The sequence below is a fragment of the Glaciecola petra genome, assembly GCF_031846345.1.
Lineage (GTDB): Bacteria > Pseudomonadota > Gammaproteobacteria > Enterobacterales > Alteromonadaceae > Glaciecola > Glaciecola petra.
Genome location: NZ_JAVRHX010000003.1, coordinates 1 through 57,671, shown reverse-complemented (window position 1 = coordinate 57,671; position 57,671 = coordinate 1). Strand labels below are relative to the sequence as shown.

Annotated in this window: 57 protein-coding genes (1 of these 57 running past the window's edge); 34 read left to right on the top strand and 23 right to left on the bottom strand. The window is 40.6% G+C overall.

Features of this window, described 5'->3' with window-relative positions; translation table 11 throughout:
* Positions 1–162: the 3' end of a phage tail sheath family protein gene (locus tag RM552_RS11035; protein WP_311368898.1), read on the top strand. The gene continues 1,410 nt to the left of window position 1, outside the view; 162 of the gene's 1,572 nt are visible here — the last part of the coding sequence; the start codon falls outside the window, past its left edge; its stop codon occupies positions 160–162.
* 95 nt (positions 163–257) lie between these two features.
* Positions 258–917 (top strand): SOUL family heme-binding protein, encoded by a 660-nt coding sequence (locus RM552_RS11030; RefSeq protein WP_311368897.1) that lies wholly within the window; start codon positions 258–260, stop codon positions 915–917.
* Positions 918–970: 53 nt separating this feature from the next.
* Here RM552_RS11030 and RM552_RS11025 read toward each other — a convergent pair whose 3' ends face one another.
* The gene (locus RM552_RS11025) at positions 971–1,291 is read right to left on the bottom strand and encodes an Mpo1-like protein (RefSeq protein ID WP_311368896.1); all 321 of its coding nucleotides are present in this window, start codon (positions 1,289–1,291) and stop codon (positions 971–973) included.
* Positions 1,292–1,447: 156 nt separating this feature from the next.
* Between RM552_RS11025 and RM552_RS11020 the strand changes: the two genes are divergently transcribed.
* The 4 genes from RM552_RS11020 (at position 1,448) to RM552_RS11005 (ending at position 5,775) form a co-directional block, all read left to right on the top strand.
* Positions 1,448–2,323, top strand: a complete 876-nt coding sequence (locus tag RM552_RS11020) for a tetratricopeptide repeat protein (RefSeq protein WP_311368895.1) — start codon at positions 1,448–1,450, stop codon at positions 2,321–2,323.
* 93 nt (positions 2,324–2,416) lie between these two features.
* Entirely contained in the window at positions 2,417–3,715 is a 1,299-nt protein-coding gene (locus RM552_RS11015; RefSeq protein ID WP_311368894.1) for an adenylosuccinate synthase, read from the top strand.
* A 134-nt stretch (positions 3,716–3,849) separates the two neighbouring features.
* Positions 3,850–5,334 (top strand): aldehyde dehydrogenase family protein, encoded by a 1,485-nt coding sequence (locus tag RM552_RS11010; RefSeq protein WP_311368893.1) that lies wholly within the window; start codon positions 3,850–3,852, stop codon positions 5,332–5,334.
* Positions 5,335–5,358: 24 nt separating this feature from the next.
* Positions 5,359–5,775 carry a VOC family protein gene (locus RM552_RS11005; protein WP_311368892.1) on the top strand — a complete coding sequence of 139 codons (417 nt, stop codon included), beginning with the start codon at positions 5,359–5,361 and terminating at the stop codon, positions 5,773–5,775.
* On the opposite strand, the gene RM552_RS11000 is transcribed toward RM552_RS11005, so the two are convergent.
* The gene (locus tag RM552_RS11000; RefSeq protein WP_311368891.1) at positions 5,765–6,250 is read right to left on the bottom strand and encodes a YehS family protein; all 486 of its coding nucleotides are present in this window, start codon (positions 6,248–6,250) and stop codon (positions 5,765–5,767) included. The genes RM552_RS11005 and RM552_RS11000 overlap by 11 nt on opposite strands.
* Before the next feature lie 220 nt (positions 6,251–6,470).
* On the opposite strand from RM552_RS11000, the gene RM552_RS10995 reads away from it, so the two are divergent.
* The gene (locus tag RM552_RS10995; RefSeq protein WP_311368890.1) at positions 6,471–7,790 is read left to right on the top strand and encodes a hypothetical protein; all 1,320 of its coding nucleotides are present in this window, start codon (positions 6,471–6,473) and stop codon (positions 7,788–7,790) included.
* Positions 7,791–7,879: 89 nt separating this feature from the next.
* Here the strand turns inward: RM552_RS10995 and RM552_RS10990 are convergent, their stop codons facing one another.
* The 3 genes from RM552_RS10990 to pbp4b form a co-directional block, all read right to left on the bottom strand.
* Positions 7,880–8,509, bottom strand: a complete 630-nt coding sequence (locus tag RM552_RS10990; protein ID WP_311368889.1) for a DUF642 domain-containing protein — start codon at positions 8,507–8,509, stop codon at positions 7,880–7,882.
* A 219-nt stretch (positions 8,510–8,728) separates the two neighbouring features.
* Positions 8,729–10,102: a Na+/H+ antiporter NhaC family protein gene (locus RM552_RS10985; RefSeq protein WP_311368888.1), complete on the bottom strand. Its 1,374-nt coding sequence runs from the start codon at positions 10,100–10,102 to the stop codon at positions 8,729–8,731.
* Between the two features lie 16 nt (positions 10,103–10,118).
* Entirely contained in the window at positions 10,119–12,626 is a 2,508-nt protein-coding gene (gene pbp4b / locus RM552_RS10980; protein ID WP_311368887.1) for a penicillin binding protein PBP4B, read from the bottom strand.
* 285 nt (positions 12,627–12,911) lie between these two features.
* Here pbp4b and RM552_RS10975 point away from each other — a divergent pair, with 285 nt between their 5' ends.
* Together RM552_RS10975 and RM552_RS10970 are read left to right on the top strand one after the other, a co-directional pair.
* Positions 12,912–14,819, top strand: a complete 1,908-nt coding sequence (locus tag RM552_RS10975) for a glycoside hydrolase family 3 protein (RefSeq protein WP_311368886.1) — start codon at positions 12,912–12,914, stop codon at positions 14,817–14,819.
* An 85-nt stretch (positions 14,820–14,904) separates the two neighbouring features.
* The gene (locus tag RM552_RS10970; RefSeq protein ID WP_311368885.1) at positions 14,905–16,119 is read left to right on the top strand and encodes an acyltransferase family protein; all 1,215 of its coding nucleotides are present in this window, start codon (positions 14,905–14,907) and stop codon (positions 16,117–16,119) included.
* Positions 16,120–16,304: 185 nt separating this feature from the next.
* Here RM552_RS10970 and RM552_RS10965 read toward each other — a convergent pair whose 3' ends face one another.
* From RM552_RS10965 to RM552_RS10955, 3 genes are all read right to left on the bottom strand, one after another.
* Positions 16,305–16,691, bottom strand: coding sequence for a hypothetical protein (locus RM552_RS10965; RefSeq protein ID WP_311368884.1), 387 nt, complete (start codon positions 16,689–16,691; stop codon positions 16,305–16,307).
* Positions 16,692–16,806: 115 nt separating this feature from the next.
* Positions 16,807–17,487, bottom strand: coding sequence for a response regulator (locus RM552_RS10960; RefSeq protein ID WP_311368883.1), 681 nt, complete (start codon positions 17,485–17,487; stop codon positions 16,807–16,809).
* Complete coding sequence (locus tag RM552_RS10955) at positions 17,484–19,658, bottom strand: ATP-binding protein (RefSeq protein ID WP_311368882.1); 2,175 nt, start codon at positions 19,656–19,658, stop codon at positions 17,484–17,486. Before RM552_RS10955 ends, RM552_RS10960 begins: the two co-directional genes overlap by 4 nt.
* 355 nt (positions 19,659–20,013) lie before the next feature.
* Between RM552_RS10955 and RM552_RS10950 the strand changes: the two genes are divergently transcribed.
* Positions 20,014–20,550, top strand: coding sequence for a type II secretion system protein (locus RM552_RS10950; protein WP_311368881.1), 537 nt, complete (start codon positions 20,014–20,016; stop codon positions 20,548–20,550).
* 356 nt (positions 20,551–20,906) lie between these two features.
* Positions 20,907–22,565: a DUF885 family protein gene (locus RM552_RS10945; RefSeq protein ID WP_311368880.1), complete on the top strand. Its 1,659-nt coding sequence runs from the start codon at positions 20,907–20,909 to the stop codon at positions 22,563–22,565.
* A 63-nt stretch (positions 22,566–22,628) separates the two neighbouring features.
* Here the strand turns inward: RM552_RS10945 and RM552_RS10940 are convergent, their stop codons facing one another.
* The 5 genes from RM552_RS10940 to RM552_RS10920 all read right to left on the bottom strand — a co-directional run bounded on the left by RM552_RS10940 (position 22,629) and on the right by RM552_RS10920 (position 28,598).
* Positions 22,629–23,912 (bottom strand): M14 family zinc carboxypeptidase, encoded by a 1,284-nt coding sequence (locus RM552_RS10940; protein WP_311368879.1) that lies wholly within the window; start codon positions 23,910–23,912, stop codon positions 22,629–22,631.
* A 174-nt stretch (positions 23,913–24,086) separates the two neighbouring features.
* Positions 24,087–24,803, bottom strand: a complete 717-nt coding sequence (locus RM552_RS10935) for a phytanoyl-CoA dioxygenase family protein (RefSeq protein ID WP_311368878.1) — start codon at positions 24,801–24,803, stop codon at positions 24,087–24,089.
* Positions 24,787–26,043 carry an exo-beta-N-acetylmuramidase NamZ family protein gene (locus RM552_RS10930; protein ID WP_311368877.1) on the bottom strand — a complete coding sequence of 419 codons (1,257 nt, stop codon included), beginning with the start codon at positions 26,041–26,043 and terminating at the stop codon, positions 24,787–24,789. Before RM552_RS10930 ends, RM552_RS10935 begins: the two co-directional genes overlap by 17 nt.
* Positions 26,040–27,011: an N-acetylmuramic acid 6-phosphate etherase gene (murQ, locus tag RM552_RS10925; protein ID WP_311368876.1), complete on the bottom strand. Its 972-nt coding sequence runs from the start codon at positions 27,009–27,011 to the stop codon at positions 26,040–26,042. Before murQ ends, RM552_RS10930 begins: the two co-directional genes overlap by 4 nt.
* Positions 27,012–28,598: a sodium:solute symporter gene (locus RM552_RS10920; protein WP_311368875.1), complete on the bottom strand. Its 1,587-nt coding sequence runs from the start codon at positions 28,596–28,598 to the stop codon at positions 27,012–27,014.
* Positions 28,599–28,777: 179 nt separating this feature from the next.
* Here RM552_RS10920 and alr point away from each other — a divergent pair, with 179 nt between their 5' ends.
* Positions 28,778–29,896 carry an alanine racemase gene (alr, locus tag RM552_RS10915; protein WP_311368874.1) on the top strand — a complete coding sequence of 373 codons (1,119 nt, stop codon included), beginning with the start codon at positions 28,778–28,780 and terminating at the stop codon, positions 29,894–29,896.
* 202 nt (positions 29,897–30,098) lie between these two features.
* On the opposite strand, the gene RM552_RS10910 is transcribed toward alr, so the two are convergent.
* On the bottom strand, positions 30,099–30,470 hold the full coding sequence (locus tag RM552_RS10910; RefSeq protein ID WP_311368873.1) for a DUF2200 family protein: 372 nt from the start codon (positions 30,468–30,470) through the stop codon (positions 30,099–30,101).
* A gap of 445 nt (positions 30,471–30,915) precedes the next feature.
* On the opposite strand from RM552_RS10910, the gene RM552_RS10900 reads away from it, so the two are divergent.
* Positions 30,916–31,512 carry a LysE family translocator gene (locus RM552_RS10900; RefSeq protein ID WP_311368872.1) on the top strand — a complete coding sequence of 199 codons (597 nt, stop codon included), beginning with the start codon at positions 30,916–30,918 and terminating at the stop codon, positions 31,510–31,512.
* Positions 31,513–31,573: 61 nt separating this feature from the next.
* Here RM552_RS10900 and RM552_RS10895 read toward each other — a convergent pair whose 3' ends face one another.
* Positions 31,574–33,133 (bottom strand): sodium:solute symporter family transporter, encoded by a 1,560-nt coding sequence (locus tag RM552_RS10895; protein WP_311368871.1) that lies wholly within the window; start codon positions 33,131–33,133, stop codon positions 31,574–31,576.
* Between the two features lie 374 nt (positions 33,134–33,507).
* Positions 33,508–34,743, bottom strand: coding sequence for a hypothetical protein (locus RM552_RS10890; protein WP_311368870.1), 1,236 nt, complete (start codon positions 34,741–34,743; stop codon positions 33,508–33,510).
* 346 nt (positions 34,744–35,089) lie between these two features.
* Between RM552_RS10890 and RM552_RS10885 the strand changes: the two genes are divergently transcribed.
* Positions 35,090–35,947 carry a glucosamine kinase nucleotide-binding domain-containing protein gene (locus tag RM552_RS10885; protein WP_311368869.1) on the top strand — a complete coding sequence of 286 codons (858 nt, stop codon included), beginning with the start codon at positions 35,090–35,092 and terminating at the stop codon, positions 35,945–35,947.
* A gap of 9 nt (positions 35,948–35,956) precedes the next feature.
* On the opposite strand, the gene RM552_RS10880 is transcribed toward RM552_RS10885, so the two are convergent.
* From RM552_RS10880 to ubiD, 5 genes are all read right to left on the bottom strand, one after another.
* A complete protein-coding gene (locus RM552_RS10880; protein ID WP_311368868.1) occupies positions 35,957–36,418 on the bottom strand; it encodes a thioredoxin family protein in 462 nt (153 codons plus the stop codon).
* A 170-nt stretch (positions 36,419–36,588) separates the two neighbouring features.
* The gene (locus tag RM552_RS10875) at positions 36,589–37,404 is read right to left on the bottom strand and encodes a hypothetical protein (protein ID WP_311368867.1); all 816 of its coding nucleotides are present in this window, start codon (positions 37,402–37,404) and stop codon (positions 36,589–36,591) included.
* A 58-nt stretch (positions 37,405–37,462) separates the two neighbouring features.
* Positions 37,463–38,800, bottom strand: coding sequence for a M28 family metallopeptidase (locus tag RM552_RS10870; RefSeq protein ID WP_311369277.1), 1,338 nt, complete (start codon positions 38,798–38,800; stop codon positions 37,463–37,465).
* Between the two features lie 190 nt (positions 38,801–38,990).
* On the bottom strand, positions 38,991–39,686 hold the full coding sequence (gene fre, locus RM552_RS10865) for an NAD(P)H-flavin reductase (protein ID WP_311368866.1): 696 nt from the start codon (positions 39,684–39,686) through the stop codon (positions 38,991–38,993).
* Positions 39,687–39,752: 66 nt separating this feature from the next.
* Entirely contained in the window at positions 39,753–41,222 is a 1,470-nt protein-coding gene (ubiD, locus tag RM552_RS10860) for a 4-hydroxy-3-polyprenylbenzoate decarboxylase (protein WP_311368865.1), read from the bottom strand.
* A gap of 194 nt (positions 41,223–41,416) precedes the next feature.
* On the opposite strand from ubiD, the gene RM552_RS10855 reads away from it, so the two are divergent.
* From RM552_RS10855 to rlmB, 3 genes are all read left to right on the top strand, one after another.
* Positions 41,417–42,031 carry a tetratricopeptide repeat protein gene (locus tag RM552_RS10855; RefSeq protein ID WP_311368864.1) on the top strand — a complete coding sequence of 205 codons (615 nt, stop codon included), beginning with the start codon at positions 41,417–41,419 and terminating at the stop codon, positions 42,029–42,031.
* A gap of 126 nt (positions 42,032–42,157) precedes the next feature.
* Complete coding sequence (gene rnr / locus RM552_RS10850; RefSeq protein WP_311368863.1) at positions 42,158–44,542, top strand: ribonuclease R; 2,385 nt, start codon at positions 42,158–42,160, stop codon at positions 44,540–44,542.
* A gap of 21 nt (positions 44,543–44,563) precedes the next feature.
* A complete protein-coding gene (gene rlmB, locus RM552_RS10845; RefSeq protein ID WP_311368862.1) occupies positions 44,564–45,301 on the top strand; it encodes a 23S rRNA (guanosine(2251)-2'-O)-methyltransferase RlmB in 738 nt (245 codons plus the stop codon).
* 40 nt (positions 45,302–45,341) lie between these two features.
* Here rlmB and RM552_RS10840 read toward each other — a convergent pair whose 3' ends face one another.
* A complete protein-coding gene (locus RM552_RS10840; RefSeq protein ID WP_311368861.1) occupies positions 45,342–47,579 on the bottom strand; it encodes a YHYH protein in 2,238 nt (745 codons plus the stop codon).
* Between the two features lie 415 nt (positions 47,580–47,994).
* Here RM552_RS10840 and rplN point away from each other — a divergent pair, with 415 nt between their 5' ends.
* From rplN to rplQ, 17 genes are all read left to right on the top strand, one after another.
* Positions 47,995–48,363: a 50S ribosomal protein L14 gene (gene rplN / locus RM552_RS10835; protein ID WP_008846203.1), complete on the top strand. Its 369-nt coding sequence runs from the start codon at positions 47,995–47,997 to the stop codon at positions 48,361–48,363.
* A 12-nt stretch (positions 48,364–48,375) separates the two neighbouring features.
* Entirely contained in the window at positions 48,376–48,690 is a 315-nt protein-coding gene (rplX, locus tag RM552_RS10830; protein ID WP_311368860.1) for a 50S ribosomal protein L24, read from the top strand.
* A gap of 15 nt (positions 48,691–48,705) precedes the next feature.
* Positions 48,706–49,245 carry a 50S ribosomal protein L5 gene (gene rplE, locus RM552_RS10825; protein WP_311368859.1) on the top strand — a complete coding sequence of 180 codons (540 nt, stop codon included), beginning with the start codon at positions 48,706–48,708 and terminating at the stop codon, positions 49,243–49,245.
* A gap of 11 nt (positions 49,246–49,256) precedes the next feature.
* Positions 49,257–49,562, top strand: coding sequence for a 30S ribosomal protein S14 (gene rpsN, locus RM552_RS10820; protein ID WP_311368858.1), 306 nt, complete (start codon positions 49,257–49,259; stop codon positions 49,560–49,562).
* A 12-nt stretch (positions 49,563–49,574) separates the two neighbouring features.
* Positions 49,575–49,967 (top strand): 30S ribosomal protein S8, encoded by a 393-nt coding sequence (rpsH, locus tag RM552_RS10815; protein WP_311368857.1) that lies wholly within the window; start codon positions 49,575–49,577, stop codon positions 49,965–49,967.
* A gap of 13 nt (positions 49,968–49,980) precedes the next feature.
* Positions 49,981–50,514 carry a 50S ribosomal protein L6 gene (rplF, locus tag RM552_RS10810; RefSeq protein ID WP_311368856.1) on the top strand — a complete coding sequence of 178 codons (534 nt, stop codon included), beginning with the start codon at positions 49,981–49,983 and terminating at the stop codon, positions 50,512–50,514.
* Between the two features lie 9 nt (positions 50,515–50,523).
* On the top strand, positions 50,524–50,877 hold the full coding sequence (rplR, locus tag RM552_RS10805) for a 50S ribosomal protein L18 (RefSeq protein WP_311368855.1): 354 nt from the start codon (positions 50,524–50,526) through the stop codon (positions 50,875–50,877).
* A 9-nt stretch (positions 50,878–50,886) separates the two neighbouring features.
* Positions 50,887–51,393, top strand: coding sequence for a 30S ribosomal protein S5 (rpsE, locus tag RM552_RS10800; RefSeq protein ID WP_311368854.1), 507 nt, complete (start codon positions 50,887–50,889; stop codon positions 51,391–51,393).
* A 6-nt stretch (positions 51,394–51,399) separates the two neighbouring features.
* On the top strand, positions 51,400–51,582 hold the full coding sequence (gene rpmD / locus RM552_RS10795) for a 50S ribosomal protein L30 (protein ID WP_311368853.1): 183 nt from the start codon (positions 51,400–51,402) through the stop codon (positions 51,580–51,582).
* A 3-nt stretch (positions 51,583–51,585) separates the two neighbouring features.
* Positions 51,586–52,020, top strand: a complete 435-nt coding sequence (gene rplO, locus RM552_RS10790) for a 50S ribosomal protein L15 (RefSeq protein ID WP_311368852.1) — start codon at positions 51,586–51,588, stop codon at positions 52,018–52,020.
* Positions 52,021–52,025: 5 nt separating this feature from the next.
* Complete coding sequence (gene secY, locus RM552_RS10785) at positions 52,026–53,336, top strand: preprotein translocase subunit SecY (RefSeq protein WP_311368851.1); 1,311 nt, start codon at positions 52,026–52,028, stop codon at positions 53,334–53,336.
* Between the two features lie 41 nt (positions 53,337–53,377).
* Positions 53,378–53,491, top strand: a complete 114-nt coding sequence (gene rpmJ / locus RM552_RS10780; protein WP_075607266.1) for a 50S ribosomal protein L36 — start codon at positions 53,378–53,380, stop codon at positions 53,489–53,491.
* A 152-nt stretch (positions 53,492–53,643) separates the two neighbouring features.
* The gene (gene rpsM / locus RM552_RS10775) at positions 53,644–54,000 is read left to right on the top strand and encodes a 30S ribosomal protein S13 (protein WP_311368850.1); all 357 of its coding nucleotides are present in this window, start codon (positions 53,644–53,646) and stop codon (positions 53,998–54,000) included.
* Positions 54,001–54,014: 14 nt separating this feature from the next.
* A complete protein-coding gene (gene rpsK, locus RM552_RS10770) occupies positions 54,015–54,404 on the top strand; it encodes a 30S ribosomal protein S11 (protein ID WP_311368849.1) in 390 nt (129 codons plus the stop codon).
* Positions 54,405–54,425: 21 nt separating this feature from the next.
* The gene (rpsD, locus tag RM552_RS10765; RefSeq protein ID WP_311368848.1) at positions 54,426–55,046 is read left to right on the top strand and encodes a 30S ribosomal protein S4; all 621 of its coding nucleotides are present in this window, start codon (positions 54,426–54,428) and stop codon (positions 55,044–55,046) included.
* Positions 55,047–55,066: 20 nt separating this feature from the next.
* Positions 55,067–56,056 (top strand): DNA-directed RNA polymerase subunit alpha, encoded by a 990-nt coding sequence (locus RM552_RS10760; protein ID WP_311369276.1) that lies wholly within the window; start codon positions 55,067–55,069, stop codon positions 56,054–56,056.
* Positions 56,057–56,096: 40 nt separating this feature from the next.
* The gene (gene rplQ, locus RM552_RS10755; protein ID WP_311368847.1) at positions 56,097–56,501 is read left to right on the top strand and encodes a 50S ribosomal protein L17; all 405 of its coding nucleotides are present in this window, start codon (positions 56,097–56,099) and stop codon (positions 56,499–56,501) included.
* A gap of 79 nt (positions 56,502–56,580) precedes the next feature.
* Here the strand turns inward: rplQ and RM552_RS10750 are convergent, their stop codons facing one another.
* On the bottom strand, positions 56,581–57,381 hold the full coding sequence (locus RM552_RS10750; protein WP_311368846.1) for a hypothetical protein: 801 nt from the start codon (positions 57,379–57,381) through the stop codon (positions 56,581–56,583).
* Positions 57,382–57,671: the final 290 nt, after the last annotated feature.

Below are 57,671 nucleotides of genomic sequence, written 5' to 3'. Positions count from 1 at the left end.
TCAAAAGCCAGTGATGCTTTTGGCGTAAATATAGGCTTGGGCCAAACGATGACGGTGGCCGATATTGAGGCAAATCAAATAAAAATTGAAGTATTTGTAGCGCCAGTAAGGCCGGCTGAATTCATTGTGATGCGACTAGTGATAGAGTTACAGGGACAATAATTACAAAATGGTAATTAAAAATAACGCCGTTTTTTGTACTTAATGTCTAATTGCACGTATACACAATTATCGTGAACTTACAGAAGCCTGACGTTGTGAATATCAAATTAATCTGTCTTTCGGTACTTATTGTATCTCTTGTGGTCTTTGGGTCGGTAACGGGCTGCTCTATTTTAGGTGACAACGGTGTCGAGTCTGCGCCGTATACCCTCATCTTGGATGATGACGCTTCCGCAATTGAAGTACGTAATTATGAATCAATGATCCTTGTTTCAGCAAGTATGGAAGGCGACAGTAGGAATAACGCTTTTCGCAAACTGTTTAAGTACATTACGGGCGAAAATAAGGGTAATAATGAGATAGCAATGACAGCGCCAGTTTTTATGCAAGCGGATGATGATGTAAAAGAAGGCCTAGAAATAGCGATGACCGCTCCCGTGTTTATGGATCCTGCAGGAAGCGAAGCAATGATGTCATTTGTGATGCCAGCGGAGTTCACACTAGAAAGCACGCCCATCCCAAATGACCCAAGTGTTGTGGTTAGTGAAGTAAAAAATTATAAAGTGGCTGCGATTAAGTTTGCTGGTACCTTAAGCGATAGAAATGTTGCAGCTAAAACAAAGGTATTGAAAAAATGGATACAAGATAACGCTTATAATATTGCCAGCGAACCTGTCATGGCTGGCTATAACGGGCCACTTACTTTACCCATGTTCAGGCACAATGAAGTTTTGATTCAAGTTAAGAGAAAATAAGCGCTAATATAAAACTAAATATTTATGATGTGAAAAAGCACCAGTACCCAGCATTATTGCTGTTGGGAAAACGAGATTTTGCCTAATAGTATGTCTTTAAACATAACCCAATCTGCCCAGAAACTGTAAAGAGGATAGGTAAAGGTAGCCGGTTTGTTATGTTCGTAAAAAAAATGACCAACCCAAGCAAAACCATAACCTATTACAGGTATTAGGAACAATAACGCGTAGTAACTTGTTAATACGCAATACGTGACCAATACAAGAATGAGAAATGACCCGACAAAATGCAACATTCGACACGTGTTGTTTTGATGTTCACTTAAATAAAATGGATAAAACTCAGCAAAGCTGTTGTATTTTTTTTCAGGCATAGTGGCTCTTTATAAAATGGCAGTGTGTGTCAAACCTTAATATCGACAATTTAACAACATAAATCACAAATACACAAACAGCAGTTGCAAAAAGAATTCGAATCACCATAATTTATATTAGATGATCACTAATTAACAAGGCTTGTTCACTTACCTATGCAAGATATACACACGCAAGAGAATACTCAAGAAAATATAATACAATTAACGCCCGAAAATTTTCGACCAGTCATGTTAGAAGAGTCGGCTAAAAAACTAGTTGTGGTATATTTTTGGGCGCCTTGGGATGAAGCCTCACTTGCTCAACAGAGCGTTATAGAGCAATTTGCCAATCAATACCCTAACAATATCTTGTTAGCGACTGTCAACTGTGAAGAACAACAAGAAATAGTTGCTCAATTTGGAGTGCGCGGTTTGCCTACTACTATGCTTGTTAAAGATGGACAACCCGTAGATGGATTTTCCGGGCCACAAGATTTACAACAATTAGAAGAAACATTTGCTAATCATCTTCCTAAACCAGAACAAGAGCTATTTGAAAAAGCCCAGTTGTTAGTGCAGGAAAATAATCATCAAGAAGCATTTGGCTTGCTTAAGCAGGCTTATGCGATTACTCAAGATATAGCAGAAATTACTATTGCATATGCAGATACCGCGATTGAAACTGGTAATATTGACCTAAGTAAGAGTTTGATATCTTCTATTGGTTTAGTTGATCAAACTGCAGAATATCATGCAGTAATGGGTAAAATAGAATTAGCAGAAAAAGCCTCTGAATCACCTGAGTTGTTGGAGCTGCAAGCGAAATATGCGAAAGCACCAGACGATCTGCAAATAAAAGTGGAACTCGCTGTAGCATTGCAGCAGGCGCACAAAACAGAAGAGGGACTAACACTTCTGTTTGATGTGTTAAAAACAGATTTAAACTTCGGTGAAGCGAAAAAAACAATGTTAGATATTATCAATGCATTACCCGACGGTGATAGTTTAAAATCGGTTTATCGACGCAAAGTGTATAGTCTTCTATATTAGTCCAATTTTGTCAGTATTTAATTGAAATCAGAGTGGTCAGATGGCCCCCTTTTTTGATAACATTGCCGCCTAATTTATTTATTATTTATATTCATGGCTAAAAACGTTGTAGTGCTTGGCACCCAATGGGGTGACGAAGGCAAAGGAAAGGTGGTTGACTTACTCACAGAAAAGGTCAGCTATGTTGTAAGATATCAAGGCGGCCATAACGCTGGCCATACGCTAGTGATAGATGGCGAAAAAACAGTTCTTCATCTTATTCCCTCAGGTATTTTGCGAAGTAATGTTACTTGCATAATTGGCAACGGTGTAGTCCTTAGCCCTGAAGCATTGCTGAAAGAGATGAAGATGCTTGAAGATAGAGGTGTTCCCGTCAAAGAGCGCCTTAAAATTAGCGAAGCGTGCCCTCTTATTTTGCCTTTTCATATTGCTTTAGATGTGGCACGAGAACAAGCTCGTGGCAAAAAAGCGATTGGCACTACCGGCCGAGGTATTGGACCTGCATACGAAGACAAAGTGTCACGTAGAGGTTTGCGCGTTGGTGATTTGTTTAATGCAGAAGATTTTGCCATCAAGTTGAAAGAAGTTATGAGATATCATAATTTCATGTTGAGCGAATACTATGAAGCAGCGCCCCTCGATTATGATGAGGTATTAGCCCAAGCATTATCAGTTGCTGACTTATTGAAGTCAATGGTAGTTGATGTAACCGACATGCTTGAAACCGCTCGTTTAAATGGTCAGGCTATCATGTTTGAGGGGGCTCAAGGCACCTTGCTTGATATTGACCATGGTACCTATCCTTATGTCACTAGTTCTAACACCACCGTTGGTGGCGTGGCCACAGGCGCCGGTTTTGGTCCGCTACATTTGGATTATGTGCTGGGTATTGTTAAAGCGTATACCACACGTGTTGGTTCAGGCCCTTTCCCGACCGAGCTCGACTGTGATGTAGGCCAGCACCTGGGCGTTAAAGGCCATGAATTTGGTGCTACTACAGGTCGTAAGCGCCGCACGGGTTGGTTTGATGCAGTTGCTGTTAAACGTGCAGTGCAACTTAATTCAATAACCGGGTTTTGTTTAACTAAACTGGATGTACTAGATGGTTTGGAGTCACTTGCTATTTGTGTTGGATACAAAGATGCGGCCGGTGAGGTGAGCGAAGTTCCGCCTTTAGCTGCGGAAGGTTATGACCTCATTACGCCCGTGTATGAAGAAATGCCAGGGTGGCAAGAAAATACTTTTGGTGTCACTAGTAAAGAGGCTTTACCTAAAGCTGCACTTGACTACATCGCCAGAATCGAGGAATTGACCGGTGTACCCGTGGATATAATTTCAACAGGCCCAGATCGCGCTCATACTATGGTGTTGCTGGACCCTTACGAAGACTAATTATTCGAGCAAATATGGTTTGGGGCTATGTAAATCATTAATCTAAATGGTTATGAGTGTAGAGTTTTTTGTTACTTATAAGCTAATTTGTTAGCATAGCCGTATGAATACTTTTTAGATTGTAGGATATGCCTGTGGCAAACCATATTGCACCAGTTGTGAATTTGAATAGTGAATCCACATCTTCAAATGGTGCTGAAGAAGAGCAAAGATCTGAGCAAGTCAGCTCGCAAAATTCGTCTAATGCTGATACTGAAATAACTCGATTAAAAACAAAACTCGATGAGTATTTTTATACTGGGGCCACTAAAGCTGCTTCGTGGCGAATACGCCAATTAAAATCATTATTGAGCATGTTGCAAAAAGAGGAAAAACAATTTGCCCAAGCCCTTCATTCAGACTTGGGAAAGTCGCCAGAAGAAGCGTTTTTTTCAGAAATTGGGTTTTTAACAAAAGAAATTAAATCATTCATCAAAAAGACTGAAAAGTGGATGAAACCCATTACAAAAAGTACGCCTTTATTGGCGTTTCCTGCCAAAAGCATGACTAAGGCCGAACCCTTAGGCACTTGTTTAATAATAGGTGCTTGGAATTATCCTCTTATGCTATGTTTAAGCCCCGTAATAGCAGCAATTTCGGCTGGAAATTGCGTAATATTAAAACCTTCAGAAAAGTCACCAGCAACTTCTGCTTTGCTCGCTAAGATGCTCCCTCAATACTTAGATATGAATGCTTTTGGCGTGATTGAAGGTGCCGTGCAAGAAACAACAGATTTATTAGCACTGCCTTTTGACAAAATATTTTATACCGGTGGCGAAAAAGTCGGCAAAATCGTCATGCGAGCAGCGGCTAACAACTTAACCCCAGTGACTTTAGAACTTGGCGGTAAAAGCCCTTGTATTATTGATAAAAATATTGACTTAAATACGGCAATAAAGCGTATCGTTTGGGGAAAATTGATGAATGTTGGTCAAACATGCGTTTGCCCCGACTATTTATTAGTGCATCACAGTAACCTAGACAATGTGCTAGAAAAAATTAAACAAGTGATTGTGAAACAATATAAAAAAGCCCCAAAACAAAACCGTTTTTATGGTCGTGTAATTGATAGTGATAACGTGCGTCGATTGGCTGGTTATTTGGAAGGCCAAGAAGTGGTATACGGCGGTGAATATAGCGCTGAAGAAAGATACTTTGCACCAACAGTTGTATTAAACCCTGACCCAGATAGTGATCTTATGCAAGAGGAAATATTCGGGCCTATCATTCCCATATTGAGCTTTAATGGTCGCAGCGATATGTTGCAATTTATTAAGCAAAGGGCAAAACCACTTGCCGCGTATGCGTTTACCGAAGACAAAGAGTTTGAAGACAAATTTATAGATACTATTTCGGCAGGTTCCATGTGCATAAACGACATTAGTATGTTTATGGCAAATGAGGAGTTACCCTTTGGTGGTGTTGGTACAAGTGGAATGGGGAGTTATCACGGTAAATATGGGTTTGATGCATTTTCTCATCAAAAGTCCATCATGCGCCGCAGTTTTAGTTTTGAAAACTCTTTTCGTTACATGCCGCTAAATTCTATAAAAATGTGGGTCTTGAGACGGTTTCTGTAATAATACAAAACAAGGAACAGCAACATGCTTAGGCCTTTTCATCTTGCCATACCCGTAAACGATATTACGGCAGCAGATTGCTTCTATGGCGGTATTTTAGCATGTGAAAAAGGGCGTTCTGCACCTGAATGGATTGATTGGGATTTTTTTGGGCATCAGTTAGTCACTCATTTAGTCAGCGACATGCCACAGTCCATTCAGCCTAATGAAGTAGACGCAAAAGCGGTGCCTGTGCCGCATTTTGGCGTGGTACTTGATGAAAAAAACTGGCTCGCAACAGCCGAAAAACTGCGGGATGCTAAAATAGAATTTGTGATTGAACCCTACATTAGATTTAAAGGTAAAACGGGTGAACAAGGTACTTTCTTCGTGTTCGATCCTTCTGGTAACGCACTAGAGTTTAAATATTTCAATGATTTAGGTATGTTATTTACTTCTTAGATTTTACATCGGGCCGATGTAATTTGACCATACCCTGCAAAAAATTTCGTAATAATTGATCATAACAAACCCGGTAACTGCGATGGTCTGGTTTTCTAAAAAGTGCGGTTAGTTCACTTTTACCAACATTAAAGCCGGCTAAGCGTAAAATTTTCATCATATCCTCTTGTTGATAATTCATCGCAATTTTTATTTTCCGTAGAATATCATTATTACTGAGCCTTTCACCCGCTTTGAGCACAACAGGAATTGAGCCTTCGCGTTTACCTCGCTTTTCAATAATTAGGGCATCTAAAAACAAGGAGAGAACCTTGTCTCTGCATGGTAAAAACCCCTTTTCTTCTTCATGCAGCATCATACTCATTAGATAATTTTCATCTAGGTCGTATTCAACCAATTTCATCAATTTTATAGTTGCTTTGTTGTCAAGTGATAGGGCAAAGCGTAAGCGACGGAAAATATCATTAAAGAGCATTTAAAAGCCTGTTAAATTGAACTCATTCAATTATACCTGATACCTTTCGATGCCGCTATGACAAGGAGCTCTTTGGTCAGAGTTTGTGCTTGATACTCTCTAGCGAAGGGGCTATTCTGATGGCATCAATAATATACAAGTTGTATTAAGAAACGGATATCAGAGCACGATACCCTGCGTTTCTGAGTAACAGCTTGGTCATTTTAATTAAGGTACTAATGTGCGTAAACTGTGTTTGAATGTTAGTTTGCTAGTGTTGCTTTTGGTTTCGCTTATGTCTTGCAATAAACCCACCCCACAAGAAGAAATACCCACCATAAACAATATTGCTGAAGATTACGTTAAGTTAGTCTTAAGGGTCGGGCAATTTGATAGTGACTTCGTAGACGCATATTATGGACCAGAGGAATTCAAACCTACTGAGCTAGAAAATGAAAAAGACCTGTCTCCCGAACGATATATAAAGCAAGTTGACGAGCTTTTGGCCAATCTTAAGCTACTTGATCAAGAGTCTGCGACTTATGATCAGCGACGAGTGTTTATGCTCGAAAAACAACTAGTGGCGGTTCGCACCAAAATTAGTATGTTAGGTGGTAAAAAATTTAGTTTTGATGAAGAAGCAAATTTATTATATGACGCGCAAGCGCCTTCATTTAGCGTAGCGCATTTTGACGCTCTATTAGCTGAGCTTGACAACATGTTACCGGGTGAAGGTTCTTTGAATCAACGTTATGCAGATTACGCTAAGCAATTTGTTATCCCAAAAGACAAGTTGGACACCGTGTTTCAAGCGGCTATCAATGAGGCGCGCAAACGCACAATAGCGAGGTTTTCATTGCCTGAAAATGAAAATTTTGTATTGGAGTATGTGACTGATAAATCTTGGTCAGGCTATAACTATTATCAAGGTAATGGTCAAAGCCTTATCCAAATAAACACTGACTTTCCTATTATGATAGACCGAGCAGTAGACCTAGCATGCCATGAAGGTTATCCGGGCCACCACGTTTTTAACGCTTTATTAGAAAAGAACTTGGTCAATGAAAAAGGTTGGGTAGAGTTTTCCGTATATCCTTTATTTTCTCCTCAATCACTAATTGCTGAGGGTAGCGCTAATTATGGGATTGATGTTGCCTTTCCTGGTGATAGTCGTATTCAATTTGAGAAAGAAGTATTGTTTCCATTAGCAGGCATTGACCCTGACAGCGCTGAAAGGTATTACGAAGTGCAGACCTTGAGAGCAAAATTAAATTATGCTGGCAACGAAGCAGCGCGTGCCTACTTGAATGGCGACATTGACCGTCTAAATGCGGCTCAATGGCTAGAAAGCTATTTACTTTTTGAGCCTGAAAGAGCTCTACAACGAACTCGCTTTATTGATCAATATCGTAGTTATGTTATTAATTATAATTTGGGTAAGGACTTGGTTGCAGAATATATTGAAGCTAAAGGTGGGACATCAGACAATCCAGACTTGCGTTGGCAGCTTTTTGAAGACTTACTTAGTCAGCCCTATACAGCGAGCATGCTGACGCACTAAAAACTACTCATAAAAAAACGAGGTTGACTATGATCAACCTCGTTTTTTATTATTTGCAGTTAAATTTCGCAATTAACGTTTAGCTATCATTATTTGCTAAATCTTCTGGCGCCAATTAATGCTAATCCTAACACCATCATTAATGCAGAAGCCGGCGCAGATGCTTGTACTGGACTAGTCTGTCCTGTTACTGAAACAGCATCAATAAAGTTACCAACAGTAGAAGTAGCAGGCATTACCGATGTAAAACTCAATGTAGTAGTTGTGTCAGTCGCGGTAAATACATTGCTATAAACAGACCAAGATGATGTTACATGGTCATCCATTAAGTTAGTAAATACGTTGTCTGTACCAGATAAAACATCAACTCTAAAAGCTTCGTTGTTGTTTCGGCGGGCACGATACGCAAAACTAAAGTCATATACACTGCCAATATTTGTGGCAAATGATTGTAAAATAGTAAACACATTTCCAGTGTAAGGGTGTGCGTTTAATTCGATATGATTTTCACCTTCATAAGCATGCACGCCATTTAGTGAATCCCAAATTTCAATGTTGCTTCCACTCCAGCTGTTAACGTTGTCAGATAAAAACCATCTCCAGCTGTTATCGTTTACGCTATTGCTTTCAAAACCACCGTTAACAATTAAATTAGCGTTGGCGAATCCACTACAAAGCACTAATGCTAATACTGCGGCGATTTTTCTTGAAACTCTCATTTTGTACTCCAAAGTCAGTTTACTTTACTAAAATGTTTGGGTAATTACGCTAAACATAATTACCCTCGGCTAGACTAAAGCAAAATGAATGCCAATATTTAAGTGATTGATATACAATGAAATAATTGCGCGCTTTTAGGCTACATGGGATAAGTGTAAAAAAAATAGACAGGTCTGATGAGTGACTCACTCGCGTCTTAACCAAAGCCAGGCATTCTGCTAAATCAAGACCAAACTAAGTACAATGTATGCCAGTACAGTGACCGCACCCACCGTTAAGGCATATGGCAGCTGCGTTTTTACATGATTCAATAAATCGCAACCAGCGGCTAAGGATGACACCGCTGTAGTGTCTGAAATTGGAGAGCAGTGATCGCCAAATATACCGCCACCTAAAATGGCAGCTAACACTAATTCGGGAGGCAGACCCAAAGTTTGAATGAGCGGCATGCCAATTGGGATGAGAATTGCAAAAGTGCCCCAAGATGTGCCAGTTGTAAAAGATATAATGCCACCCGCTATAAATAACATGGGCACAATTAAAAAAATGGGCAAAAAATCGCCAACTAATCCAGCTACAAATACCCCGGTCCCAAGTACTTTTAAACTAGCGCCTAATCCAATAGATAACATCACAATTGTCACTAATGGTAACAATTCACTCATGCCTGAAAAACCTAGTTTGAAAGCGCCTTGGTGATTTGTTTGTTTGCTAAAAACTATGAGGGCATAACCGACAATACAAGCTAAAAATGTTGCATATAAAACTGACCGAGAACCACTGCCTTTGGTTAAGTCGCCGTTACCTGTCCATAACATAAATCCGATCATACCAACAATCATGACTCCTAATGGTAAAATCATGTAGCGGGCCTTGCTTGGCTCAGCAAGTTTTACATGACTGTCGATACGTTCAAGCTTTTGTTCAGCTTCTTTCATGGGACCATGGGTTTTGTCGGCAAAGATAGTATACGCGACAACAACCAAGGTTAGCCATGCATACACGTTGTATGGAAGTGTGCTCCACAACATTACCAGAGGATTTTGGTCAAGCTCATAGGTACTTAATAAGGCTAAAATATATGCCCCCCACCCATTTAGTAGTATCAATATGCAAACAGGAGCACTCGTTGAGTCAATAATATAGGCCAACCTTGCTCTACTCATTTTAAATTTGTCAAATAACCCGCGTGCCATTATCCCTGCAGTTAACACACTCAAATTTGATTCAATAAATACAACAATACCTGTGAACATGGTAATGCCTGCTGCACGTCGTTTTGTTTTTGCAATACCGGATGAGATTAATTTATTTACAAAGGCAGCTACCCCACCCGAATCTCGCATAAAGGCCAATAACGCACCTACCAGTAAACTAAATATAAGTATGCGTGCATTACCACCATCACCAATAGTAGATACCACCCGTTCTATGGTATTGATGGGTGTAAGTAACAAGTTGCTGCCGTCTGCTTTTAAAATGAGTAAAAATTCAGCGCTAACAATAGATAGTAATAGCGCTAAAATGACTTCTTTTTTCCAAAGCACCACTAGTATTGCAATAAGAGGTGGTAAAACTGTTAACCATTCCAAGTAGATATACTCCTGTTCACTCGTTGCTTGATTTGCTAGACAATATCGCTTCGTATATGAGTGTCATCACATTGCCATAGCGAGCACTATCAAATTTATCGCCTTCAAAATATAGTTTTTCACCCTGCTTTATCACAGGAGAATGCTTTTTATTGCTAAGGTATATCACGGCTAAATCTAATTTGGGGTCAATAAGAGTTGCTGTTCCAGTCCACCCGGTATGACCAAAAGCTTGTTCGCTAGCATAAGCCCCAAAATGCCATTTGTTATCGTTTGCGGCAAGGCGCCAGCCAAGTCCGAAAGAATCTTCACTGTGTCTAGGATGAGTAAAGCGTTTTAATGTATTTGCGTCAAATAGTGCGTGCATGCCATAACCACCGCCGTTTAGTAGCAGTTTTGCCAATACGGCTAAATCATCTACATTAGAAAATAGGCCAGCGTGACCTGCCACACCTTGTAGCGAATAGTAGGCTTTTTCGTCATGAACTTCACCTTGTAATACATATTTACGAATATTGGCAAAATCGACTTCGCCGGCACGTGTATTTCCTTTTATTTCGGTCGCCGCAAAAAACGACTTCTGTTGGCGTTTTTGTAAAGGGTTATACATGGTAGCTGCTAAGTTTAGTGGCTTATAAATATGCGTTTCAACATACTCATCCAAAGGCATGCCTGTTATTCGTTCAACTAATAAGCCTAATATCATAAAGTTGGTGTCGCTGTATTGCTGAGCGCTGTCTTTTGTATGAGCAAAAGGGAGTTTTTTTAATAAAATGTCACGAGTTAAGGCTTTGTCTTGCGAATATAAGGCTTCCCCAAATGGGTTATCTAACTTAAAAAGCTGAACTTCACTATTGTATCCAGAGCTATGGGTAAGTAAATCTGCTATTGAACGGGTCTCTCTGCCTGCACCCGAATATTCCTCAAGGTATTGTGATAATGGCGCATCGACATCTAAATGGCCGTCACTGACGAGTTTCATGATTGCCATTGTGGTTGCAAATACTTTTGTATTTGAAGCTAAATCAAATTGTGTGCTGGCCAGCATGGGTTCAGGAATAGTAAGTAATTCTCCACCATCTGCATACTTCCTTGCATATCCATAGGCCGAACGTTTTACTATTTTACCTTGATATAAAACGAGCAAAGTTGCACCGGGGAAGCCATTTTCGACGTCATGTTCAATGAGCGAATCAACCGCTGAAAAGTCGATACCATTTGAGGCAAATGTATCCAAAGGTGTTATTTCGGGGTAAGGGATTGAAAGTGTTAATGTGCCATTTTCTGCGCCCTTTATGTTGTTTACTTTTATTGTGTTGATTCCATTTCGAGTGCGCCTTGCGATCGAATAAACAAGTTGCTCTTGATGATTAAAGCGGTCGCTAATATTTAGTTTTTGCCCATTTATGATGATATCTGCAGACTCTATATTTTCAGATTGCAGAATGAGTGTGCCAGTGTTGGCAAGCCCTAAAAACGAATAGCGTTTATCGTTATACAAACGTTTTCCATTTTTATTGGCTGGACTATCATTCAAAAAGAGCATATTGAGTTGATTTTTCGGACGAATAGCTGCTGATTCGGTAGCACTATTTACTTTGTGCTTACTATATTCTTCCACTAGGTCAGTCAATTGTTCAGGAAAGTACTTTTCGAGCAAAGCAAATAAGGTTGCAGCAGTGCTATTGTCAGGATTGTAATTAACCTGCCAAGGCACAAAATGCATCTGAAACGCTCCTAATACATCTTGTGTTTGTTTGTCTAGTTCGCCAGTTAAATTGATTCCATACCCGTATGTGTAGAGGGCTCGTTGTAGCAAACCAAGGTGTGGCGGATGTTCGTTGAATATTTGCCAATATTTAGCAACGGCATCTTTTTCATACCAAGCTCCAATACCCGCTTCATATAGTTTTTGCCAAGGAAAACGAGGTCCAGGATCGTTTTTACGTGAAGGTGCGATATCGGAATGACCAATAACCGCTGTTGGTGTAATGTCGGGGTTACGCGCCAAAATGTCTTGGCTAAGGGCAATTAACAAGTCAATTTGTTTACTTTCAAATTCGGGAAAAATACATAATGGTTTTGGTTTGATAAACCCCGGCGGTACATCTTGCTCAATGCATTCTGGCATATTGACAATTTCAATGCCTATAGATGAATCATTTAAGCCAGAACGGCCCTGCCAATAGCTAACGCCTGCGTGCCATGCTCGTTCAGTTTCGTCGACTAGCTTTAATACTTCTATATTGTCTTTAGGGTAACTGTCATCATTCAGTTGGGGAATCAGATAATGTGAACTCACGCCGCCACCTTCGTTTACTAAGAACTTGACTGAGTCTTGGTAGTTGACCGCAGTAAAATGCATGACTAAGGACTTAACTCGATAGCTATAATTACTTGAGGGTAGTTCTGTAAAGTGGCTACTGCTAGTACAACTGATGATCAAAACACTCAGGGTAAAAATACACACTATATTGCCAAACTGTCTGGTAAGTCGATTCATCAATGTAAAGCATGCTTTCATTTGTGTTCTTATCCCTGATTTCTAATTTCTATGTTTGGCATATAATCATAGTAATTCTAAGCCTAGTAACATACAAGGTCAGTTATTATAGTCTTATAAAATGCCACAAAGTTGAATGCTGATAACGACATTTTCTTACATCATTTTAAAAAGCACTAACATAGTAATATATTGTGTATAGATTGTGTTAGGCTGACATAAGCAATGTAAATATCTCGTATATTGAGATTAGTTCACTATTATATTTCGATAGAGAGAATTCATTAAACAAAGGAAACACTTTGCGTGCATAAGTTACTATTATTTGTGATGGTATGCGGAATTAGCTCACATCTATTCCCTCATACATTTGCCAATGAAGGGAATGAAACAAGCAAATCAACACATTCTTCACCCACGCTCAAGTATAAACTTGCACAACAACTCTTTATTGATTTGCGTTATTTTTGTTCACCTGCAGCTGTCGGTTATTGTCAAATGCCAGTGACGACTTTGCCTAGCGAGTTAAGCGAACTGCTCAGCGAGACGCAAGTAGGTGGGGTGATTTTGTTTTCTGAAAACTTGACTGACAAAAAACAAATTTTAACCCTTAACAGGGCAATTCAATCGGCTATTTCACGCAATCAATCAAGTAATCAGTCAGTAGCTGCATATATTGGTCTTGACCAAGAGGGGGGGCGTGTTTCTAGATTGCCACAAGATGAGTATTTGGGATTTGCAGGTAACATGGCTATTGGCGCTACTTATGCGAAACATGATGTCTATTTTGCTGACGCAATCGCAACTGAACATGCGCGGCAACTTAGAATGCTTGGTTTTAGTGTTAACTTTGCGCCAGTATTGGATGTGAATAGTAATCCTGCAAACCCAGTAATTAATGTAAGGTCATATTCTCAATTTCCAGAACTTGTCGCTGATTTAGGCCAAGCTGCTATTGCTGCTATGCAAACAAATGGGATTGCGGGGGCCGCAAAGCACTTTCCAGGACATGGCGATACCAAGATCGATAGTCATGTTGGCTTGCCCAAAGTGGCTCATACGCCTGAGATAATTCATTCGATAGACCTTGCACCATTTAAACATGTAATAAATGGAAAAACACCAAGTGCAGTGCCCGACATGATTATGACAGCACACATTCAATACCCAAATTTAGACAATACCAGCTTCCAGACCAAGACCGGTAAAAAAACGACGCTTCCTGCGACCTTGTCGAAAAAAATACTGACGGGTTTGCTGCGCGAGCAATTAGGCTATAAGGGTTTAATTGTGACAGACGCATTAGACATGGCAGCTATTTCACAATTTCTAGAGCCAAAAGAAGCCGTAATAAAAGCGATTGATGCTGGCGCTGATATTACACTGATGCCATATCGTATTTCGTCTCCTGAGCAAGCTAAGGCTTTTATTATATGGCTTGATGAGCTGAGTAGAGATATCGCCAAAAAACCTGATTTGATTAAAAAAGTCGAGGCTTCTTACAAACGTATTATGGCGCATAAAAAAAGGCTAGGTTTACATCAAATAAGCCTTATTGATTTACCCCAAAGCGTTCAAAGTATTGGTTCAAATTCTGATGAATATCAGCAACAACAGGAACTTGCTCAATCTTTATCGAGGGCGTCGGTCACTTCTATAAAGGAGATTGCTTCCCTAGTTAAGCCATCATATGGTGTATTGGCCTTCATGCCTGATAAGCTTCGATGCGCCGGCCTGTTAGACGCGCTTGCTAAAAAAGTCGAAAGAATGGTTAAAACAATCCCTAAACATCGATGCTACTCTATGTTAAGTGAAGACTTACCAACCAACATTCCTTCTCAACTTAGTATTGGGCATATTATTGTGGGTGAATCTAGCCCAGCTTTGGCTTTTTACGAGAGCAAAGATTATGAAAACATTGCGGCGACTGAACGTAAAAATATTGAGAGCCAGTTTGAAAAAGTAAACGCGCTTGTCACATCGGCCAAGCAAAACAATATTTCAAGTACTTTGTTAAAAATGCGTTCCCCTTACGTGAGTGAACAAGAAATGAATAGGTATACACAGATATTGGCGACTTTCGATTATCAAGTGATTAGAACCGATAAAGAAGTGCTATTTAGTCCGGCATTATCACATGTTGTGGATATATTATATGGCGATGCAAAAGCCCAAGGTAGTTTGCCGGTGATTCTGCCAACGACAATAAAGTGATTGATTTAGCGCTAAACTGGTTGTGTGTAATATGGTAAAGTCGCAAAAATTTGCCAATCGGAGGCCGCAAGGATAGGCTAAGAATATGCGAGCACATATTTCAAAAATTCTTGAACAATACCTTCAAATGAATGGTAGCCCCCAACATCATTCAAAACGGTTGATGGCCATTGATGTTTTTAGGGGATTAACTATTACTGCCATGATTTTGGTTAATAACCCAGGTAGTTGGTCTTATCAATATTGGCCTCTAGCCCATGCGCATTGGCATGGTTGGACTCCCACCGATCTTATTTTCCCTTTTTTCCTCTTTATTGTTGGGTGGTCACTTTATGCCTCTAAATTAGCTAGTGCCAATGGGGCAATTGACTCTAAAGGGGTTTTATTTGGGGCATTAAAACGTACTTTCATATTATTTTCGCTTGGGCTTTTTTTAGCGGTATTTTACATCAATATTAATGATGCCAATTTTTCTTGGTTTAATGACAGGCTTTTAAGTATTCGCATTATGGGCGTTTTACAACGAATTGCTCTGGTGTATTTTGTGGTCATATTTATTGTTATGTATTGTCGTTTTTGGACGCAAGTTTTTATTGCAATAGCCTTGACCATTGCATATTTAATAGCATTATATTTTGTGCCTTATGCCGACGCGGCAGGTGTTTTATATCAAGGTGAACTTGCTCGTGGTTTTACTTTTATTGATTATTTAGATAGTAAAATACTCACACCAACACATATGTACCTTGGCAACTTACAACCATTCGCCTCAGATCCAGAGGGAATTTTCAGTACGCTGCCAGCTATAGTGACTTGTTTGTCAGGGGTATGGGTTGCCATGTGGATGAAACGAACACACTTAACAACATTGTTTTGCGCAAAGTTATGTGGGCTTGGCATATTATTAGTAGTAGGTGCTACTTATTTTTCATCATTAATACCTATTAATAAACCGATGTGGACACCCACGTATGTCATGCTAAGTTCTGGGTTTGCTTGTATGGTATTGAGTGTTTTAGTGTATTTAATTGAAATAAAAAAACATCACAAGAGCTTTGCGCCCTTTATTGTGTTTGGCATCAATAGTATTGCATTTTTCATGTTTGCTGGGGTAGTCGGGCGTTTGTTATTGATGATTCCTGTTGGCGACTCTCACTTAAAAGGGTGGTTTTACAGCAACTTTTTAGACGCATATCTCGATAATTATTTAGCGTCGTTTATTTATTCGCTATGCTTCTTACTCATATCTTACTTGGCGATGCTGTTTTTGTATCGGCATAAAATCATATGGAAAGTGTAAGGTTTGGTTGTTTTTATCAACATCTATTGCAAAACAATAACAAACGATAAATCGATGAAAACCGATGTGGTTTTTAGCCATACCGATAGCATGAGTACGTGCCTAAAATGCGCGCTTAAAAAGCCAAAGCTTTGACTCAAATACTAACAAAAAATGCTAATACTCAAAGCCCTGCTCAATAGCTATCACGGCTTTTCAACAATACTTTGCACTAACAATTTGTATGATTCATCCTCTTGCTTTACCCAAGTATCATTCATCGTCAAGCGAATACCAGTACTCAGCTCCCACTTCGTTTTAACTGAGAACATGTCTCGACGATATGAGGTTATTTGAGCTTCTTCTTTAGTAAGAGGTTTAATATTTGCTGCAATAAGTTTTTCCCAATAGCGTTTTATTTCAGCAAAGCCAATAAAATTAATTTCAGTATTGATGTTTAAAATACAGAAAGGTTCGTAACAATCTGCACAAAGCTCAGCACTGCTTTTAGAAAACGCATCGTATAATTGAGTGCATACTTGTTGCACTTCATCGCATTGCACATTTAACAAGTTTAATTTACTTTCTGACATCGGTGATAACCTTCTTGATTTGGTGTTGCCAACATCATAAAAAGTAAATGTGTAAAAAGTTTGGAGAAGCCCTGTAATAAAAGGATACAAAAATATACTGACGTATAAATTTACGCTATGGCAATGGGTTGTATTTGTAGCCGGCGCCATAAACAGAGATTAGAAGTTCGTGTGCAGGAGATAATTGAAGTAATTTCTTACGTAACTTACTTACGTGGCTATCTATCGTTCGGTCGGAAACAACACGATAATCCGAATACAGTAAATCGATAATTTTTTCGCGAGAATAAATACGATTTGGATAAGTACTCAGCACACTGATTAGCTTAAATTCAAGTTTGGTGAGTTCTATTTTGTTTGTTCCAAGCGATACTTCTAAGGCACTATTGTTTAGTTGTAGTTTTTTGTTATTAACAGGTTCTTCATTGTTTATATTGCCTGTTCGCTTTAAAAACACCTTAACTCGCAACATCAATTCAGGAGCGCTAAAGGGTTTGCAAATATAATCATCTGCGCCAGCCCGCAAGCCCAATATTCTTTCGCTCTCAGATACTTTAGCGGAAAGCAGAATAATGGGTACTTGAGAATCTTTTCGAATTTGATTACATAAATCTATGCCATCTCCACCAGGTAACATAATATCGAGTATTATGAGGTCTGGTGGGTATTTAGCTATCCATTCCAGCACATTGTTTGCATCGCCTAGCACGGAACATTTAAAGCCTTCTCGTTCGATAAACTTTGAAATAGCATCAGCAATGCTGGCTTCATCTTCTACAATTAAAATATTACTCATAAGCTGTGCTCTGCGTTTTGTTCTAGTGGCAATAAAATAACTACTTTTAAGCCACCCAGATTACTGTGGTCACAAGTGATCATGCCTTTGTGTAGATTTATCAAAGTTTTGGATATTGATAAACCTAAACCAGAGCCTCCTAAGTCACGACTCCTTGATTTATCTACTCGGTATAATCTATCAAAAGACTGGGCGAGCTCCTCAGAGCTCATTCCAGGAGCACTATCCTCAAAGGTGATTGAAAGCATATTATTGTCGACAGCGACTTTTAGCATAATTTGTCCACCCTTATCAGTGTACTTGCAACTATTGGTATATATATTATCTAGTACTTGAGACAACCTCTCAGCATCGCAATAGCAAAGTAATTTAGGGGGAATATCCAATATTGTTGAAAACGCTAACTTTCTTTCTTCTGCCAATGCGTCATTGTTCTCAATCCATGCATTGAGAAAAGGTTTTATCATTATGGCTTTCAGATTAAAGGTGAGTTGCCCTGCATCGGCGAGGGATAATTGTAAAACATCATTAATCAAGTAATTCAAGTTGCCGATTTTTGAATGTATAGCTTTATATGTCTGTTTTGGATCGTCAGTTAGATCGTATTCTAGCGTTTCAACTTGCAGTTTTAGCGCCGCTAATGGCGTTCGCAATTCGTGGGATATATCCGACAGCATTTGATTTTTGCGTGTCACAGATTCGGTCGCTAGTTTAGTTTTGGTTAGTAACAATTTGCGCTTCTGATACAAAATAATAACCATTGAAATTAATAGGAATGCAAAAAACAGAGCGATGATTATAAGGCCTTGTTGGCGTATTTGTTCTTGCGCTAATTTGGCTTGCGACTCAGCTCTTGAAGCAGTCATTTCGTTAATTATGCTTTCTTGCTCATGTTGTTTGAGCAATACCGACAGCTGTGCAATTCTTGATTCGCGGTCATTTTCCATTTTCTCTGCTAAATCTTGATTTTGTTTCTTTACAATAGTGAGAGATTTCTCAAACTCGCCAATGTTTTCATACGCGCTAGCTAATAGCGGTTGTACAGCATCGAACAAGTAAGTTTGACCAGAATCTTTTATACTTTTTTCTGCTTCAGTAAGTATCGCAATTGCATTATTAGGTTTATTCGTTTTCAGCAAAATTTTAGCTTGCTCGATTTTTACACGATTGGCCATGGGTGATGAACCAATTTTTTCGGCAATATCTGATGCAGTATCAAGAGAAGCGAAAGCATTTTCGTAGTCTTCTTTTAGCAGAAATAATTTTGCGGATACAAGATGCATCTCACCTTTTATATCCTCCGATTCATGCATTTTTGCTGAAATTTTTGCTTCATCCAAGGCTTTTTCTGCAGCTTGATAATCACCTAAACCAATGTAAATTGAGGCCTTCATTTTGTAAAACTCTGTGGCCTTTCTAGTATGCTCAATTTGAGAAACAAGATCTGCTGCTCTGGCCAAATATTTCTCGCTCGAATCCCTATCCTTCAATTGACCATATGCCACTGCAATATTAGAAATGGTGGTGACTTGTTGTTCTACTCGGCTATGTTCTTCTATTAATGGCAGGGCCTTTAGAAAATATTCCAGCGCATCTCCAACATCATTTGATTCTAGGCTCAAAACCGCTAAGTTGTTGTATAAATTACCTATGGCTCGGTTGTTGTTGAGGGTGGTATAAATATCGATTGCTTGCAGGTAGGTATTTCGAGCAAGTAATAGTTGTCCAGTTTCTCTATAAATTATACCTTGGTTAGATAATACACGAGCATAATCATTTGCATTGGTGGGTTTTTTATTTACTGAATAAAACTGATCGATGATTTTTTGTGCTGAAGCAAAGTCGCCGCGATCAATATAAATTCTAGGCAGATACCCAGCAATCAGGGCGAGTTCATCTATGTTTGGAGAATTTAATAACAGCTGTAAGGCTTGTTGACCAAAAAATTCAGCTTTATCTGGACATTTAAGCCAACACCGTCTTACTAATCGCCTCATCAAAGGGATAGTGCTTGAGTCATTAAGCCCTATTTGTTCTATACTACTTTCAAGCTCGGCCACGCTTTTTGAATCATTCGCATTTTTCTTAGTCTGCGTTTGTGCGTTCAGAGAACCACAAGTGCTGACTAAAACAAGCGCAAAAAATAATGTGTTAGCAATATACCGAAACAATTGATTACCAGAAAAAAGTAAAGCTCATAGTATGAGCCAAAATTGTGCAAAAAATGTGATAATACCCTACAAGCTTTCAAATTTCTTAGTAAATAGTGGTAATTCTCTTTACGCTTAAGAGTTATCTGCAATTTCTAAGCTCAAATTTGAGCCTCAAAACAATACTACACCCAGCGATATTAAAAAATTTGAACATCAAAACTTATTTTTTGGTAAGGCCAGATGTAAATAACAGTTGAACCGTCCTGGGTTTTACGAGCATAAGAAGACCTTGAGTATATTTTGCCTATTCTTCAGAATCAGTATTTTAAGTCGATAAGTGATTAAGTTGCGTCGTGATAAAAAGTGTTTTTTTATGTCTAAAGGTTTTACTTTAATTGAACTAATAATTATTGTTGTAGTTTTAGGAGTTCTAAGTGCCGTCGTAGCCCCTCGGTTTATCGATATCAGCAGTGACGCATATTTAGCTAAGTTCAATTCCGCTTATGGGAGTTTTAAAACTGGTATGGAATTGGCTAATAAAAAATGGAGAGTAAAAGGCTCTCCAACTCCAGAGAACGCAATAGATCTGTTAAATCAACTTGATTTTAATGCACAAGGTTATCCTGCTGGAATTGATGACGGTGAACAAGTTTCTAATGGTCAGGACTGTGTTGATTTGTTTGAAGCTGTAGTTGACTCTAGTTTTAAATTGGAAGTACCTATAGGAGACGGTGCGGGTATTAAAAATTTAAGTGACGATGTAGATATAGCGGTAACAATTAACAGTAACATTTGTTATTACACATTTGTCTCTGAGTCTAAAGACGTTGGCTATAACGCCCGTCAATTTCGGTACTATTATACAACAGGCATTATAATAGAATGGTCATCGGGTTATACTCTCCGTTAAAATTTCAGACTAACAAGACTGTACATACTGAATTCCACGATTACAAAGCTTCCTGATGTGTTTCCAGAAAACGAAAAACAATGCAATGTTTTACTTATGTAAATGACAGCAATGGCATTGCAGTTGAACATATATAAATAGTAGGAAGAGTTCATGTTTGGCCGGGATCTGGTTGAAATAGTGATATGACTGTTTGTATTGGTATCATCGCTTTGATCGCTTTCGGATTTTCTATTCAATAAGTTGTCAAGCAGTTAGTTTGCCGCTAGATAATTAAGATTGAGTCGAGTTGGATTAAACCAAGCATTCTTTATATACTCATTATATTGGCTATTATTCGCTATCTTAGGTGTCCATTGTACAGTATTAATCATTTTCGTTTCATTGTGCTTATAGGGGGGTTACTTCTTTGTTCTGCACAAACCCGTGCAAATACTAACGACGGCTATGAGCAATTGATTGCCCTTACTGAGCAGTTTTTTGAATGGCGAAATGAGGGTGATGATCCGCTTAAACGTTCTTCACAATTGGTCAGCAGGCGATTGGAACAACTAAAACAAATGCAAGCGAACTTAAGAAGTATCGACATTGAAGCTTGGGGAAAGGCTGAGAAAGTCGATTATTTAGCCTTGCGCGGGGTGATGGATCAACAAGATTTTATGCTACAAATATCTAAACCATGGGAGAGAGACCCTGGGTATTATGTGGATAAAATGAAGCGATTAGCATTTACTCAGCTTCCTCTAAGCGGTGACGATTTGTCAAGGTTTAGAGCAAAACTAAAATCAATCATCGCTATCACTGACGCGGCAAAAAACAACCTTAAAAATGTGCCCAAAGACTTTGCATCCCTTGCCATTCATAACTTGACCACATCTGACGGTGTCGGCCATGGCCATCCTTATAGAATGATTCCTCCTGCCGGCGTGCTAGGTTGGTATACAGATTTGTTGCAACGTGCTCAAGTCTCTCAAATTGAATTAGTTGATGACGTTGAGGCTGCTCGCAATGCTGTAAAAAGTTTGCACATTTGGTTGCTAGAAAAGCAGCCCAGCATGACAGCAGAAGCTGGTGTGGGAGAAGAGTTACTTGATTGGTATTTGATGCAAGTGAAATTTATGCCATATACCTCCGACGAAGTAGAAGTTTTAGGCGAGCGAGAACTCGACCGAACTTGGGCATTTTACGCATTGGAACAACACCGAAATCGCAAACTTCCTGAGCTAAGCTTGCCAAGCTCAGAACAAGAGTATGAAGCGCGTATTGCGTCGGTAGATAATGATATTCGTCAGTTTATTAAAACAGAAGAGTTCATGACCTTACCTGACTATGTGCCCGATGATTTTCGTGAAATAGGTTTTAATGTACCGTGGATTGAACGACCAACAGGACCTAATTATTGGGAGGCGATACAATTTCGAGATCCCTCTCCAGACCACTGGCACGCTCATATTCCTGGGCATAGAGTAGATAGCATCATGCTAAGTAAGATAACCCACCCAATCCGTTCTTTTTTTCGCGACCCTGGTAGAATGGAAGGCTGGGCACTTTATTTAGAAGAAGTCCCACTGCAACTTGGTTTTTATGAAAATAGACCAAGAACACGAGAATTAATATACAATTTTGGGATTTTCCGTTCAGCTAGAACTTTGGGTGATATTCGATTACAGCGAAACGAAATCAATATTCCCGAAGTAATTAAATTTTGGCGAACCAAAACACCTTGGTTAGACAAAGATGTAGCGCGTGTCGATGCAGAAATCTACCTGCGCAGGCCACCGGGTTACGGTCTAGGATACACTGTGGGTAACTTTCAGATGATCAAACTACTAGCTGACCGTAAACAGCAATTACGAGATAAGTTTGTGCTAGGTGAGTTTCATGATGAAATCATGGCAATGGGGGCCATGCCTATTGCACTAATGCGATATGAGATGACCGGACTTGAGGACGAAGTCCGTCGTTTTTGGAATTATCAAAGTTTAGATGAAAAATTGTCCCAAATATCGAATTAACTTTTGCGTATTTGGACCCTAATTACCTTAGAATGAGTCATACAATACAAATTGAATAAAACATTAGCCCGAAAGGGGTATTATTTGACCATTGAGCACCGCAAGTGCGATATCTTGGATTTCAGTTTGATTGCCCTCAATGCTATTGGCTCTTCGATTTAATAAAAAGTAGGCTGGTTCACCTAAAATTAAGGCGTTTTCAGTGTTGTTTTCAACAAAACAAACTGGGTAGTCTGACACGTTATTTAACAAAGACGTTTGGCCTGAAAATCTAATATAACCAGCTTTAATTAAGTCTACATATTTATCATTGTCCAAGGTTAAAGGGCTATCTATTTCAAAGGTGCTACCTCTGTTGAATACAAGATGTAATGCGTCTAATTCTTGTAGCCCTGCTTGGATGCCTAAATCGCCAACAAAATCGATATAAAACTCATCTGAATAACGTGCTGTTTGCTTAATACTTACGCCGGCTCTATAAGAATTTTGAGCGGCAAATGTAAGCTCTCTTATAACAAGGCTTGATAAAGCTTCAGATACATTTTCGGGGATACTTTCGTAGGCCGAAGTCGTGCTCTTTATGTCTGTATTGTCATGAGCATTGCTGCGTAAATATTCCATTGCCGTAAGCATACTCTCTGTATTGAGTTTTCGTGCGATTTGACGATTAGGATCACCACTTGCAGCACCCGATTCAATAAGGATTGTGCTAACCCCTAGACCGGCAATATTATCACCAAAAGAACGGTAGGAATAAGTGTCGTCATAGCGAGCGACGGCACCGGGTATGGTCTTTTGTATTTTTTCATTCATCGCGACAATAAGCTGCATCGCTAAATGTCGGCTTGTATCAATACTTTTTTGCTTATCAAAAGCAGGGGCTAAAAAGGCGATAGTAGCAGGTTTCCCACTGGTGCCAGTTTGATAGTACGGAGATTGGTCATGTAAGTTAAAACCAATGTTGGGTTTTAGTCTTTTAGCGGTATTCATCAATATTTGCCCCTCTGGCGTTTGCAGAGCAGTGGCATCACGATTAATGTCAATACCTTGGGCATTTTGGCGGATACAGCGTTCGGCACCGTCAGGGTTAAGCATTGGTAAAATATGTATTGTGAATGTATTTAGTATGCTGTCATCGCTGAGCAATATATCTAACAAATCAAACACGGCAGCAGTAGCCGTTGCCTCATTGCCATGCATTTGTGTCCAAGCAAAAATAACAGTAGGTCCAGAGCCTAGAGAGATAAGATGGATAGGGCGTTTTTCAAAGGAATATCCTAAGCGCTCAACATCTGCTAATTTGGAAGATTCGATGCAAGCAATTATAGGTGCTATGTCTTTTTGCACGAGGTGCGCTTTGTTTAACTTCGGTAAATATGAACGAATGGCCGTCATAGTGATCAATTTGTGATGAAAGCTTGATGAAAAGATACTTAAATTCTTTAGCTTCTACAAATTATTCTTTTAGTATAAATCCCTCTTTCGGGCTAAGCGGTGTGCTCGATAAAAAGAACATAGGATTTACCCGACTATTTTTGAGCTTGAAAACTGATACCGCATATTTCGATATACGCATATGTCGGTAATATCATCACGGGCGACCTGAGGCGCTGCTCTATAGTTGGTTGAGACTCTACTTTTACCGTTTTGCGCACCAACCCTGTGCCAACAATGCCCATGTAACAACACCAATGTTCCTTTTTTAGGTGATAGTACTATTTGATCTGTAAAATCTTCAAACAATGGGCCTTTAGTGATGGCGCCTTGTTTGTGTGAGCCTGGTTTGATATAAATTTGACCACCGTCTTGTTCATTAATATCCATTGTGTAGACAAGTCTGTTTAAATTAAATTGAGAACTGTCTTCAGGAGGGCAGTCTTGATGCCATGCTTGGCCATCACTGTCGCGTTTAGAAAACATGACCATACAGTATTGTGGTTTCCAATCGCTGCCAAGAATTTCTGTGGTTAAATCTTGCAGCTTATCGTTTTGTTCAATTTTATCGAAATGCTTTACACCTTCTTGCTGTGGGAACCAAGGCACGACTTCTGCTTTAGATAAAGCGATAAACTGCTCATCATGGGCGAAAGCGGGGGAATCGCCAAAATGCGACGTGATCATGCTTTGGCTAGTAGACATAAGACTCGCATCAAAAAAATCTTCGAGTACCAAAAAACCTTGTTGCCAAAAAACTTTAGCTAAGGTTTTGTAATCCAAATGACTATTGATATTTTGCATTAATAGGCCCTAATTGGGGGTATAGCAAATATTGCTGTCGCATTTGTTTATATGCATCCAAATCGGCTTGCCAATTCGCTTTGATTTCATCTACGGTTTTTCCGGCCTCAATTGCCAGACGTAGTTGGTCAGTGCCTGCTAATTTGTCCATGAATTCAGGATGGGTAAAAAAAGTCTCGCCTGAGCCTGAAAAACCTTTATAGCTATCGACTAACAGGCGTAAATCTAAGCCGCCAATTTTAGCACTGCGTAAGTCTTGCCCGAATAAACGCGTATCTTGAAGCTTAGGCTTAGGCGCTGCGTTTGGTTTTGACACTGGCGTAAATGTAAAGTCGCCCAGTTTAATAACATTGTGCCCAATTACCTGAAAAGGAAAATCAGTTCCGCGGCCTACGCTTAACGCAGTAGCCTCAAAAAAGCATAGCGAAGGATAAAGTTGGATAGCCTGCGCATTAGGCAGGTTTGGGCTTGGCGCAATGGGCAGTTCATAAGGCATAGACTTAGCGTAATTTTGCATAGCAATAGTGTGTAAATCTAGTTTGTTAGCTTGCTTAATCCAGCCTTCGCCTTTGATCATTAAAGCTAATTCAGCAACGCTTAAGCCATGTAAAACAGGGATGGGATGCATCCCAACAAATGACTGAAAGGCCAAGTCCAAAACGGGGCCATCAACATATTTTCCATTAGGGTTCGGTCGGTCCAAAACAATAAATGTTAATTCGTGTTTGGCGGCAGCTTCCATCATATAGTGCATTGAACTGATATAGGTGTAAAAACGTGTTCCCACATCTTGAATATCAAAAATGACGACATCCAGTTGAGACATTAAATCATTGGGCGGTGTTTTATTGGTACCATATATCGACTGTATTGCAACGCCTGTTTTGCTATCTTTACCACTGTCAATATGTTCGCCAGCGCCTTTGTTTCCGCGAACGCCATGTTCTGGTGCAAACATAACTCGCACATCAATTTTTTGTTGGATTAAAAAGTCGACTAAATGTTGTTTTTCAAACATAGACGTTTGATTAACCACTAGCCCTACTTTTTTACCGTCTAACAAAGGTAAATATAAGTTGGGCTGTTCAATGCCGAGCACAAGGCTTGAGTTAGTGTGCGGCTTTGAGTCTTGTTTTGCATGACTGTCGTTTTCATTGCATGCTACAAGAGTAAAAACAAAGAGGCTAATACAAATCGCGAATTGCCATTTATAAGCTTTTAAACAAGCTTCAATATTCATTTGTCAGTCACTGAGTTTTCGGCGGTGATGGCTTGGCGTAGATGCCCCTGACTGTTGTCTAAGAGCGTTTTAGCATTTTCAGCATTGGTACTAGTTAAGATCATTAATATAGCCAGTTTAGCGCTATTGTTTGCTTGGTCTAATGTTGTTTTTGCGAGTTCTTGATTGCATTGGGTTGCTTGCATAACAATACGTACTGCACGGGCGCGCAGTTTTTGGTTGCTTGCGTTTACGTCTATCATCAAGTTTTCGTATACTTTTCCTAACTTTACCATGCTTGCAGTGCTGATCATGTTTAAGACAAGCTTTTGAGCAGTGCCCGACTTCATGCGAGTTGAACCTGTCAAGCATTCAGGTCCAACTTCAGCGCATATGCCTACATCGCATACATCTAACATGGGCGAGTTTGGATTGCAGACCAAACTAACAGTATGACAGCCCGTTTGATTGGCATATTCTAAAGCGCCAATCACATATGGCGTGCGACCACTTGCGGCAATCCCTATAACAATATCTTTTGCGCTTAAAGCAATGTTGGCTAAATCACTTTTTCCGGCCAAAGGATTGTCTTCAGCGCCTTCTACAGAATGTATCAGCGCACTTTCACCACCCGCAATCAAACCCACTACAAGTTCATCAGGCACGCTGAATGTAGGCCTGCATTCTACCGCATCTAAAACACCTAAGCGGCCACTGGTGCCGGCCCCAATATAAATGAGCCTGCCTCCATTTTTTAAGCTCTCATAGGCAAAATCAACAGCCTGGGTAATTTGTGGCAGGGCTTTTTCGACGGCTAAGGCCACTTTTTGATCTTCTTGATTTATTACGGTCAATAAATCGCTATTCGACAAAGTATCTAAATTCATCGTGTGCGGGTTTCGACCCTCTGACACCAGGCTATCGAGTTGTTTGATCAACTCTTGTGTAGTATTCGCATCAGCATCTGTTGGTTTATTAAGAGCAACCATTTATGCCGCCTCCGCACTAAAGGTTTTGTTTTGCTTTGATTTACCTAAACAACAAATTAGGGTTGCTACCGATGTGGCAATTAGTAGCTGATAAGAAAAGTTAAGGTCGAATTGGTGAGATTCGCTTAAATATAGTGTTTGTATGTATGGCTGCATTAATAGCGGAATTGAAAAACCAATAATTAATGCCGCTAAAATGGATGTTGGTGAACCTCGATTGGTAAATAAAGCGGTGAAATATACACCCAATAAACCACTGTAAGAAAACACCATAACACTTAATGCAAAGGCTAATAATGGCATGTCGGTATATTGTTGCCAATAATAGCAAAGGGCGGCCATACCACTTAGCAAAATTGCAACTATGCCCATACTTATTCGACCCGCTGTAACTAATTGAGTTTCTGCAGGCTGCATTTTTTTAATGACACCACAGTAGTATCCTTTATATAAATCTTGTACCGCTACCGACGACATACTATTTAGCCCAGAGTTTAAGGTAGACAACGCAGCCGCGATAATACCAATGGTCACAACGGCCTTAATACCATTCGGTAAATCTGTGAGCACATAATACATAAAGATGGTCACTGTTTGCCCAACAAATTCTGGAGTGGGTGCATCAGATATCCCTGAATTCATAATATCGGGGCGCTGATAATAAACAAATAATAACAAACCTATGCAAACGAAAATTAGCACAACGGGAATGCCCATAAATATTGAACTGACCAAGGCTCGGGTTGCGCTTTTTGAGTCTTTACAAGTTAACATGCGTTGAGTTACGTCTTGGTCAAGGCCAAACGCGGCTATGTTCAGGAGTACAAAACCAGTCAATATTGACCAAAAACTAAATACGCCAGCGCCACCAAAATCCAAATTGAAATTAAACACCGTGAGTTTAGAGCTTTGACCATCTCCGGGGTCGGCGAGTACTTGCCAAATAGTTGAGAAGTCGGCAGGTATGCTAAGCAATAAATATCCTAATACTAGCAAGGCTGCTAAAATATATACACAAGCCTGAATAAGGTCGCTATAGATAACACTGCGAATGCCGCCGTACATGGTATAAGCGAAGCCAATTACCGCAATTAGCAATATTGAAAGGACCACATTTAAGGCTTCAATATTCCCAAACAAAATCATGGCTACGGCTAGCGCAGCCATGTACAAGCGTGAGCCGCTCGCAAACAGTCTGCCGACTAAATAGACAGTACCCGCTTGGTATTTTGATCGTTCCCCAAAACGCTGAGCAAGTAATTCGTAAACGGTAAATACTTTATACTGGTAAAACTTTGGCATTAAAAAGTAGGCGACAAAAAAGGCAGCAATAAAGCCCGCTAAATTGGTGGCCAAGTAGGTTAAATCGCCTCGGTAACCTTGGTCGGGACCGCCTAAAAAAGTGGCTGCCGACTGTGAAGTAGCTAAAACTGAAACGCCTACTAACCAAACAGGCATTTGATTGCCCGCTAAAAAATAATCTTTGCTCGACTGTGCTTTTCGATTAAACCACAAGCCCGACAGCACCAAAATAAGCGCATAAAAACCAAATACTGACCAATCTAATAGTGAAAATTGGTCAATCATTGCAACGATATTTTGTTTGTTGAATTATTGCGATGCATGCTGTTTGTGCTCGTGGACAGTAATAAACTAATCCAAGTTTACGTCTAAACGAAGAATTAATGCAATAATTCAGTGAAAAACCTGATTGTCTGGCATAAACTCAATATCTTATAACCAATACTTTTACAGGAAAAGTAGCTTTGAGCCGTCCAACAAGTGCTTTTATCGATTTAAGCGCGCTAAAAGAAAATTTAAAGATGTTGAGTGAGTTGCATCAAAAAAATGCTGACGGCAGCCAAAGTGTGGGAGCTAAAACCCCAAAAATCATAGCAGTAGTCAAAGCGAATGCTTATGGGAATGGAGCCATCGAAGTTGCCCAAGCCATTGAGTCACGAGTCGATCTTTTAGCCATTGCTTTTGCCCATGAAGCTCTAGAATTAAGGGAAGCAGGCATCACTAAGCCCATTTTAGTATTACAGGGACCGCATCAATTAGTAGACTTGTCGCTAACATTTAGCCATAATTTGTATTGGATGTTACATACAGACTGGCAAGCTGAAGCATTATCTGCATTTTTTGCCGAACAAAACAAAAGTTCACAAACTTGGTTTAAGTTTGATACCGGTATGCATCGCTTAGGGTTTGGCCTTGACGATTTTGACCGCGTTCAACATACCTACAAAAGCTTATGGCAAGCTAACACGGTTGTGTGTTCACATTTAGCCTGCGCCGACGAAGTTATTCAACAACATGCGCAACAACAAATCGATAAGTTCCTACAAAACGTTGAGGACTCCGATTATCCACGTTGTATTGCTAATTCTGCAACGCATGTTCGCTTTACAAATGCTCGACAAGACTATGTAAGGTTAGGCATTGCTATGTATGGTTCAACGCCATTTACTGCCGAAGATTCACCCATTACTTTAGCGCCTGTCATGCATTTTGAGTCACAAATTATTGCGCTTCGCACTATTCCGAAGGGAGATGCCGTTGGTTATGGGGCCACTTGGCAAGCTAAACGAGAAAGCGTTATTGCAACTGTGGCGTTAGGGTATGCTGATGGCTATCCGCGCCATGCACCAACGGGCACACCCGCCTATTGCAATGGACAAACAATCCCTTTAGTTGGCCGTGTATCAATGGACATGTTGACCTTCGATGTAACAGATTTAACGGCAGTTGCGATTGGCGACACGGTGCAATTATGGGGTGATAAAATGCCCATCAATCAAGTAGCAGATCATGTAGGTACTATTGGCTATGAACTGATGACGAGAGTGTCTGCTCGCGTGCCTAGAGTCTATAAAAAGAAATAAGCGGTGAATGTAATATTACCGCCCAACTGGTAAGCGCACAGCGAGTAAAATTCACTTATACAAAGCTTGTAAATTAGCCTCAAATTGCGTTATAACCGGGTCATCACATTCAAAGTTTTGTAATATCTGTTCCGCGCCTTTTACTACTTTTAATTCAAACGAAATAGAGCATATGCTAGGCGATTAGTGCCAGTTAAAGGGACTATGATTTGCGTAAAATATTGTCCATTTTTCTACCTTTTGCTAATTCGTCAATAAGCTTTTCCATCTGCCTACACTTCTTATAAATTTCGAATTCATCTTCAATCTCTTCAATTCTATAACCACAAACAACACCTTTAATCATATGAGCGTTAGGATGCATAGTGGCTTCTTCAAAAAAGGTTTTGTATGTTGCTTTATTATCGATTAGTGATTGTAATCTATCTTTATTAAAACCAGTCAACCATTCTAAAACTTGGTTTAGTTCTTCTTTGGTTCTACCTTGTTTCTCTATCCTTTTTAAATAATGTGGATATATTGAACCAAATATCATATTAGCAACTTGTTCGTTTTTTTTAGCGGTGACTTTCATTTTTGTTAAATATCGGTTTATTAAATTACATCAGATTATTACATGAGAAAAGTGCAAATGGTATAGAATACGGCGCTTTGAGTTAATGGTGTCTTCAACGGGAACTATATTCGTTAACAGATGCTCAGTTTTCCAATTCCCAAATAGCGGCCAAGTGAAAGATTCGATTGATCGCATAATTACGATAATTAAAAAATACTGTTTTACTGTCGCTCATCTTTTGTAGACTCCATCACAACGTGCGTAGCAATGGTTGCTACCTGAGGTAAAATGCCTAGAACATTAGTGTGAAATATTTTGTAATTGCATATGTAGCTTTCTTTTTTGCAATTTTTGCATATTTATTGTTTGGGAATCAAACTATAATTACATTAACGAAAAACGAGGTAAATCAATTAATACTTTGCCAGCGTTCTTACAATAAAATAGAAAGTGATTTTAATAAATGACAACTGACCTTACATTAGCGCTAATGATGTTTGCTTTTGCATCCTCGATCACGCCTGGACCGAACAATCTTATGTTAATGACGTCAGGGGTAAATTATGGATTCAAGCAGACTTTGCCACATATGTTTGGAGTGACTTTTGGCTTCATATTTATGGCAATATTGGTTGGACTTGGTATTACTAAGTTATTCGAGATTTTTCCCATCACTTATACTATTTTGACTAGTTTATGTGTTCTTTATATGTTTTTTTTGGCGTATAAAATTGCTACTTCCAAAGAAATTGGAACCGCCCATAATCTAAGTGCGAAGCCAATGACATTTGTACAAGCGGTATTATTTCAGTGGGTTAATCCAAAGGCATGGTCTATGGCGTTGACTGCGATTAGCGTTTACGCGCCCAGCAATACTATTGGCGCAATTTTGTTGGTAGCATGTCTATTCGGAGCTGTGAATTTGCCATGTATCACAGGTTGGGTAGTAATCGGCACCAAAATAAAACGACTGTTACAAAAGCCGAGCCATTTAAGAATATTTAACGCCACTATGGCGGGATTATTAGTGCTATCACTTTATCCTCTATTCTTTTCATGATTTCTAACTTTTATTAGGATAAGAAAATTCCGGTCCGCTCGTTAATTTTTTATCCATAAACTTAAAAAATTAAAGGTAACAACGCAATTGCCATAAAAATAAATAAAAACCAAGCCACCAAAATAACAATAGCAGATAAGGTCAGGCCATTTATTTTCTCTGCAAGCGCCTTATTCCTTTGATTAGTTAGAGTAAATGTTATGGTGTAAGCAACACAGAGTGCTATCACAAACCCAATCACATTCCACCAAAACCAAAATAACAAACTACCCGATAACCATAAATAAATATTGACGCCCACCCCGAAAAGCAATCCGCCACTTGCGGCTAACGCCCCTACTTTTTTACTGTAAATACCTAATAAGAAAATGGCGAGAATTGGCCCATAAAACAAAGACCCTATTTTGTTTATGGCTTCTATAATGGTAGGAGCAATATCCCCCGCTATGGTTGACAATCCCAGTGTAACTACTCCCCAAAAAACTCCAACCCAACGCGCATTGCTTACATATTGTGTGGGACTAAGTGTTTTTTTAGATATTCGAATGTAGTCTTCTAACGATACCGCCGCCAAACTATTAATCGCTGAGCTTAATGACGACATTGCCGCCGCCATCATTGCCACAACCAATAGCCCCGTCAAACCAATAGGCATATAGTTGAGTATGAAAATAGGCACCATCCAGTCGGTCCTGTCTGATGGTATTTGGGCGGCGAATTCTGGAGTGGTTGCCACCAACGCGCCTATTGCTAGGCCGCTAAAACAATAAAGAAGGGTTATGGGGAAGCGCGCTAAACCAACGGTGACAAGTATTTTCCTCAAATCGCCAATCGAACGACTTGACAGGCTGCGTTGTGCCTCAGATTGGTCACATCCGTAATATGAAGCATATAACACTAAACCACCAAACAACATGGGGAGTAAACCAAAATCATTGCCTGATAAACCATAGCCAGTGTAATTTAAAGTCTCTAAACGGGCAGAATCTGTGTTATCCAGCATCACTTGGAAACCGCCTAAGTGGCTTAGCGCAACCCATAAACAAGCAACTGCTCCAAAAATGATTAATAACATTTGCACCGCATCACCAATTACTACTGCTTTCATTCCACCAAAGGCACTATAAATTAGCGTAATTAATCCAATGCACACAATGCTTAGCCAAAAAGGGAGTCCCATTGTGCTTTGCAACACTAGTGTAATGGCATAAATCATAATAGCGGTTGCAAATGAGCGGCTTATTTGAAAAACAAAGCTAATTAATACACGAGTAAAACGGTTAAATCTCTTTTCCAGAAAGTCATAAACACTGACTACACCACTTGCGTGCAAGCTAGGCAAAATAAACCAAAGAAGAAATAACATAGCTAATGGAATTGCTAATTCATATGACAGCCAAAATAATCCACCACCTTCTCTTAAACCTACAAATGCGGGCGCAGATATAAAGCTTACAGCAGAAAGTTGAGTGGCCATTACTGACAATGACAGTGCTTGCCAAGGAAGCGTTCTTCCCCCTAAAAAATAATCAGATTGATCGGTTTGTTTGCGGTAATAAAATCCTATACCCAGCATAGCAAGCAGGTATGCAAACACTATTACATAATCAATTAAGTTCATATGTTATTTTAAAATGGATGTGCGGTTATCATTAGTATAGCAAAACTTATATGTTTTAGAGGCATCTGTCATCCAAAAGCAGATATAGCTATACCTCAAATTTATAAACATCCTAGGTCATTCCCACGAAAGTGGGAACCTCTAAAACAGCTTAATAAATATAATAAAAGCCACTTTCAAAAAAGCTTAAATACGTTGTTTTTTCTTGAATCACTCTCTGATTGTGGGAGGTTCCCGCTTTCGCGAGAATGACAAGAGAGAGGTTCCCGTTTTCGCGGGAATGACGAGAGGGATGTTTCCAATGACGAGAGGGATGTATCTAATAAATAGTGCACAATCCGTCCGGAAACTGCTCCACAAGAGCCTTTCATAAGCTAAAAATAAATATCAAACAATTGCATATACCGAGCAATTCCACGATTGAGGAGTGTTTGCATTTTTTGGCCAGCCTTCGTCACGTTGGCCTCGCTGGCTTCAGGTACTGCCACTTGTGCTGCAACAACAAATGATCTGCTTTGTTTCGGGTCATGTGGATGGGGCAAGCTCACATAGGCTAATACTACATTTTCTGAGGTAGAGCGCGTCTCGCTAGGTCCCCACCCTATTTTTTGGAAGACTCTCCATTTGCCATCGTAATGAGTATCTAAGGCTATCTTGGCCTCAGTTGTATCGTTTATTTCGGTATCAGATATATTGCTTGCGATGGCCATTTGTAGCATATTCGAAATACCCGAGGTCATGCCTGCTAATGGTGATTTTTGTGAATTATCTTTGCCGTAAAATAAATTTAGTATATCTTCTTGTGCAAGTTCGGGATGCGCGGTCACAGGGTCACTTTGGTGCATGGCCAAGCGTTTTAACCATTCAGCTTGTGCTAGCGTCGTCATTGGTTTATTGCCTGTCAGCCCGCATTTTTCGCAGCGATAAGGCAAATATCCGGGGTCGTCTGTAGCAATGTTATTCATATTTAATTCAATAGTCGACGGATTTGACGCAATGGTATTGATTGCATGATTGAATGTGTATGACAAGGGCTCAAAAGCACTTGGTCCATAAGCACCTCTAAAATAGATATTGGGTGTGCTGAGGTTTAACCAGTTATCATAAAACAAGTCTGTTAAGTAATCGCGAGTGGCTAAGTTAGCAAAAAAAGTCGCCAATGCATTGCTGTTGCCATCAGCTTTACCGAAAGGTTCATAACTATTAATGCTGGTGATCATATCAGCGATATTATGCTCGCCAATACTTCCATTGGAAGACAGTCCCAACTTTCTTAATTGTGCCATTGCGCCGGTATAAGCAAAGATCTTAGATGAACTCCAAGGTTCGTACAGTTGGTTTTGTGTATTGTCGTTTGCTAAATAACGGTATGTTGGTAATTCATTGGCGGCGCTTTTACTGATGTCGATAATCAGCAGCCGACCTTCTGCAGCAGGGATATCAAAAAAAGTCCAATCGTGGGCAATTCTTTGTTCCCAACCTTGCTTAGAATAATCAACCTGCTTTGAATTTAGATGTAAGGTTTGATTGTTTTTGTTATGGCTGTGCCCGTTTACTATGCTCAGTTCAAGAATATTTGTATTATTTGGCAGTATTGGTTTGGCGTTCATCACATTCTCAAAAAAAACAGTCTCAAAAAAAGTATCATTTGTCGGCAAGGTGTCGCTGCTATCCGTTTTAGGCTCGGTGCATCCAGTTAATATTATGAGGAAGCTAAAAATAGCCAAATTATTATAACTTATTAAGCTCAAGAAGCGCGACTTCGAGCAGAAGATGTCGCCTGACATATGCAAGGGGTTGCTTTTCATATTGTTTACTCTAATAGCTAGAAAACGGCTAGCACCTGTAAATGCTACTAATTAATATTGAAACAAAAACTGACTGAATACAAAACATTCTTTGTACGATTATGTATTATGCTCTAATGCGAAACAGGTAAAACACTTGGGGAGTTATATGTACATACTTGGTGTAGATGGTGGCGGGACTAAATGCAAAGTTGGTCTGTTTGATGAACAAGGCAAGTTATATTCGAGCAAAACTACAGGCCCAGCAAACATTTATACAGACCTTAAGCTTGCGTTACATTCTATTGAAGATGCGTGTCAGCAAATTTTTACCGAAGTAGCTACACGTCATGGTCTTACATTAAATCAACAAGACTGCATATTAAGTGCGGGGTGCGCGGGTGCTAGTATCGATCATGCCGCATCCCAATTTTTGACACAAACGCATCACTTTAAACGGGTATTCTTGCATACCGATATACATATCTCTTGTGTGTCTGCCAATAGTGCCAAAGACTGTGCCTTATTAATTTGCGGAACCGGTTCCTGTATCGCGAAATTTGAACACAAATTAATTCAACAATTCGGCGGGCATGGCTTTTTGTTGGGTGATATTGGTTCAGGCGCTTGGATTGGGCGCAACGCAGTTTCTTGGTATTTAAGATCCTTGGATGAAAATAAACCATCCAAAGATGTGTTATTTGAATGTTTGGAATCGCATCTGGGTCGTAAAGCTAATGATATTGTTAAACAATTTGGGAGTGCATCTGCTAATGAGTTTGCTAGTTTGGTGCCCATAATATGCTCTTCAAAATCTTCGCTGGTTGATGCGTGGCTCCAACAAGGGATTGATTATTTTGCCAAGCTTATTGAAGGAAATATGTCATCGAAACTACCAGTATTCATTGATGGAGGCATGTCAGAGCTGTATCAAAACACACTAGCAATGCGCCTAAATAGAGAAGTAGCAAGACCACAACAAGAAGCGATTTTTGGTGCTTTTGCAATCGCTAAAAGTGCGGTTTAGGCTTAATTTTCAGGGTAAATAGCGAGTTGTCACTTGCTCAAGGTTTTGCAAATACTCTGGGGCTTCAAATGTGAGTGGCATTTCTACAAGCTTTTCGCCTGTTGGGTTTAACACGAGGACTCTAGGAAATCCAATCAACTCATGATCTGCTGCAAATTGTTTACCTTCTTCTGAATCATAGTCTAAACGCGCATATATGAAATTCGCATTTATGGAGCCGGCAATACTGTCTTGTGCAAATACTTGTGTACTTAGCTTTCGACAACTAGGGCACCAAATAGCCGAGTAATCCGCAAGCACCAATTTGCCTTGTTCAGCTGCTAGAGCTTTTGCTCGGTCTAAATCATAAATGGCAAAAGCATATTGACCAACAGCTTCCTTACCCCAATAGGCATTTAGCATTTTGTTGCCATAATAAACGGCACCCACTATCACTAATATGATACCTAACTGGATTAATCGCTTGTTCATTTTTTATAACCCCTAATTAAATACATGCTTCGTAATGTCTACCAAATCGTTTGTATCATAACAAAACGCGACTTCGTTTTTTCACAATAACTAACAAGACCCGCAAAGCCTAAATAAACTTTCGATAAACTGACGGAGAGTGGAGCTTCAAATAATTTGGAGCTGCATGATTACCACTTCTGCAAGATATCCTCATATAAAGTAATGTCTAGAGAAGAACTTTCATTGCTATCAGATTTAAATATTGATAAGTATTCGTCGCCTGCTTTTAATTTGGAAACTGATTCATCGAATTTTTCAATAATAGCGGCTGCACCGCTGACATTCTGATTAATACCAAGTGTTAAGTCTACCGAGAATACCGGTGAAGCAGACAAATAAAGTGGTTCTTGATCAATAGCGAGCAAAAGCTTGTTGAACTCATCTAACATGTATTTGTCGGCTAAAATATAGTCGACTCTTTGTCCAGCAAGTTGTTGGATATTGCCTAAAAAGTCGGGAGCTCTCGCCCAACTTACGCTGCGTTCACCTCGCATTTGGTCGGTATTAGCAAAACGGTTTTCGATACCTACTCTTTGCCGGTAAAGCTTTTCGATTTTTTTCATATCAACTACTTTTTCATAAGTAGAAGCAATATGCAGTTTTACGCTGGCATAAGGCTGCGAATAGACATAATTAGGTTTTTCTTGATTAAGGGAATAGTGATCAATATAACCTTGAAATTTACCATTGCGTAAGCCGCTGCCAGACCAAGCTTGGGTAGTCGCAGTAACAGTGACAGATTTCTCAGAGAAAGCTTTCAATATAGCGTCGTTGGCGCGTGCAGGGTTGCCTTCTGTGTCTATAAGTGTAGCAACTCTATTTCCGACTAATGACAAAGTATCTTGTTGCATGGCACTAAGCAAAGTGGGTACTGCTATAAAACTACTTATTATTGCTATTTTAATTGTTCCAGCAATTAATTTTGCAAACCGCGTTTTAATCATTTTATACCTCAAAATTGTGAAAAGTCTACGTACTTTATTTATTCTATTGTCCTACGTTTTATTCTCCAAACGCGCCAGCTGCACCAGGGTACACGACAGGACTTTCAGTACCATCATGGCTGACACTTGCGACGCCAAAAAAGTAATTGTCTATGACTACGTTTTCCAAAGTAAACTTATTAACATTGCCAACAAAACGACTAAATTGCCATTGTGGCGCATCAGTATATCGCCAGTAAATTTTATAGCCCGCAAGTTGAGGGTTTTCAGTCGCGTTTAATGGTGCCCATCTCAAAGTAGTGGATGGCTGAACAGCCCCCTCAATTGCTACCTGTATTGGTGGCTTTGGAGCCCAAGACATACTCGCTAAAGAGACTGCATTTAGTGCAGTAAGTTTAGCCGCATAATCAAAATCTACACCGTCGATAGTGTCTCCATAGGCTATGCCGTTTTCGGTGCGTAAGTCCTGGTGTTGACGATTATAGTTCTCATTTGTTTCCATTATTCGTACACCAGGATAACCCAAATCATTAAAAGGGCGATGGTGCCCACCGCGTCGGAATCGGTCTAGTCGATAAACAACCATGGTGTCTAAGTTTTCAATATAAGTGTCAGCGATTTTATCTATGTAGCGGGCCAGATTTCGACTTGGAGAGTCAACTTCACCCCCTGTGAATCTTCTTAAACGAGCCTCTTGAGGAGACTCGGTGTGCCGAGTACCTTCGGCAAATATTCTTGCAGTAGTATTGTTGATGACACCGTTAACACCTTCGATATTGCCAATCATGTCGTTGTTGAGGACTGCTTTTAGTTGCCAATTGTTTGCTTGTGCATATTCAGCAAGTATACGCCCGCCAAATAGCCCTTGTTCTTCGCCAGCAAGGGCAGCATAAACTATGCTGCCGTTAAATTTGTATTGGGAAAGAATACGGGCGGCTTCAAGTGTGCCCGCTACTCCCGAAGCGTTATCGTTGGCCCCAGGTGAATCGCTTGTGTAATTCATCACGTCAGTAACACGAGAATCAATATCACCGCTCATCAACACATACTTATTTGGGTCCGAAACACCACGTTGGATAGCAATGACGCTGACGACTTCTGTAGCATCGGGGATTCGTCTCTCGCCTGAAATGACTTCTGACTGAAAAAACACCTCTAAACATCCACCACATTCAACAGAGATTTTATCGAATTCAGATTTAATCCAACGACGTGCAGCGCCAATACCGCGAGTTTCTGATTCAGTTTCTGACAATGTATGGCGGGTGCCAAAACTGACTAAGGTAGTAATATCTTGTTCTATTCGCTGTGGTGAAATATCCGCAGCAATTTTGAAGAGTTGTTCATCTTTTGTACTTGAATGATTTTCACTAGCAACTGCACTAGCGCAAGCCATGGTGGTGACAAAAAATGCTGATAGCAAGCTAAGTAATTGATTGGTCGTTTCTACTTTGTATTTATTGTTGTCCGCATCGAAGTGACGCGGGTTAGACTTTGTCATTATTTACTCTTGTCATTGCGTAATCTTATACACTTATACTGATTCGAGTGCCTAATGGGTTCGATTTTTGCGAAAAAACTATACTTTATAAGTAAGTAAAGGCATCGCCATACAGAGAAGTTAAAGGTAAACCCTTAGCAGTGAACACTTCTTTTATCACAGCGGCCATCTCAAAGCGACCGGCGACATATAAATCAATTAGTGATAAATCGTTAAAATCACTTAATACCGCATGATGGACTAAACCAACATGACCTTGCCAATCAGTATTTGCGATTTCGACTACTGGGTGAAAAGAAAAATTGGCTTGAGTTTTTGCTAAAGCATTGAGTTCTGCTAATTCATATAGGTCGGCTTGAGTTTTGGCTCCCCAATATAAATTGATTTGTCTTTTTGTTTGATTCGCTAAAGTATCCAATAAGATAGATTTTGCGTATGAGTAACCAGTTCCCCCCGCAATTATAACCATTGTTTTGTCGCTTTCTCGAACGTAAGCTTCGCCTAAACCAATTTCTACTTTTAGTTTTTTAGTGTTTGAGGCTAGTTGCAATACTTCATAAGCATAGGGGTTGTCAGGTGTTGCGCCAATATGCAGTTCAATTATACCTTTGACGTTGGGCGCGTTGGCAATAGAAAAAGGCCGCTTGTCATTTTCTCCCATGACCACTTGCAAATATTGACCAGCTTTGAAACTGCTCTGTTGGTTAGTTTCCAGTATTATTTTTGTAACCGTTTCGGTAAGTGATTCTATACTGATTACTTTTACGTCAATGCTTGTCATTATTTTCCTAAATTGAGATTAACTCTGCTCAAACCGCCCATCTTCCGGCTGGCTATTATATCTGTTTCACTGATCTAAACCTAATTCTGGCCATAAATCGTCGATTTTTTGTTTTATGGCTTCGTCCATAACTATCGGCGTACCCCATTCGCGATCTGTTTCGCCAGGCATTTTATTGGTTGCATCCATCCCCATTTTAGACCCTAACCCTGATACAGGAGAAGCAAAGTCGAGGTAATCGATAGGAGTATTTTCTATCAGTGTGGTGTCCCGTGCAGGATCCATTCTTGTAGTAATGGCCCAAATAACATCATTCCAGTCGCGCGCATTTACGTCGTCATCGCAAACGATGACAAATTTGGTATACATGAACTGACGTAAAAATGACCAAACCCCCATCATCACGCGTTTAGCATGTCCTGGATATTGTTTTTTCATGGTGACAACTGCCATACGATAAGAACAACCTTCTGGCGGCAAATAAAAATCGACTATTTCAGGGAATTGTTTTTGTAAAATCGGAACAAATACTTCGTTTAATGCCACGCCTAGAATAGCTGGTTCGTCGGGTGGTCTTCCTGTGTAAGTAGAATGATAAATAGGGTTTTCCCTGTGCGTAATATGGGTCACAGTCATCACCGGAAAATCATCGACTTCGTTGTAGTATCCGGTGTGGTCGCCATAAGGGCCTTCAGGGGCTGTTTCGTCTTGTGCAATAAAACCCTCTAAGACTATTTCTGCGCTGGCAGGGACTTGTAGATCATTTGAAATCGATTTAACAACTTCTGTTTTATCTCCTCTTAATAAACCTGCAAAGGCATACTCGGAGAGGGTATCAGGTACTGGGGTGACAGCACCTAATATTGTCGCTGGGTCTGCTCCTAAAGCGACACTTACGGGATATGGCTTACCGGGATGAGTCTGACACCATTCCCTAAAATCGAGCGCACCACCACGATGCGATAACCAACGCATTATGATTTTATTTTTGGCAATCACTTGTTGTCGATAAATACCCAGATTTTGTCTTTTTTTATGTGGGCCACGAGTAACAGTTAAGCCCCATGTGATTAGTGGTGCAGCATCACCTGGCCAACAACGTTGCACAGGAAGTTTCGCTAAATCAACATCGTCACCTTGAATAATATGTTGTTGGCAAACTGCTTTTTTCACGACTTTTGCCGGCATATTTAAAACTTGCTTAAACACCGGTATTTTGCTCATTAAGTCTTTCAAGCCTTTTGGTGGTTCCGGCTCTTTTAAAAATGCCAATAGCTTACCCACTTCCCGTAGAGCTGCTACTGATTCTTGGCCCATACCTAAAGCTACTCTCTCGGGTGTGCCAAATAAATTAGCTAATACAGGCATATCATGACCTTTAGCATTTTCGAAAAGTATTGCAGGGCCGCCGGCACGCAGGGTTCTATCTGCAATTTCAGTCATTTCTAATTCGGTGTCAATTTCGATAGAAATACGTTTTAACTGTCCAATTTTTTCAAGTTGGGCAATAAAATCGCGTAAGTCTTTGTATTTCATATTTTAACGCTACTATAAATAATGGGCTTGGGTATGATACATGAAAACCGTTAATACCGATTAAATAAGCCATAAATTTCTTCTCTCATCCTGCTTATTTATCACTCAACTTAAAAAATCTATGGTCGATATCTTAACTATCATTAATTGCGAATAACGGTGACAATGTGTTGGTTAAAAATTTAAGGATACTCTTGCAACTACAGTTGGTTTTGTTAGTGCTTGTTTTCACGGGGTATTCACAAGCTCAGCAGCTAGAAGCTGTGCAAGTTTATTCTCAGGATGAACTTATTCGCTTAATTAACGACAATCAACATTTAACGCGTGTTGTAGAAGATAGATGTCAGCTTGTGCAAGATATCGAGGCTCGCGCCGAAATAATGCAAGTGCCAGCTTATCAGTTCTTGTGGGGTGACATGCTAGCGTGGGGAGTATGTGTCGACAAAGTGCCTAAAATGGGTGTCCATTACATGCGCCAAGCAGCTGATCAAGGTTTGCCTGCAGCGTTGGAGCAACTGGGCCGCTATCATGCTGCAGGCACCTTAGTGCAAGAAGATAAACGAAGGGCGGTTATTTATTTGCGAGAGGCATCGGCCTTAGGCAATTTAAATGCGCAAATCCAGCTTGCTGAGCTATTTATTGATGGTTACGGCAGCCCATACGATTTTGAAGACTTGTATCATTGGTTGTATAACGCAATCACCGATGACTCTCGGACTCACCAAAAAATTGCTAGTTATATGCAAGAGCTTGAAGCATTGATGCACCCTAGAGCCGTTAGAAGTGCCCGCAAACCATTGCTTGAATAATCGTTTGTCGTTACCTAATAAGGTCGAAATCGCAAAATATCATGATTAATGCGTGTTTTCGTGCTAGCAATGCATTATACTCGGCGCCATGAAAAATGAAGTAACCTTAGAAAAAGGTTCTCGCTCATGACAAACAATGATCCTCATTTTGAGCGCGAACAGCAAAAATACGAAAATCCTGTAGCAAGTCGAGAATACCTTCTTTCCCTTTTAAGCAAACAAGCCAAACCACTTTCCTTTATAGAAATTTGTCACCTGCTCAATGCTGAAGAAGAATCAATGCGAATTGGTATTCAACGACGCCTGCGCGCCATGGAGCGTGAAGGACAGTTGCTATTTAATCGAAACAAAAAATATGAAATCCAAAAACAAAGCGAACTCGTTCGTGGCCGCGTTATTGGGCATCGTGATGGGTTTGGTTTCTTAAAACATTCTGAAACTGAAAAAGACTATTTTATTCCTATTGGCCAAATGTCAATGTTGTTACACGACGATGTGGTTGAAGGCACTACTGGCAATACTGATCGCAGAGGCCGAATAGAATTTAGGTTCAATCAAGTTATTGAAGCTCGCAAAGAGGCTATTGTTGGGCGCTACTTTACTGAACAGGGAGTTAGTTTAGTTATTCCTGACGACAACCGTATATGTCACGAAATTATTATACCTAAAGAACATGTGAACGGCGCCCGTCAAGGCCATGTTGTGGTGGTTGATATAATACAAAGGCCGCGCAGAAAAGTTAATCCTACAGGCAAAATAACTGAAGTTCTTGGCGACCATATGGCGCCAGGAATGGAAATTGAAACAGCGCTTCGGAATTTTGATATTCCACATAATTGGCCTAAAGGTGTTACGAATTCGGTGAGCAAACTCACTGAAGAAGTGCCCGAAGATGCTAAACAAGGACGCGTTGATTTGCGCCAACTTCCCTTAGTCACTATTGACGGAGAAGATGCTCGCGACTTTGATGATGCCGTTTATTGTTTGCCTGAAGAAAGCGAAAAAGGTGGTGCAGGTTGGCGCTTATGGGTCGCTATAGCGGATGTGAGTGCTTACGTTAAGCTTGGAACAGCACTTGATACTGAAGCTCAAAATAGAGCAACTTCGGTATATTTTCCTGAACAAGTTATACCAATGTTACCCGAGGTCTTATCGAATGGCCTCTGTTCGCTCAACCCCGATGTAGATCGCTTATGCATGGTTTGCGAAATGAGTATAGATGCAAACGGTAAACTGCAAGACTACCAGTTTTACGAAGCGGTAATGCGCTCACATGCACGATTCACTTACAACAAAGTTTGGCAAGTGTTAAGTGGCGACGAAGACATGCTAGCTCGCTACAGCGATAGAGTCGCCGATCTCAACAATCTGTATGCCTTGTTCAAAGCGTTGAAAAAAGCTCGAAATGGACGTGGTGCGATAGAATTTGAAAGTCAAGAAACCAAATTCGTCTTTAATGCACAACGTAAAATCGAACACATAGTGCCTTTAGTCAGAAATGACGCACACAAGGTCATTGAAGAATGTATGATCATGGCAAATGTTTGTGCGGCTAAATATATTGAAGCGAATAACGCAGAGGCTTTGTTCCGTGTACACGATAAACCCGACGAAGACCGCTTATTAACGTTTCGTTCCTATTTATCAGAGGTGGGTGTGTCTTTTACTGCTAGCAACGAACCCAGCCCCCACGATTTTGCAGCACTAGCTAAGAAAATACAAAGTCGTCCTGATAAAGATCTTATCCAAAGTATGCTCTTACGCTCAATGAAACAGGCCAATTACGATGGTAACAATGTGGGGCATTTTGGCTTAGCGTTGGAGCAATATGCGCACTTTACATCTCCTATAAGACGCTACCCTGATTTAATTGTGCACCGAGTGTTAAAAGCGATTATCAATAAGCAAACGGGTAAAAAAGTCTGTAAAGGGGCAAAATTCTATTCCGAAACGGATATTGAATTATTAGGCGAGCAGTGTTCTATGGCCGAGCGTCGTGCTGACGATGCCACTAGAGATGTTGCGGATTGGTTGAAATGCGAGTTCATGCAAGATCACGTTGGGGATGTCTTTGACGGAATTGTTGCCTCAGTGACTAATTTTGGTTTGTTTGTAAGAATTACCGACTATCAAATTGATGGTTTGATTCATATCACAGCCTTGGGCAACGATTACTATCAATTCGACCAAGTTAAGCAGTGCCTAATCGGCGAAAATTCTGGCATTGTATATCGTTTGGGCGATCCCGTCCGGGTTAAAGTTGCTGCTGTCAATCTTGATGAGCGTAAAATCGATTTGATGATAGACGGATTAAAGCAACAAGAACGTCAAACAAAGAAAAAATCACGCAGTGCGCCAAAAGGTGGCAGTGGATCTAAGAATTCCGGCAATCCGCAAGATAAAAAAGCGCATGCTGGAAATAAATCAAATAAAAACAAGGGCAAGCAAAAAGCAGGGCCAAGTTCTAAACGCAGTAAAGCATCAAGGAACAAGCCTCGGCGTTCGAAGTAACGCATTATCTTAGGAATAAATATGGCACAAACAGATTGGGTTTTTGGTTTACATTCTATTGCCGCGATTTTAGCTAATGAACCAGAGCGTATTTTGGAGATTATGGTTGCGAAAGAGCGCAATGACGATCGCATGAATAAAGTCGTGAATTTGGCTCGCAAACAGCGTATTTCGGTCCAATTTGTGCAACGTAAAACGCTTGATGAACGCTCAAAAGGTGAACAACACCAAGGTATTATGGCGCGTGCAAAGGCAGCAAGAGTGATGACAGAAGCTGATTTAGATACCATTATCGAAAATCAAAACGTGCCATTTTTGCTGGTATTAGATGGCGTCACTGATCCACATAATTTAGGTGCTTGTTTGCGTAATGCTGACGCAGCAGGTGTACATGCCGTTATTGTGCCAAAAGATAAATCAGCAGCAATTACACCGGTTGTCCGCAAAGTCGCTGTTGGGGCTGCTGAAACAGTGCCGTTGATACAGGTGACCAACCTTGCTCGAACCCTTAAACAAATTCAACAACAGGGCGTTTGGGTTATTGGCACAGCGGGAGAAGCCGAACAGCTTATTTACGACTGTAAAATTCAAGGCCCTACCGCTTTAGTGATGGGAGCTGAGGGTAAGGGCATGCGTAGACTTACCCGAGAAACTTGTGATGAATTGGTCAAGCTGCCCATGGCTGGAAGTGTTTCTAGTCTGAATGTTTCTGTGGCTACCGGTATATGCTTGTTCGAGGTTGTAAGACAGCGGGCTTAAAGAGGCTAGTAAAATAAATTACTAGCCAACGCATATCCTTTTAACGTTTGTTAAAACTCTCATCGGGCGTCCCGCTAAAACATCCAAGTACATAGGGAAATGCATCAGTAATATAATATGCATACTCACCATTTACAGTCATGCCGTTGCACTCATCAAGGTCGCCCAAACCCTCTATATACTCGTAGTCATCTCTAAAGGTACCGTTGTATTGTCCGCCAGGATCGCCATCTCCACTTGGTCTGTCACCTGTTTTTAGTCGGTAGCTGGATAAGACCTTTCTAATGTCATTATCGATTTGAATGTATGAACCATAAATGGGGAATCCGTCAGCAGCAAAGCCAATAACAGGGGATACTTCTGAGTTATCATCAGCAAACAACGCAAAAGGAGAACCATGATAATGATAGGTACCATCGCCTTGAGCATGGGCATTATGGCTATCAACATTGAAACCACTTTCTGGGTGCATGGGATCATATCGCCAGGGCGTTGTAATGTCGTTACAACCTATTCTGCCGTCTCCCACGCCAAAACAGCCTGCTGCTAGAATATCGACTTTTACACCGTTTAACAAAATTGCATTGTCGTAAACAAGACTTAAGGCAGTAGTTGTGTCGGCTTTTTCTGGTGCGATAGTAATTTCAAAGCGATCATCTTGTTCCGATACATCGTTTGGAAAAGCATTGCCGCCATCGTTGAAGTCATGGTTAGGAATAGCATTTGTTAAAAACACACACTTGTCTTGTTCTAACGTTATACTCAAGTCGCCTACAAACATAATATTTCGGGCGACATCAGTTGCATTACTTGTATAGTCAGCCATGTATTCAGCGCAATTTCCGCTACCATTTGTAAAAATCGCGTTGGTAATGTTAATAGCGTCCGGATTTGTACTATTGCCACCGTTTGCGCTTTCAGCAAACATAAGTAAGCTATTTACTGTATCGTCTAAACTGCTGTCGTTAATCAAGTCAGATCTTTCAGTAAAATTAGCGCTTATGTCATAAACCTCTCTGCTGCCATCGTGAAATTCAATAACTTTATAGTCACTGTTTCTAATAGCGGTGCCCGTTGTATTGGCTGACTCGAAACTAGTTAAAATAATATCTTGATTGGCTGAATCATCATTAGTGTTGTCGTTATCCAGAATAGTCATAAAACTATTGCTGTCATGAATATTTTGGCTATCAACGCCCGCTATTTGTGCAATAGTTGCATACAAATCAGTGGCGGTAACTAGTGCTGTTTCACGTTCACCTTGCCGTTCAACGCCTTTACCTGAAATCACTAGAGGCACCCCAACGCCACCCTGATACAGGCTGCCTTTGGCATGAGAACGATCAAAGTTTGTGGTATCGATGATGCGTCTTGGTGTGCCATTGTCGCCCATGAAAATGATTATAGTATTATCGCGAACTTCGTCAGATAAGCTGTTCAATAGGCGTCCAATTTCCGTATCCATTGCTTCTATTGCACTCAAGTAGTATGCGCGAGTATTGGCATCTATGTCTGCATCGGTGCCGGATAAATTTCGACTATGCAGACTCGCCGGGGGTAAGTGAAAGGGCGAATGCGGGGCCGCGTATGCTAACCAGGTAAACCACGAGCTTGTTTGCTGCCCAATCCATTCGATAGCAAGGTCGGTAATTACTGTTGTGTGGTAATCAGTGCTTGTTTCGGTCGCACCATTTATTGTCAGCTCCCAATTATTATAGTCTGAGATATTGCTTAAATTACCTGCAAAATACTCAATTCCCACATCAGAAGGGTGATTGGCTGATGCGTTACCGCCACCTAAATGCCATTTACCAAATACAGCCGATGCATAATCTTCAGTACTCGTTGATTTTATGTAGGCTTGCAAGGTTTCGTGTTCATCAGTTAAAAGGGCTGGTACAAAGGTTACACCGCTATTAAAACCGTATTTACCGGTGATAATTGTTGCTCGAGTAGTTGTACAAGCTGGCGTAGCCCAGGCGTTTTCAAAGACAAGTCCAGAATCAGCCAAGGCATTTATATTTGGCGTTGTTGGTATATCAGTACTAAAGGAATATTGTGCTGAGGCATCAAGCCCTTGGTCGTCAGAAAGTATAAATAGAATATTTGGAGCACTGCCATCTTGTGGTGTTGTCGTTGGTGGGGTTGTTGGCGGAGTAACCGGAGGTATTACCGGTGTTGGTTCAGAGGCTTCGCCACCTCCACCGCCTCCACAGGCAACTAATGTCAGTGTGCTTAGGATGCAGACAATAAAGTAGGGTTGCAGACGAATGATCATTACTTAATCCTCAAACTTAAGATTAATCATACCTTAACCTAAGTTTGATCAATATAAGAGTGAGTTTACGTAATCTTTACGTACTAGTTACAGTGCTTGACTAAAAAGACCATGAAATGAAAGTTGAATTAAAAAAACAAACTCTCGCCTGTGCCAATAATGGTTTGTAATTGCACTTGATCTTGGGGTTTCTCATGCCCAGTGCGGCGCTTACGCAAGCCTTAATGGTATTGACTTTGCCAACTTTTCAATAGATATGAAATTTATTTCAAATTAAACTACACCTATGCGCTATTTTCTGTTATAGTTTCGCGCCCTTTTTGTGGGGGTATGGTCTATTTTTATTCAAAACCTGAATAAAAATAGCAGCTTAGAGACTCGGAAGAGTCATAATATTTAACAGCGGAGCACTAACATGATCCAAATGCAAACTAACCTGGACGTTGCCGATAATTCGGGAGCTCGCAGGGTTCAGTGTATTAAGGTTCTTGGTGGCTCGCATCGCCGTTATGCACACATAGGCGACATCATTAAAGTTACTGTAAAAGAAGCAATTCCTCGCGGTAAAGTTAAAAAAGGTGACGTTTTAAATGCAGTGGTGGTGCGTACTAGGAAAGGCGTTCGTCGAGCAGATGGTTCAACTATCCGTTTTGATAACAACGCAGCTGTTTTGCTTAATGCAAACAAGCAACCTATTGGCACGCGTATTTTTGGCCCGGTCACAAGAGAACTTCGTGGAGATTCATTCATGAAGATCATCTCATTGGCCCCAGAAGTACTTTAAGGAGTCACGATAATGGCTAGAAAAATTCGTCGTGATGATGAAGTAGTCGTATTAGCGGGTAAAGATAAAGGTAAACAAGGCAAAGTTTTGCGTGTTTTACCTTCTGAAGACCGTGTTTATGTAGAAGGCATCAATATCATCAAGAAACACCAGAAAGCAAATCCTCAAGCGGAAGAGCCGGGCGGTATTATTGAGAAAGAAGCTTCTATTCATGTTTCAAATATAGCGATTGTTAACCCAGCGACGGGCAAAGCAGATCGTGTAGGTTTCCGTTTTGAAGACGAGAAGAAAGTTCGTTTCTTTAAGTCTAACGGCGACTTAGTTTAACTATTGGAGAGTACGATGGCGAAACTGCATGAGTTCTATAAAGAGACCGTAGTAGCCGATCTTGCGAAGCAGTTCGGATACAAAAGTGTCATGCAAGTCCCTCGGATTGAAAAAATCACCTTAAACATGGGTTTAGGTGAAGCAGTAGCTGACAAGAAAGTACTAGAATCGGCGCAAGCTGATATGGCTGCTATCGCTGGTCAAAAACCAGTTGTCACTGTTGCAAGAAAATCAGTAGCGGGTTTTAAAATCCGTGAAGGTTATCCGATTGGCTGTAAAGTAACCCTACGTGGCGAACGTATGTGGGAATTCCTTGAGCGTTTAATCTCAATCACAATTCCTCGTATCCGTGACTTCCGTGGTCTTAACCCGAAATCTTTTGACGGTAAAGGCAACTATAGCATGGGTGTACGTGAGCAAATCATCTTCCCCGAAATCGATTTTGATAAGGTGGATAAAGTACGCGGTATGGATATCACTATCACTACCAGTGCAGAAAATAACGAAGAAGCACATGCTCTATTGAGCGCGTTTAGCTTCCCGTTTAGAAAATAAGGTGTAGGGTTATGGCAAAAGAATCAATGAAGGCACGCGAAGTAAAACGTGCCAAGCTGGTTAAGAAGTATTCAGCAAAACGTGAAGCGCTTAAAGCGATCATTAATGATGTGAATTCTTCTGAAGAAGAGCGCTGGGACGCTGTTCTTAAGCTACAACAACTGCCACGTGATAGCTCACGTTCACGCAAGCAAAATCGCTGTCGTGTAACGGGCCGTCCACATGGTTTCCTACGCAAATTTGGTCTTTCTCGCATAAAGCTTCGTGAAGCTGCAATGCGTGGTGAAGTCCCTGGCCTTAAAAAAGCCAGCTGGTAAGGAGTAGCAGATATGAGCATGCAAGATCCTATCGCGGATATGTTTACCCGAATTCGTAACGGCCAATTGGCTTCTAAAGTTACGGTTTCTATGCCGTCTTCTAAATTGCGTGTTGCTATTGCAGCACTATTGCAAGCAGAAGGGTATGTCGAAGGTTTTTCAGTTGAAGAGAGTGCTAAACCTACTCTTGAAATTAGCTTGAAATATTTCGAAGGTAAAAAAGTAATTGATACAATACAAAGAGTTAGCCGTCCTGGGCTGCGCATCTACAAGAAAAAAGATGAGCTTCCTAAGGTACTAGGCGGACTTGGTATTGCTATCGTGTCTACCTCAAAAGGTGTGATGACTGACCGTGCAGCGCGTAAAGCGGGCATGGGTGGTGAGATCATCGGTTATGTAGCATAACGGAGGAATAATTATGTCACGTATAGCAAAAGCAGCTGTAGCCATTGCATCTGGTGTGGAAGTCTCCATATCAGGACAAGAAGTTACAGTAAAAGGTAAAAAGGGCACTTTAACCAGAGTGTTTAATGATGCAGTAGAAGTTGGACAAGAAGACGGCACTTTGACCACCGCTCCTAAAGAGGGTGCAGCAAATGGTTGGGCTCAAGCAGGAACGGCTAACTCATTATTAAATTCAATGGTAATAGGTGTAACCGACGGATTTGAAAAGAAGCTTCAGTTAAATGGTGTTGGTTACCGTGCACAAGCACAAGGTAGCAAACTAAACTTAACGTTGGGCTTTTCACACCCAGTCGTATACGAAATGCCTCAAGGTATTACCGTACAAACTCCTACTCAAACTGAAATCGTTGTCTCAGGCACCGACAAACAAGTAGTAGGCCAGGTTGCAGCCAACATTCGCGCCTATCGTCCGCCAGAGCCTTATAAAGGTAAAGGTGTTCGTTACGCTGATGAAGCTGTTCGTCGTAAAGAAGCTAAGAAAAAGTAGGTGGGTGTTATGGATAAGAAAACAGCTCGCTTGCGTCGCGCTACTCGCGCACGTAAGAAGATCAGTGAACTTGAAGCACATCGCTTGGTAGTAAACCGAACACCTCGTCACATATACGCTCAGTTAATCGCGCCTAGTGGTTCTGAAGTATTAGCGGCAGCTTCTACTGTTGAGAAATCACTTAAAGGTGACCTTAAATCAACAGGTAACGTCGAAGCAGCAGTGGCAGTAGGTAAAGCGATCGCAGAACGAGCTATCGAAAAAGGTGTTAAGCAAGTTGCCTTCGATAGAAGTGGATTTAAATATCATGGTCGTGTGAAAGCACTGGCTGATGCCGCGCGTGAAGCCGGCCTTCAGTTCTAGGAGTTTATGATGGCTAAAGTAGATAATCAGCAACAGCAGGGCGACCTGTTAGAAAAGCTAATCGCTGTAAACCGTGTTTCTAAAGTAGTTAAAGGTGGTCGCATCTTTAGTTTTACTGCATTAACAGTGGTAGGCGATGGCAACGGCCGTGTAGGTTTTGGCTATGGTAAAGCACGTGAAGTTCCAGCTGCTATTCAAAAAGCAATGGAAAAAGCGCGTCGTAACCTAGTTAACGTAGACCTTAACGGAAATACGCTACAGCACCCAATTAAAGGGCGTCACTCAGGTTCTAAAGTTTACATGCAGCCTGCATCAGAAGGTACTGGTATTATTGCCGGTGGTGCGATGCGTGCAGTAATGGAAGTAGCTGGTGTACAAAACGTTCTTTCTAAATGCTACGGCTCAACCAACCCAATCAACGTTGTTCGTGCAACTATTAATGCTCTAGTGGATATGAATTCACCAGAGAAAGTAGCGGCTAAACGTGGATTGCCTGTTGATGACATTTTGGGGTAATTGAACATGGCGAATACGATTAAAGTAAAGCAAACTAAAAGCTCTATTGGTCGTTTGCCTAAGCACAAAGCAACATTAGTTGGTTTGGGTTTACGCAAAATCGGTCATGTTCGTGAACTTGAAGATACCCCTTCAGTTCGTGGTATGGTCAGCCGTGTAAATTACATGGTTGAGATAGTGGAGGAGTAAAAGATGAGATTAAATACTATTGCTCCTGCACCGGGAGCTAAAAATACAGGAAAACGTGTAGGTCGCGGTATCGGTTCAGGCTTAGGCAAAACCGGTGGTCGTGGTCATAAAGGTCAGAAGAGTCGCTCAGGCGGGTCTGTAAAACCAGGATTTGAAGGCGGTCAAATGCCAATTCAGCGTCGTTTACCAAAATTTGGTTTTACGTCGCGCAAATCATTTGTAACTGACCAAGTCACATTAAGCGAGATTGCTAAAGTAGAAGGCGATATTGTTTCACTAGAAACCTTGAAGGCTGCAGGTCTTATTAAAAAAGAAATACAGTTTGTTAAGGTTATGCTTAGTGGTTCTATCGACCGAGCAGTTACTTTAAGTGGAATAAGAGCCACTAAAGGCGCTGCAGAAGCAATTAACGCTGCTGGCGGTAAAGTAGAGGAATAAGCTAAATGGCGAAACCAGGACAGGGATCAAGTGCAGGTGGCGGTTTGGGCGAATTACGCTCTCGCCTGCTGTTCGTGCTTGGCGCAATTATTGTGTTTAGGCTTGGGTCATATGTACCCATTCCTGGTATCGATTCTGATGTGTTGTCGAGAATATTCGAACAACAGACCGGAACAATCGTGGGCATGTTCAACATGTTTTCGGGAGGCGCGCTAGAGCGTGCATCGGTACTAGCACTGGGCATCATGCCTTATATTACAGCATCTATCATCATGCAGTTGATGGCGGCTGTGCATGAACCCTTTAAAGAACTGAAAAAAGAAGGCCAATCGGGTCAGCGTAAAATTAGTCAATATACAAGGTATTTAACTTTAGTATTGGCGACATTCCAATCTATTGGGATCGCGACAGGTTTACCTTCAATGATTCCTGGCTTAGTGGCTGACCCTGGCTTAGCTTTTACATTTACAGCGGTAGTTAGTTTGGTCACCGGCACCATGTTTTTGATGTGGTTAGGTGAGCAGATTACTGAACGTGGTATCGGTAATGGTATATCAATTTTGATATTTGCAGGTATTGTAGCGGGTTTACCCACTGCAATCGGTCAAACAGCTGAGCAAGCAAGACAAGGCGAAATCAATCTTTTATTCTTGTTTGTTTTAGGTGCCATTATTGTTGCATTAACTTACTTGGTTGTTTTTGTTGAACGTGCACAGCGCCGCATTGTGGTTAACTATGCAAAGCGTCAACAAGGCAGAAAAGTATTTGCAGCTCAAAGCTCACATTTGCCTCTTAAGGTGAATATGGCTGGTGTTATACCACCTATTTTTGCATCAAGTATTATATTGTTCCCTGGAACGCTAGCTAACATGCTGGGACAAAATGAGAGTTTCTCATTTTTGACTGACGTATCATTAGCTTTATCTCCTGGGCAACCGCTATATGTAATGCTATATGCCGCAACGATTATATTCTTTTGCTTTTTTTATACAGCATTACAATTTAATCCACGCGAAACCGCTGATAATTTGAAGAAGTCTGGCGCTTTTGTTCCTGGGATTCGTCCTGGCGAGCAAACATCACGTTACATAGATAAAGTGATGACAAGGTTGACCTTAGCCGGTGCTCTCTATATTACCTTTGTTTGTTTGGTGCCTGAGTTCCTACTATTGTGGTTTAACGTTCCGTTTTACTTCGGTGGTACATCTCTACTCATAATATGTGTAGTGGTAATGGATTTCATGGCGCAGGTGCAGACCCATTTGATGTCTCATCAATATGGGGATGTTCTTAAGAAAGCTAATCTTAAAGGTTAGGCATTTGCCTACCTTAAGTTAGCCAATTACGGAGTGATGTGATGAAAGTTCGTGCATCCGTTAAAAAGATTTGCCGTAACTGCAAGATCATAAAACGTAACGGCGTTGTTAGAGTGATCTGTGTAGAGCCTAAGCATAAGCAAAGGCAAGGTTAATCAGCTCTTAGTTGAGCACAAGACATGGTTTTTAAAATCGAGTTGCTGTACTGGCGCTTGAACTCTAAAACCTTAATTTGCAATTTTGTTACTGGGTAAGTATCCTAACGGGCTTTTTAGGCTAGTAACACTAAATAAGAGGAGTGCTGTTAATGGCCCGTATCGCTGGCATTAACATTCCTGATCACAAGCACACAGTTATTGCTTTGCAAGCCATTTTTGGCATTGGGGAAACCCGAGCAAAAGAAATATGTGTAAGTGCAGGTGTTTCAGAGTCTACCAAGATTAAAGAATTGGATGAGACAACTATAGATAAGTTACGAGATGAAGTGGCTAAATTCACTGTTGAAGGTGATTTACGTCGTGAAGTCTCGATGAGTATTAAACGTTTGATGGACCTAGGTTGCTTCCGTGGTATTCGCCACCGTCGTAGCTTACCTCTACGTGGTCAACGCACTAAAACTAATGCGCGCACCCGTAAAGGTCCTCGTAAACCTATTAAAAAGTAAGCGAGGCTTAAGTTATGGCTAAAACACCTACAAAGGCGCGTAAACGCGCTAAACGTCAAGTTGCTGATGGCATGGCTCATATCCATGCGTCTTTCAACAATACGATTGTGACTATCACCGACCGTCAAGGTAATGCGCTAGCTTGGGCAACATCTGGTGGTTCGGGTTTCCGTGGCTCACGTAAATCTACTCCGTTTGCAGCTCAGGTTGCAGCAGAGAGAGCAGGCGTAGCGGCACAAGATTATGGCTTGAAGAACATTGAAGTGTTCGTGAAAGGTCCTGGTCCAGGTCGTGAATCTGCTATTCGTGCATTAAATGCTACAGGATACAAGATCACTAACATAACCGACGTGACGCCAATACCACATAATGGTTGTCGTCCACCTAAAAAACGTCGCGTATAAGCGAACAGTTGGAGAAAGATCATGGCAAGATATTTGGGTCCAAAACTCAAACTTAGTCGTCGTGAAGGGACCGACCTGTTCCTTAAAAGCGGCGTAAGAGCAATTGATAGTAAATGTAAAATTGAAACAGCTCCTGGTCAACATGGTGCCCGTCGTGGCCGATTGTCTGATTACGGAACACAATTGCGTGAAAAACAAAAAGTACGTCGTATGTATGGCGTATTGGAAAAACAATTTAGAAACTACTATAAAGAAGCGGCTCGCCTTAAAGGCAATACAGGTGAAAACTTGTTGCAACTTCTTGAGCAGCGTCTAGATAATGTTGTTTATCGTATGGGATATGCAAGTACACGCGCAGAAGCACGTCAGCTTGTTAGCCACAAGGCAATCCTAGTCAATGGACAAGTTGTTAACATTCCATCTTTCAACGTAAAAGCTGAAGATGTGGTTGCTGTTCGCGAAAAAGCGAAAAAGCAAGCTCGTATTGTTGCTGCTCTTGAGTTAGCAGAGCAACGCGAGAAGCCAACATGGTTGGAAGTTGACAATTCTAAGATGGAAGGAACTTTTAAGCGTCTTCCTGAAAGAACAGATTTGTCTGCGGAAATAAACGAACAGTTGATTGTCGAACTTTACTCGAAGTAAAGAATAACTAAAGAGGATACATTGTGGGTTCAGTGACCGAATTCTTAAAGCCAAGATTAGTTGAAATCGAAAATGTTTCACCTACTCGTGCAAAAGTAACACTAGAGCCGTTAGAGCGTGGTTTTGGCCACACTCTGGGCAACGCACTTCGTCGTATCTTACTATCTTCTATGCCTGGTTGTGCAGTCACAGAAGTAGAAATCGACGGTGTGTTACACGAGTACACCGCCAAAGAAGGCGTGCAAGAAGATGTACTAGAAATATTGCTTAACCTTAAAGGTTTAGCGGTTTTACTAGAAAACAAAACCGAAGCTACCTTAACACTAGTTAAGTCTGGTGCTGGTCCTGTTCTTGCGGGCGATATACAGCATGACGGTGACGTTGAGATTGTTAATCCTGAGCATGTGATATGTAATTTGACCGGCGACGCCGAGTTGAGTATGCGCATCAAAGTAGAAATAGGTCGCGGTTATGTACCAGCATCTACTCGCCGTACCTCTGAAGATGATGATCGTCCAATTGGTCGTTTACTAGTTGACGCTTCATTCAGTCCGGTAGAGCGTATTGCTTATTCTGTTGAGTCTGCACGTGTTGAACAACGCACAGATTTAGATAAGTTAATTATCGATATGGAAACTAATGGAACACTAGATCCAGAAGAAGCCATTCGTCGCTCTGCTACTATTCTTGCCCAGCAACTGGATGCGTTCGTTGAACTACGAGACATTTCAGTACCTGAAGCTAAAGAAGAGAAGCCAGAATTTGATCCAATTCTATTGCGTCCAGTGGACGACCTAGAACTAACGGTTCGTTCTGCAAACTGTTTGAAAGCCGAGGCTATCCAATATATTGGTGACCTGGTACAGCGCACTGAAGTAGAACTTCTTAAAACGCCTAATTTAGGTAAGAAGTCGCTTACAGAAATTAAAGATGTACTTGCTTCTCGTGGACTTTCTCTAGGTATGCGCCTAGAAAACTGGCCACCAGAGTCAATCGCTGAAAAAGATTAATCAGGTTTTATTAAACTGATTTTTAAAGAAGGATAGAACTATGCGCCATCGTAAGAGTGGTAGACAGTTAAATCGTAATAGTAGCCATAGGCAAGCAATGTTTAAAAACATGGCAAGCTCATTGGTAAAGCACGAAGTTATTAAAACTACTGTGCCTAAAGCGAAAGAACTGCGTCGTGTTATAGAGCCGCTAATCACTTTAGCTAAGCAAGACAGTGTTGCAAATCGCCGTCTAGCTATGGCTAGAACAGCTGATAAAGAAGTGGTAGGTAAATTATTTAACGAACTTGGTCCTCGCTATGACGCGCGTCCAGGTGGTTACACACGTATCCTTAAATGTGGATTCCGTGCAGGTGACAATGCGCCAATGGCGTATGTTGAATTAGTTGACCGTCCTGTTATTGAAGAAGAAGTTGTTGAAGAAGTTGAAGCAACAGAAGATTAATAGCAGTTTAAATTAAAAAACCCGAGCTTTGCTCGGGTTTTTTGTTTTAATGAGGGATGATATTTTGGCCTTAATAACTTCAATTAAGTTCGTTTTGATAATGCTCATTGATGACGGCAGCAATAGCTTCTTGACTTAACCCACCTTTTATTGCGCTTTCTTCAATGATTTCGGCTGCAATATCTCTTTGTTGTGCAAGTTCTACAAGTCGTCCAATAGCATCAGGGTATTGTGCTAATTGCTCTATAGATATGATTATCATATCTTCAGATTTTTCATCATCGTGCGAAACAGTTGCTAATAGCGCATCTAAAACATACTTTCCTACATAAGGTACTTCTTTAATGGTGGTAATAAGAATTTCCATCGTCTTTGAAGGGTATGCGGTGACTAGTTTTTGTGCAATTTGGTCTGCTGAGTCCGGTTCGGCTGTAACCGCTCTTCTTACTATCTCATTAAAATAATCTGGATTATATTTACATGCAGCACTTGTTGCTGCGCCCGCATAACTTGGCTCAGCGTTTATTGCAATTTCTACTAGGTCTCCTGGACTCGATACTTGATAATCTGTAGCGACCATTATTATTTCGTCTACAAACATCGGTTGTGCAGAAACACTGGCACTAATAATTTCTTTATATTGGTCTGGGTAAGCAGTTAATGCGATAGAAACAAATTCTGTTGTTCTTTGTGGGTAACGATCCAATAAACCCTTTAATGCGTTGCCAAGTGAAGAACTGCCTGCAACTTGTCTTTTAAAGAATTGAACCAATTGTGGATTTTGAACTAAGTTACTGACAGACTCTTTGTTACTCTGCCCTGCAATGAGTGGTTGACTGCATAACATCGTACATAGCGTGACGGTTAATATTACTTTCATTTGTATTGCCCTTAGTTCTCACTACTAGTATTTTTTATATTTTCTTAGCTATCATTCATTGGTTAAATAACGAATTATTTACCAGTAAATGTTAGCGGGTTGTTAACATACTTTGTTTCTCAAAAAATAACAACAAAACACGGGTATAGGTATTGACCTTTTAGTATAAATCTATAAACTTCGCGCTCCTTCACGAACTAGCTAACACCCATAACTTTATGGTCAGTTATCTACGACTTCAGTAAGGTGATTAAGTTTCATAAATTATTACATAATTTTTGAAAACTAGG

Coding starts and splice junctions, on each gene's coding strand:
- RM552_RS11025 (WP_311368896.1), bottom strand. CDS start 1,291: ATGCCTGAAAAAAAATACAACAGCTTTGCTGAGTTTTATCCATTTTAT.
- RM552_RS11020 (WP_311368895.1), top strand. CDS start 1,448: ATGCAAGATATACACACGCAAGAGAATACTCAAGAAAATATAATACAA.
- RM552_RS11015 (WP_311368894.1), top strand. CDS start 2,417: ATGGCTAAAAACGTTGTAGTGCTTGGCACCCAATGGGGTGACGAAGGC.
- RM552_RS11005 (WP_311368892.1), top strand. CDS start 5,359: ATGCTTAGGCCTTTTCATCTTGCCATACCCGTAAACGATATTACGGCA.
- RM552_RS11000 (WP_311368891.1), bottom strand. CDS start 6,250: ATGCTCTTTAATGATATTTTCCGTCGCTTACGCTTTGCCCTATCACTT.
- RM552_RS10990 (WP_311368889.1), bottom strand. CDS start 8,509: ATGAGAGTTTCAAGAAAAATCGCCGCAGTATTAGCATTAGTGCTTTGT.
- pbp4b (WP_311368887.1), bottom strand. CDS start 12,626: ATGAAAGCATGCTTTACATTGATGAATCGACTTACCAGACAGTTTGGC.
- RM552_RS10970 (WP_311368885.1), top strand. CDS start 14,905: ATGCGAGCACATATTTCAAAAATTCTTGAACAATACCTTCAAATGAAT.
- RM552_RS10965 (WP_311368884.1), bottom strand. CDS start 16,691: ATGTCAGAAAGTAAATTAAACTTGTTAAATGTGCAATGCGATGAAGTG.
- RM552_RS10960 (WP_311368883.1), bottom strand. CDS start 17,487: ATGAGTAATATTTTAATTGTAGAAGATGAAGCCAGCATTGCTGATGCT.
- RM552_RS10950 (WP_311368881.1), top strand. CDS start 20,014: ATGTCTAAAGGTTTTACTTTAATTGAACTAATAATTATTGTTGTAGTT.
- RM552_RS10935 (WP_311368878.1), bottom strand. CDS start 24,803: ATGCAAAATATCAATAGTCATTTGGATTACAAAACCTTAGCTAAAGTT.
- RM552_RS10930 (WP_311368877.1), bottom strand. CDS start 26,043: ATGAATATTGAAGCTTGTTTAAAAGCTTATAAATGGCAATTCGCGATT.
- murQ (WP_311368876.1), bottom strand. CDS start 27,011: ATGGTTGCTCTTAATAAACCAACAGATGCTGATGCGAATACTACACAA.
- RM552_RS10920 (WP_311368875.1), bottom strand. CDS start 28,598: ATGATTGACCAATTTTCACTATTAGATTGGTCAGTATTTGGTTTTTAT.
- RM552_RS10910 (WP_311368873.1), bottom strand. CDS start 30,470: ATGAAAGTCACCGCTAAAAAAAACGAACAAGTTGCTAATATGATATTT.
- RM552_RS10900 (WP_311368872.1), top strand. CDS start 30,916: ATGACAACTGACCTTACATTAGCGCTAATGATGTTTGCTTTTGCATCC.
- RM552_RS10895 (WP_311368871.1), bottom strand. CDS start 33,133: ATGAACTTAATTGATTATGTAATAGTGTTTGCATACCTGCTTGCTATG.
- RM552_RS10890 (WP_311368870.1), bottom strand. CDS start 34,743: ATGAACGCCAAACCAATACTGCCAAATAATACAAATATTCTTGAACTG.
- RM552_RS10885 (WP_311368869.1), top strand. CDS start 35,090: ATGTACATACTTGGTGTAGATGGTGGCGGGACTAAATGCAAAGTTGGT.
- RM552_RS10880 (WP_311368868.1), bottom strand. CDS start 36,418: ATGAACAAGCGATTAATCCAGTTAGGTATCATATTAGTGATAGTGGGT.
- RM552_RS10875 (WP_311368867.1), bottom strand. CDS start 37,404: ATGATTAAAACGCGGTTTGCAAAATTAATTGCTGGAACAATTAAAATA.
- RM552_RS10870 (WP_311369277.1), bottom strand. CDS start 38,800: ATGGCTTGCGCTAGTGCAGTTGCTAGTGAAAATCATTCAAGTACAAAA.
- fre (WP_311368866.1), bottom strand. CDS start 39,686: ATGACAAGCATTGACGTAAAAGTAATCAGTATAGAATCACTTACCGAA.
- ubiD (WP_311368865.1), bottom strand. CDS start 41,222: ATGAAATACAAAGACTTACGCGATTTTATTGCCCAACTTGAAAAAATT.
- rnr (WP_311368863.1), top strand. CDS start 42,158: ATGACAAACAATGATCCTCATTTTGAGCGCGAACAGCAAAAATACGAA.
- rlmB (WP_311368862.1), top strand. CDS start 44,564: ATGGCACAAACAGATTGGGTTTTTGGTTTACATTCTATTGCCGCGATT.
- RM552_RS10840 (WP_311368861.1), bottom strand. CDS start 47,579: ATGATCATTCGTCTGCAACCCTACTTTATTGTCTGCATCCTAAGCACA.
- rplN (WP_008846203.1), top strand. CDS start 47,995: ATGATCCAAATGCAAACTAACCTGGACGTTGCCGATAATTCGGGAGCT.
- rplX (WP_311368860.1), top strand. CDS start 48,376: ATGGCTAGAAAAATTCGTCGTGATGATGAAGTAGTCGTATTAGCGGGT.
- rplE (WP_311368859.1), top strand. CDS start 48,706: ATGGCGAAACTGCATGAGTTCTATAAAGAGACCGTAGTAGCCGATCTT.
- rpsN (WP_311368858.1), top strand. CDS start 49,257: ATGGCAAAAGAATCAATGAAGGCACGCGAAGTAAAACGTGCCAAGCTG.
- rpsH (WP_311368857.1), top strand. CDS start 49,575: ATGAGCATGCAAGATCCTATCGCGGATATGTTTACCCGAATTCGTAAC.
- rplF (WP_311368856.1), top strand. CDS start 49,981: ATGTCACGTATAGCAAAAGCAGCTGTAGCCATTGCATCTGGTGTGGAA.
- rplR (WP_311368855.1), top strand. CDS start 50,524: ATGGATAAGAAAACAGCTCGCTTGCGTCGCGCTACTCGCGCACGTAAG.
- rpsE (WP_311368854.1), top strand. CDS start 50,887: ATGGCTAAAGTAGATAATCAGCAACAGCAGGGCGACCTGTTAGAAAAG.
- rpmD (WP_311368853.1), top strand. CDS start 51,400: ATGGCGAATACGATTAAAGTAAAGCAAACTAAAAGCTCTATTGGTCGT.
- rplO (WP_311368852.1), top strand. CDS start 51,586: ATGAGATTAAATACTATTGCTCCTGCACCGGGAGCTAAAAATACAGGA.
- secY (WP_311368851.1), top strand. CDS start 52,026: ATGGCGAAACCAGGACAGGGATCAAGTGCAGGTGGCGGTTTGGGCGAA.
- rpmJ (WP_075607266.1), top strand. CDS start 53,378: ATGAAAGTTCGTGCATCCGTTAAAAAGATTTGCCGTAACTGCAAGATC.
- rpsM (WP_311368850.1), top strand. CDS start 53,644: ATGGCCCGTATCGCTGGCATTAACATTCCTGATCACAAGCACACAGTT.
- rpsK (WP_311368849.1), top strand. CDS start 54,015: ATGGCTAAAACACCTACAAAGGCGCGTAAACGCGCTAAACGTCAAGTT.
- rpsD (WP_311368848.1), top strand. CDS start 54,426: ATGGCAAGATATTTGGGTCCAAAACTCAAACTTAGTCGTCGTGAAGGG.
- rplQ (WP_311368847.1), top strand. CDS start 56,097: ATGCGCCATCGTAAGAGTGGTAGACAGTTAAATCGTAATAGTAGCCAT.
- RM552_RS10750 (WP_311368846.1), bottom strand. CDS start 57,381: ATGAAAGTAATATTAACCGTCACGCTATGTACGATGTTATGCAGTCAA.